Origin of the sequence: Burkholderia sp. IO2 (assembly GCF_029522185.1) — a bacterium.
GTDB lineage: Bacteria > Pseudomonadota > Gammaproteobacteria > Burkholderiales > Burkholderiaceae > Burkholderia > Burkholderia cenocepacia.
Genome location: NZ_JAKWFH010000025.1, coordinates 1 through 55,488, shown reverse-complemented (window position 1 = coordinate 55,488; position 55,488 = coordinate 1). Strand labels below are relative to the sequence as shown.

Sequence of the window (55,488 nt, the reverse complement as noted above, 5' to 3'; positions counted from 1 at the left end):
TGCACGCCCCGCACCAGCAGAGCATACCTGCAGGATTGGCCAGGGCCGCGACACCTCTCGAGAGGCGCCGGCATCCTAGCACAGGCAGGAATCACCCCATGCAGGACATCCGATGCGGAAGCTGTAACCGCAAACTCGGCGCCGGCGAATACGTCCGGCTCACCATCAAATGCCCGCGTTGCGGTGCAATGAATATTCTGAGGGCCGCGAGCCCCTTACCCGCAGGCCACCGAGCCTCCGATACCAGGGAATCGCCCCATGCAACACACACTCTCCGCTGATCTGATCAACCGCGTGCACCAGGCCGACGCACTGGGCGTCATGCGCGCGCTGCCCGACGCGTGCGTCGACCTGGTCTTCACCGACCCGCCCTACTCGTCCGGCGGCACCACGAGCGCTTCGCGCAGCCAGGCGCCGTCGAGCAAGTACATCGGTGGCGACGTGAAGACCGTCTATCCCGAATTCCAGCACGACAGCAAGGACCAGCGATCGTGGACATTCTGGTGCATGACCTGGCTTGCGGAAGCCTATCGCGTCTGCCGCAACGAAGCGCACCTGGCCTGTTTCGTCGACTGGCGCCAGTTGCCGAGCCTCACCGATGCGATCCAGGGCGCCGGCTTCACGTGGCGCGGTGTCGCCGTGTGGGACAAAACGAGCGGCCGCACCCGGCCGCGCATGGGCGGCTTCGCGCAGCAGACAGAGTTCCTGGTCTGGGCGACCAAGGGCGCCGTGCGCCGCGCCGACGTGTATCTGCCTGGTGTGTTCTCCGAGCGCCTCGCGCATCCGAAGCGCCATATGACCGAGAAGCCCGCGCAGCTCGCGCGCGACGTCGTGCGCCTGGCGCCGGCCGGCGGGGTTGTCCTCGATCCATTCGCGGGGTCGGGCACGTTCCTCGCAGCAGCGAAGGAAGCTGGCTTGAACTGGATCGGTTGCGAGCTCGAACCGAGCTACCACCAGGTTGCGACCGCGCGCCTGGCCGAGCTGGACGTGCTGCCCGTCGCAGCGTAGCGACACCCTGCAGCGGCTTCGGTTGTGCCTTGCCGCTACACAACCTCCCGCGCGTGTTCTCCGCGCGCGCGGAAGGCAATCTTTCGGAAGGCTCACTTCCGGGAGAAAAGCTTGCCTTCTGATTACCACCACGGCGTACGCGTCATTGAGATCAATGACGGTACGCGCCCCATCCGCACGGTCAGCACGGCCGTGATCGGCCTGGTCAGCACCGGCGACGACGCCGACGCTGCTACGTTCCCCGAAAATCGCGCCGTCCTCATCACGGACGTGCGCGCCGCAATCGGCCGCGCCGGCACGAAGGGCACGCTCGCGCGTTCGCTCGACGCGATCGCGGCGCAGACCTCGCCGCTGATCGTCGCCGTACGCGTGCCGAGCGGCAAGGACGCGGACGCAACGACCAGCAACGTGATCGGCACGACGACCGCGGACGGCCAGTACACCGGCATCAAGGCGTTGCTCGCTGCGCATACCCGGCTCGGCGTCAAGCCGCGCGTGCTTGGCTGTCCGGGTCTCGACACATTGCCGGTCGCGACCGAGCTGGCAACGGTCGCTCAACAGCTCCGGGGCTTCGCATACGTCAACGCGTTCGGTGCGAAGACGAAGGAAGAAGCCGTCGCCTACCGCGCGAATTTCGGCCAGCGCGAGCTGATGACGATCTGGCCGGACTTCGTGAACTGGAACACGACGACCAACGCCGAGGACATCACCTGGGCCACGGCGCGCGCGCTCGGCATGCGCGCAAAGATCGACGAGGAGACCGGCTGGCACAAGACGATCTCGAACGTCGTCGTGAACGGCGTCACCGGCATCAGCCGCGACGTGTTCTGGGAACTCCAGGACCCGAACACCGACGCCGGCTACCTGAACAGCCACGACGTCACCACGATCGTGAACGCGAATGGTTACCGTCTGTGGGGATCGCGCACCTGTTCCGAGGACAAGCTGTGGGCGTTCGAGAACTACGTGCGCAGCGCCCAGGTGATCGCCGACACGATGGCCGAGGCGCACCTGTGGGCGGTCGACCAGCCGATGAGCAGCACGCTGATCCGCGACATCGTCGATGGTGTGAATGCGAAGTTCCGCGCGTGGAAAACCGCCGGCTACCTGATCGACGGCGAGTGCTGGTTCGACCCGGCCGCCAACGACAAGGATTCGCTCAAGGCCGGACAGGGCTTCCTCGACTACGACTTCTGCCCGACCCCGCCGCTCGAAAATCTGACGTTCCGCCAGCGCATCACGGATCGCTACCTGCTCAAGTTCGCGGAAAGCATCGCCGTTTGACGGCCCGGCACTCACCATAGGAAAACGCAATGGCTCTGCCATCCAAACTCAAGAATTTCAATGTGTTCGAGGACGGCGTCTCGTTCGTCGGCGAAGTGCCCGAGATCCAGTTGCCGAAGCTCACGCGCAAGATGGAGGCGTATCGCGGCGGCGGCATGAACGCCGAGGTCGACATCGACCTCGGCATGGAAAAGCTCGAGCTGGGCGTCACGATGGGCGGCTTCATGAAGGAGATGTTCAAGACGTGGGGCACGTCGAAGATCGACGGTGTCACCGTCCGATTTGCCGGCTCCTATCAGCGCGACGACACCGAGGAAACCGATGCGGTCGAGGTGTACGTGCGCGGCCGCTACAAAGAGATCGACCCCGGCAAGGCGAAGGCCGGCGACAACGCCGACCAGACCGGCACGATGTCGTTGTCGTATTACCGCCTCGTCGTCAACGGCGAAACCCTGATCGAAATCGATATCCCGAACTTCGTCGAGATCGTGGGCGGCGTCGATCGCCTCGCGCAGCAGCGCCGCGCGCTCGGCCTGTAATTCCCCTCCATCACCCATTCAGGAAACACACCATGCAATCGAAGCAATCCGTCGTCATCACGCTCGACACGCCGATCACGCGCGGCGAGCAGGAAATCACCGCCGTCACGCTGATGAAGCCGCTCGCCGGCGCGCTGCGCGGCGTCGCGCTCACCGACGTCCTGCAGCTCGATGTGATCGCGCTGTCGAAGGTGCTCCCGCGCATCAGCGACCCGATTCTCACCACGCAGGACGTGCTGCGCCTGGACCCGGCCGACCTGCTGCAGCTCGGTACGGAGGTGGCCGGTTTTTTGGTGCCGAACTCGTCGAAGGTGGACGCCTCCCTCGATCCGTCGACGACGTGATGGCCGACATCGCGCTCGTGTTTCACTGGTCTCCCGAAGTGATGGCCGCTATGTCGCTGCCCGAGCTGATGGACTGGCGCGAGCGCGCGCGTGAACGCTACGAACAGGGTGACGAATGAGCGATCGGTCTCTCCGCCTCGAGGTCGTGCTCAAGGCGCTCGACCAGGCGAGCCGGCCGATTCGCGAGATCGCCACCAAGAACCGCACGCTCGTGAAGGAGCTGCGGGACTCCCGCTCGCGCCTCAAGGAACTCAACGATACGCAACGGCGCGTCGGCGAGTTCCGCGAAATGCGCACGGGGCTCGCGAACACCGCGACGAAGCTCGCTGACGCACAAAACAAGGTCAAGGAACTCGCGACGTCGCTGCGCGCGTACGGGCCGCCGTCGCAACAGATGGTTGCCGAGCTGGCGAAGGCGCGGCAGGCCTCGTCGAAGCTCGGCGCCGCGTTCAAGAAGCAATCCGCCAGTGTCGACGAGCTGCGCAATCGGCTGACCCGCGCTGGCGTCGACACGGGCAGGCTCTCCCAGCACGAGCGCACGCTGCGCACCGACATCACCGCAACGACCGGCGCGATCGACGCTCAATCGCGCCGGCTCGACGCGCTGAACACGCGGCAGAAGCGCATCGTGGATGCGCGCGTCAGGATGGGCGCCGTACGCGGCGCAGCGGCCGAAATGGCGATCGGCGGGTTCGCCGCGCGTGCGACCGGCTCGCACATTCTCAACGATCTGCGCGAGCCGCTCGCCGAGGCGAAGAAGGTCCAGAACGAGCGCGGCCGCATCCAGGGGCTCGGCCTGGGCGACCGTGCGACGCAGGACGCCGAACGCTACGTGCGCGCGATGAAATCGCCGGGCGTTGCTATCGCCGAGAACATGACGCTGATGCGCGACGCGATGTCCATCTTCGCGGACGAGCATCACGCGCAGATGGTGATGCCAACGCTCGCGAAGATGAAGTTCGCCAACGAGGCGATGTTCGGTGCCGGTCAGGGGCACGAGAACGAAGAGAAGTTCATGAACATGCTGAAGGTGATCGAGCTGCGCGGCGGCACGAAAAGCGAGGCAGCGTTCAAGGGCGAAGCGAACATGGTCCAGCAGGTGCTGACCGCGACGGGCGGCCGCGTCGGCGGCGACGAGTGGCGCAACTTCATCCAGACCGGCAAGGTCGCGGCGAAGCAGATGCGCCAGGACGCGTTCTACTACCAGATGGAGCCGCTGATTCAGGAAATGGGCGGGCACGCGGCCGGCACCGGCGTGCAGGCCGCGTACAGCAACCTGATGCAAGGCAAGACCACCGTGCGCGCGGCGAAGCGCCTGGTCGAGCTGGGCCTCGTCGACAAGAAGTCGGTCGAATACAACACGATCGGCAACGTGAAGCGCATCAAGCCGGGCGCGCTGATCGGCGGCGACCTCTTCAACGCGTCGCCGTTTGAGTGGATGGAGAAGGTGCTGCTGCCGAAGCTGAAGGCCAAGGGCATCACGTCGGACGCGAAGATCCTGGAGGAATTCTCCACGATCATGACGAACGGCAACGGCGCGAACCTGTTCGCGACGATGTTCATGCAGCGCGAGCAGATTCACAAGAATGAAAAGCTGAACCGTGGCGCGTATGGCATCGACAAGCTGCACGAGCTGGGCCAGAAGCAAACCGAAGGGAAGGAGCTGATCGCGCTCGAGAAGGTGCGCAACCTGCGCACCGTCATCGGCGAGCAGGTGCTGCCCGTGTACAACCGCGCGCTCGAGCTGACGACGAGCGTCCTCGAGCGGCTGCTCGGCTTCGCGAAGGAATACCCGAGTTTCACGCGTGCGATCGCGATCGGCGCGGCCGGCCTCGGCGTGCTGCTCGCCGTGCTCGGCACGTTGACGATCGCGCTCGCCGGCATTCTTGGACCGCTGGCGATCGTACGCTTCAGCATGTCGATGCTCGGCATTCAGGGCGGCGCCTTCGTGCGCGCGCTCGGGGCCAGCGCTGGCGCGCTGCGCGGCATGTCCCGCGCGGCGTCAGGCGCGGCGTCCGGCGTGACAGCCGCCGGAAAGAGCACGCAGTCGGCCGCCGGGCGTATTCGCGCCGCGCTGTCGGGCGCGTGGGCGGCGTCGTCGCCCCGCGCTGCAGCGTCGTCGCTGCGCGCCTATATCGCGTCGCTGGCGCAGCGCGTGCCAGCCGCATGCCGGGCCGCGAAGGCGTCGATCCGGGAATGGGGCGTGTCGGCTGGGACCGCGATGAAGGATGGCGCCGTCGCCGCGCGGCAGTACACCGTCCAGATGTGGCGCGCCGTCGCGGCGCAGGCGGCCGCGACACGCGCGGCCGCGGCGTCGCGCTTGACGGCGGCTCGCGAGTACGTCGGCCGGCGTGGCGCGTCCGGCATGGCCGTCGACGCGGCGCGCGGCGGCCTCGGCCTGGTCAAGAGCGGCACGATGGGCGCGATCAACGGCGTGCGTGCGGCGCTCGCCGGGCTCGCTCAAACGCTGCTGTTCGTCGGCCGCGCCGCGCTGATGAATCCGATCGGACTGGTGATTGCCGGCATCGCGCTCGCCGCGCTCCTGGTCATCCGGTATTGGGAGCCGATCAAGGCGTTTTTCTCTGGCTTCTGGCAGGGGCTGACCGACGGCCTGCGCCCGCTCGCGCCGATCTTCAGCGGCGTGCTCGCGACGCTCGGCGCGGCGTTCGCGCCGCTGAAGCCCGTGTTCGACTGGCTGGTCGGCGCCGTGAAGAGCGCATGGGACTGGATCACGCGTGTGGTGGGACCGGTCGACGCGAGCAAGAAGAGCCTCGACGCAGCGGCCAGCGCCGGCAGGGGGTTCGGCGCGTGGCTCGCGGATATCGTGGTTGTCGCGGCGCAGGCTGCTGCACGCTTCGTCGACTTCGGTGCGAACCTGATGTCCGGCCTGGTCAACGGCATCAAAGGCGGCCTGGGGTCGGTGAAGGATGCGATTGAGTCGGCCGGCGGCAGCGTGATCGGCTGGTTCAAGGAAAAGCTCGGCATCCATTCGCCGAGCCGTGTGTTCGCCGCGCTCGGCGGCTTCACGATGGCGGGCCTCGACCAAGGTCTGCGCGAAGGCCAGGACCGGCCGCTGTCGACCGTGCTCGAGATCGGCAAGCGCATCGTCGCCGCCGGCGCCGGCATCGGCATCACGGGCGCGGCGATCGCTGGCAGCGCCCCGCTCACCGTCGACAACCGGCCGCCGCTCACGGTCGCGTCGACCGGTGCCCGCGCGCCCGTCGCGCCGGCGCCGATCACGATCCAGGTGTATGCGGCGCCCGGGATGGATGAGCAGGCGCTCGCGCAGAAGGTGCTGCAGGTGATGCGCCAGGAACAGGCCGCGCAGGCCGCGCGCGAGCGCTCGCGTCTGCGTGACCGGGATTGAAGGAGAGGTTCTCATGATGATGGCGCTCGGGCTGTTCGTGTTCAGCCTGTCGACCCTGCCCTACCAGGAGCTGAAACGCCGGCGCGGCTGGCGCTTCGCCAGCAACAACCGCGTCGGCAAAAAGCCCGCCCGGCAGTATGTCGGCGAGGACGACGAAACCATCAGCCTGTCCGGCGTGCTGCTGCCCGAGCTGACCGGCGGCGACATGTCGCTCGCCGTCATCGAAGCGATGGCCGACCAGCACACCGCCTGGCCGCTGATCGAGGGCACCGGCCACATCTACGGCATGTTCACGATCGACAACATCGATACGACGCGCACGCTGTTTTTTAGCGACGGCACCGCCAGGCGCATCGAGTTCACCATTGCGCTGACACGTAACGACGATCTCGACATGCTCGGCATTGTGACCGACGCCATCAAGGGGGCGATCTCTCTGTGAACCTGACCGACATCCCCGGTGCCGAACTCGTACAGCAGGTCGTGTTGGCCGACGATCGCGTGCCGCGCGCGATCTACTCGATCACGCTCAACGGCAAGAACATCACGAAGAAGTTCGACGGTCGGCTGATCTCGCTGACGCTGCAGGACAACCGCGGCTTCGAAGCGGACCAGCTCGATATCAGCCTCGACGATGCTGACGGCGCCCTCGAAATCCCGAGTCGTGGCGTCACGCTGAAGCTGTCGATCGGCTGGGCCGGCGCGGCGAACGGTCTGGTCGACAAGGGCGAATTCGTGGTCGATGAAGTTCGGCACACTGGCACGCCGGATGTGCTGACAATCCGCGCGCGTAGCGTCGATCTGCGTGCCGGCCTGTCGATCAAGAAGGAGCGCTCATGGCATCGGCAGACGGTCGGCGCGATCGTGCGCGCGATCGCCAGTCAGAACAAGGTCGAGGCGCGTATCAGCAAGGTACTGGACGGGCAGCTCGTCGACCACATCGACCAGACGGCGGAGTCAGACGCCAACCTGCTGTCGCGCCTGGCGAAGATGTTCGACGCGATCGCCACCGTGAAGAACGGGCTGCTGCTCTTCATCAAGGCCGGCGAAGCGACCACGGCGAGCGGCAAGCCATTGCCGGCCGTCACTATCACGCGCGACGTCGGCGACCGTCACGAGTTCGGCGTCGCCGATCGGGACACGTATTCCGGCGTGCAGGCCTTCTACCTGAACACGCGCACCGCGAAGAAGCAGTCGACCACCGTGAAGCGGCGCCGGCGTCGCAAGACAGCGAAGAAGAAGCCGATCGACAAGAGCGGCGACGTGTTGTTCGGCACGGCCGAAAACGTGAAGACGTTGCGCCACACGTACGCAAACAAGGCAAACGCGACGCGCGCGGCGAAGGCGGAATGGGAGAAGCTGCAGCGCGGCGTCGCGGAATTCAGCATTGTGCTGGCGCTCGGCCGCCCCGAGCTGATGACCGAATTGCCTGTAACCGTGCGCGGTTACAAACGTGTCATTGATGATTGCAACTGGATCATTGCGCGCGTTACACATTCGATCGACGGTAACGGCGGATTTACATCGGACCTCGACCTAGAGGTCAAGGCGAGCGAGGTGCCGGAGATCGACACCTCGGAGGCAGGCTGACGTTACGTCAGTAACAGGTCGCGGATGTTGGATAGGCTCAACATCGCGCTCGTCACCTGGGCAAGCAGCACCGCGCGCTCACCGGCCGACAAGTCGCGCACAGCACGCGCCTCGCGGTTCCCGGCTAGAGTGGAACTGGCGCGCCCACATTGTGCGGCTATCGTGGCCTCAGTACAGCGTCGGATTACCCCGTCCTCGGCTGTTGCATTTCGGAATTGCGGCTCTTGCGGCTTGTTACTCACAACGGCTTCCTCTTCGGATATTTTGAGAGGCGCTACGACGTGAAACGGCATTCACGCGTGCTGTAACGCTGCTCCATTTTCGTGCTTTTTTCAGACAAATGGAATGAAGGAGAAAGCCCCGTGAAAGTTAGGAAAACGCCTAACTTTCGCGGGCTTTCCCCCGATCACTCGTCCCCGCCCCTGCGAAGCGCGCATTACGGCAACAACAACTACCGCTCGAATCATGGTTTCCCGGACGACTTCCCCTCGGCTCAACTGGAATCTGCTGCGCGCATACAGCGAGATCGCGCGCTATCGCAGCATTTCGGAAGCGGCGCAGGCTATGGGAGTGCAGCGGCCAACCGTCAGCGAGAAGGTGTCCGCGCTCGAGCGCGTCCTCGGCCGCCCGCTGATGGAGCGTCGTTCAGGAAGCGACGGGTTTCGGCTTACCGAATTCGGAACGCAGCTCCGCAGCGTCGTTGCGCGGTTCGATCGTGAACTCGCTGCGTTGTGCGAACTGTCTGGTGAGGAATCGACCGGCATGACGACGATCGACGTGTTGGGGGAAGTCGAAACAGCGATGGCGGCGCTCGAGCGCGCCGCAGAGACACTTCGTCAGTCCTGATCTTTCATACCGCTCTTACGCGGCGAACGCGCGCCCTTCGGGCGCACTGCGTCTGCCTGTGCCTCTTTGAGCGCCTGCAGCGCCGCAGCATCCAATTTCGCTGCTCGATTTTCAGCAAGACGCGGAAGCCGCTTCGCCGGCGCGCCCGAGATCGTCATCGTGCCCGCAAGCAGGAAGCCATTGATCGACGCCTGAACGGCCGTGCGGCCGATGTCGTTCAACTGGCGAAAGCCGTCGAGCAGCTCGGCCTCATCGTCCGGGACCGGCGCCCCCTGTGTGCGCTCGCCGGTGATGACGTACAGCACGTCGACCCCGACCTTCGAAAGCGCCGCCAGGTAGTTCGCATCGGGCGATCGGGCATCGGCTTCGTAGTTGAACTCTGCCTGTTTTCCGAGCCCGCCGAGCGCAGCGAACTCCGCCTGGCTCATGCCAATGCGCATCCGCTCCTCCCTCAGTCGTAATCCGATTGTTGTATCCGACATCTTGCGTAATCGTTTTGAGTAACTTACACTTCACTTATCCCTAGTGAAGCACTATCGAAATTGAGTATACCCGCCATGACTACCCACAAAGGCCCGCGGCGTGCGCCGCCGGGCGTCATGTCCAGCAAGACCGTTTCGCTGCGCCTCCTTCCCGCAGAGCGTGCCCAGCTCGAGCAGCTCGGCCGCCAAGAACGGCGTTCGCTGTCGAGCCTCGCGCGTCTCATCTATCTCGAAGGGCTCCCCCTCTACCTCGCCAAGATGTCCTCGTTTGAGGACACCACGGGCAACGTTTCCGCAAGCTGAACCCGAGGTGACCACCATGTATCCGGATCCAAAACGCGTCCGCGACAACCGCCTAATGGTGCGGTTCGACGACTACGAATACGCCCTCATCACCGCGCTCGCCAACTACCAAGGCGAGGCCGCCGCAACGCTGATTCGCCAGATGGTTTTGCGCGAAGCCGCTGAGGCTCTGATACCAGCGTGCAATGTAGCCCACGAGCACGGCTGAAAACAGCAGCCCTAGAGCAGCCGATCCAATGCCCGAAATCGAACTCACATTCACCGAGCAAGAAGCCGAACTACTCGAACGCGTCCGACAGCAGGAAGGTCTTGCGACGATCCAGCAAGCGGCCGAATGGCTCGTGAAGCGACGACTGCGCAACGGTGCGCGTCGCCTCACCGGACGAAACCGGGCGCTTTACGCCGTAACCAACAGCCGTAACTAACGCGGCAGTCTCCGACAGGAAGTCACGATGAAATTGAAGTGTCACCACTGCGGCAGCCGCGCCGTCATTCGAACCAGCCGCACGCTGTCCGCTCTCGTTCGCGAGGCGTACTGCCAGTGCACCAACATCGAATGCGCGACGACCTACAAGATCCACGTCGCGACCGTCCATACGATCGCGCCGAGCCTCAACCCGAATCCGCACGTGTACGTGCCGATCGGCAAGGTTGATCGGCTTCCGACCGATTCGCGACAGCTCCCGCTGCTCGACGCCTAAGCCCTAACCCGCTGTTTCGCTGAACACCCATCGCGCCCGCTCTGCGGGCGTGAGGGACTCCTTTTGCCTGAAATTTCTTGGAGGCCGTATGCAAACGCTGATCCACGCTCCGCTCGCCGCGCTCGCTGCATCGATGTCCTACGACGAACGCGTCGCCTACCTCAAGAAGATCTCCGTCGCCGATGTGCGCGCCGACGTGTTCGTGCGCTCGGCGACCGCGCTCGGGTTCCGCGTCACCTGGGACCACGCAAACGGCACGCCGATCCTCGCATGGCTGCACTGACCCTCCACGCGATGCGCCCCGCCCTCACCGAGCTCGAGCTGCGCGCGACATGGCACCGCCTGCACATGGTCGGCGACTTCGACTCACTTCACCCGGCCGCTCGCCGCGCCTTCGAATGCACGGCGAGCGTGTGGCGCGATCGACAGCCCGCGTCCCCGCCCGTCGACGGGAAACGCCGCGCTGCAAACGACTTCGACTGACCCATCCGCGCCGGCCGCCGGCGCACACACTTGGAATCACACCATGAAGCCCTACGTTTTCGGCATCGGCGTGCTGCTGATGCTCTCCTTCTCCCTCACTGGCGCATACAGCCTGGCCGCCGACGTGCTGCGTCTGTTCGACGTTCGATACGCCCGTTCGATCGCTTTCGTGATCGGCGCAGTCGCGATGATCGTCCTGGTCGCGGCGTTGGCCTGGTCCGTCCCGCCGCGAGGGTAATGCGATGACGTCCAACGTAAAGCAATCCTCTTTCCGATTCGTCAGCGCCGCCTACAGCGAAGTGCTGTTCACCATCCACCACGACGGCCGCATTACGATCGCCGACCACCTGACCGTCGACGACGCAGCTCGCGAATTTTGGAACGCCGTCCGGCGTCTGAATCCGCTCACGCTACCGCTGGTAGCTCGACGCGATCTCACCCAGAACGACATCGATGAGCTGCGCGCGGCGTTCGCATCGAGGCGTAGCGCCAACGTCATGCGTCTGATACCGGACGTCGCGACGGATCACCGCGAGCAACGTATCCGCATCGTCGTCGGGAAGCTCATGTCGCACCACGGATACGCACAGGCGAATCCGGACCAGGACGTCCTCGAGCTGCAGAGCCCGCGCGCACGTGCCTGGGTTTCGCTGGCCCGCGCAATCGTCGACGCGCTGTTTCCCGGTCAGGAGGGCTGATACGTGAACCACGAGCCCACCATCCGCTACGAGCTGCTGACGACGGCCGGCCTGCGCACCGTCGCCGGCGATCACGTCGTCGTCCCGAACGACGCCGGCGCTGCCTTCGGCATCCACGCCGAGCCGCACATGCGCGACGGCCACCCCGAAAAGTGGATCGTTACGCACCTGGCCTCCGGCCTGCGTATCGGCCACGGTGCGACGCGCACCGCCGCGCTCGCGAGCGCGACGTCGAACGTCGAGCGCAACCGGAATCGCCTGCGCACCATGCTCGACCAGGCGACGACCTCGCGGTACGAGCTGCAGCATGCCGTTCAACGCCTGCAACAAAACCATCACGACATCCTCGGAGGCGCCGCAGCATGACGCACACGACTACACCTCACGACGCCGCGCTCGCGGCTTCCATCGCGGCAGCGGCCGACGCGCTGCGCTTCGACCACGAACCCGGCGGCCTGCAGCGCGTCGCGGTGCTCGCGCTGTTCGTCAGCGTGCTCGGCGATCGCCTGGCGCTCGCCTTCCCGGCGTCGGCCGGCGCGCTGCGCGCGCTCGTCGACAGCCCCGCGACACCCGGCAACCCGGCCGCTCTGTCCCTGCATCAACCGCAACAGCAATAACGATGGCCACGATCGACGAACTGAAACAACGCATCGACCTGCACGACCTCGCCGACCGCCTGGGCTTGAAGCGAGGTCGCGGCGGCGACCGCGCGCTGTACCACTCGCCGCAGCACGACGACAAGAGCCCGTCCCTGTCGATCTACGTGAACCACCCCAAGCACGGCACCGGCTGGCGCGACCACAGCGCCGACGTCGGCGGCTCGTGTATCGATCTGGTGATTCACGCGCGCGGCGGCACCGTCGCCGACGCGGTGCGCTATCTGCACGACGCGTACGGCTTTCCGCTCGATCGGCCGGCGCCGGCCGAGCGCCGCGAGAAAACGACCGTCGAATACATCGCCGATCGGTGCTTGGCCGAGCGCGACCAGGTGCGTGACTACCTCGGCGGCCGTGGCATTTCCGCCGCCGCGATCGACGCGGCGATCGCCACGCGTGCGCTCGGTTTCAATACGTGGACAAGCTCGAAGGTCGCCGTCGGCGAAGTCGGTCACGCCGGCCCGGCTGCTGCATTCATCGTCCGCGCACCGGGCGACGCGCGGGTCGTCGCCGTGGACATGCGCTACGTCGATCCGGCGCTCAACGGCGGCGTCAAGACGCAGACCCAGGGCGACAAGGCCGGCTACGGCTGGACCGCCGACCTTCGCCGGCTTGACAAGGCGAAGCGCGTGTTCATCGTCGAAAGCGCGATCAATGCGCTGTCGATCGATACGTGCGCGATCCCTGGCGCCGCTGCCCTGGCGCTACGCGGCCTGGCGAACGTCGACGGCATCGACTTCACGTTCCTGCGCGGCAAGCAGGTTGTGATCTGCCTGGACAACGACGAGCCGTTCGCGGACGGTCACCCGCGCGCCGGCCGCCGTCCTGGTCCCGAGGCTGCGTGGGCGCTCTACGAACGACTGACGGCGCTGAACATCAGCGCGATGCTCGTCGACCAGGCCGGCTGGCTGGCCGACCTCGCGGACGGCGAGAAAACCGCGAAACCGATCAACGACGTCAACGACTACCTGCAGCTGCGCGGCCCGCTCGAGCTGTCGCGGGCGCTCGAGCAGCTCGAGCCCTGGCTCATCGCGGGCCTCGCCGGCGACGCCTCGCGTCGCGGCCGGCCGCGCATCTTCCTGCCCTCACACGACTTTGCGCAGTACTGGCGCTTCCGCGTCCGGCCGGACTTCACCAGCTACATCACGAAGATGGACCGTAACGAAGAATCGGGCGTCGAAACGCCGGTCATAACGGATCTGTGCGGTTTCCGTATTGCCGGCATCAGCCGCGTGTCGGTCGCGAGTGCGACGTCGACTATGACGGGCGACGCCGACCAGGCGCCCACCGTCTACTTCGCAGTGTCGGTCCAGGCGCCGCGCCACGGCGCGCAGCTCACGCGTCGCGTCATGCTCGACGACCAGCTGCACAACGTCGACCAGTGGGGCAAGTTCGGCCCGATCTGGGCGCCGGCGCCGTTCAAGCGCATGGTGAACATCCTGGAACGCGGCGCAGACCTCGGCGCGCGCCAGGCGGCGAACTTCGTCGGGCTCGCCTGGCGCGACGGCCGCCTGATCGTCAACGAAGGCCCCGATTGCTACTTCACCGAAGCCGACAAGCAGTGCCCGTATCACAACCTGACCTTCCCGACCGGGCCGGCCAGCGACGCGCGCCGCGTCATCACCGCGTACCAGGCGACGTTCAAGCAGAACGCCGCGACGATCCCGCTCGTGTGGGCGCTCGGCGGCCACCTGAAGGCGTTGCTCGGTTTCTGGCCGCACATCACGATCCAGGCGAACAAGGGGGCGGGTAAGTCGACGCTCATCAAGCGCCTCGAGCGCACGCTCGCGTTCACGATGTTTTCCGGGCAGTCGCTGCAGACCGAGTTCCGCCTGCTGACCAGCATCAGCCACACCAGCCACCCGGTCGGATGGGAAGAGCTGTCGGCGCGCCGGCAAGACGTGATCGACAAGGCCGTCGGCCTGCTGCAGGAGAACTACCAGTACACCGTGACACGGCGCGGCACCGACATGACGGAATACCTGTTGTGCGCGCCCGTCATGCTGGCCGGCGAGGACGTGCCCGTGCGCAGCCTGCTCGGCAAGCTCGTGCGTACGACGCTGACCGGCAAGCGCGGTCCGCTGATGCCGGACGACCTGCCGCGCTTCCCGGTTCGCCAGTGGCTCGAATTCCTCGCCGGCCTGGACAAGCGCGCCGTGGCCGACCAGTACACGACGTTGCGCGACAAAGCGCTGGCCAACTGCCGCGCGAGCGGCGAGGACGACGGCGCGAAGCGGATGGCTGGCAACTATGCGGCCGTCGCCCTCGCCTGGCGCTACCTGTGCGAGTTCGCCGGCATGGACCCGACCGAGGGGGACTTCCCGCGCGACCTGCTCGCGGAAATGAACGGGCACATCGCCGAGACGAGCGCCGATCGCGAGCCGTGGGTCTGGATCATGGAAACCGTGCTGTCGGAGATCGACGGCGGCAACTACAAGCACCCGTTCACCTTCGATACCGTCGACGGCGAGTTCTGCCTGCTGCTGCGCACCGGGCATGTGATGGACCACATCGCCCACACGAGCGCGCTGCGCGACAAATGGAACGGCCTGCCGGTCAAATCCGACCGCGTGTTCAAGGCGCAGCTCAAGCACGCCGGCGTCGTGGTCGGCGAGAAGGAAGTCGAGCGGCGAATCTACACCCGGCGCGTCCCGTACCTCACCCCGATCTCGCTGGACCGCCTGGCCGGCTTCGGGCTGCACGTGTCGATCCGTGAGGACCTGGCGACCGACGCACGGCAAGGGGTCGCAGCGTGACGCCCTCTCAGCCGACGCGGCCGCCGTGCGGCCGTACCCCTTCCCTCATTACTTCCGGCCGCGTAGCGGCCCTGTATTCGGGTTTCCGGTGCGTGCGTCGATGCGCGCAGCAGTCGGCGCACGCTGTCACACGGCCGCCGTGCTGTCCGGTTCCCCCCGTACCCCCCGCAAGTCGAAACGGCCGGGGAACTGCGCTCGCCTTGAAGAAGGGGGGCCGTGCGAGCCCGTTTTTTCACAGGGAACGGGCAGGCAGCGCACGTGAATCGTGGTTTTCGGGTCTGTCCGCTCGTAAGTCTTTGATTGTTGAGAAGAGTGCCGCCGTGAATCGTATTCGAATTGCCACTAGTCGAGGCGTTTTTGCCACTAGTCCGGTTTTTTCGCCGGCCGCCGTCGGCCCTTTTTCTCTTCTCTCTAATTCATTGAAAAAGAAGAAGAAAGAATACGAAGAAGGGCAAGAAGTCAGCCGAAAAGCCGTGCCACGAGTCGAGCGCTTTTTGCCACGAGTCGCGGACGCTGCCTATTTTTTAGGCCACGAGTCGGAAGGGGGTGCCACGAGTTTTTCGTGGCAAATGATGGCAAGCAAAAACCTTACAAATCAGTCAGTTACCCATGAAAAGCAGGGTGTGCCACGTATCCACGAGTTGTTTTGCCCCTCCCCCCGCCGCGTCGCGCTCGGGGGATAGCCCGATGAACACCGTGAACCTCGAACAAGCCGCCGCGCTGCTCGGCGCGCACCCCGAAACGGTGCGCCTGAAAGCGAAGGCCGGCGCGCTGCCTGGGCGGAAGGTCGGCAAGCGCTGGATGTTTTCGACAGTTGCCCTGCAGCGTTACCTCGCCGGAGAATGGATTCCGCGAGTTGTGCAGGGCGACCCGCAGGAGAAATTTGAATCATGTCGCTCTATAAACGCAGTAACAGTCCCAACTGGTATTACCGTCTCACCCCGCCTGGCGGCGGTCCGGTCGTACAAGGCAGCACTGGCACCAGCAACAAAGCCCAGGCGAAAGAACTGCACGATCGGCTGAAAGTCGATCTGTGGAACCAGGCGAGGCTCGGCCACAAGCCGCGCTACACCTGGAACGACGCCGTCGTGCGCTATGTCAGCGACCGCGAGGGGCTGTCGAGCCTGGAAACGTCGAAAACGCACCTGCGCTGGCTTGACCAACACCTGTCCGGCGTCGCGCTGGCCGACATCGACCGCAACCGCATCGACGCGATCGCCCTCGCCAAACGGAGGGAACCGAAGGTGATCCGAACGAAGCACGGGCTCGTGGCCACCGACGAGTGCGTCAGCGCCGGCACCGTGACGCGCGTAATCGGCGTGCTGAAAGCCGTGCTGAATGCGGCCGTCGAGTGGGAATGGTTGGACCGCGTGCCGGCCACGAAGCGCACGAAGGTCGTGCAGAAGCGGATTCGCTGGCTCACGCCGGCCGAGGCCGAACGGTTACTCGCCGAACTGCCGGATCACCTGGCCGACATGGCGCGCTTCGCGCTCGAGACCGGCTTGCGCCGCTCGAACGTGACCGGGCTGCAGTGGTCACAGGTCGACATCGTGCGGCGCGTAGCCTGGATCCATCCGGACCAGGCGAAGGCGAAGAAGGCGATCACCGTGCCGCTGTCCGACACGGCGATCGCCGTGCTGCTGCGCCAGCGGGCGAAGAAGCGCGCGCCCGAGTTCGTCGACAGCGTGTTCGTCTACCACGGCCGGCCGGTCTATCAGACCGTGACCGAAGCCTGGCGCAAGGCGTTGAAACGCGCCGGCATCCGGGACTTCCGCTGGCATGACCTGCGCCACACCTGGGCGAGCTGGCATGTGCAGCGCGGCACGCCGCTGCAGGTGTTGAAGGAGCTGGGCGGGTGGGAAACGCTGGAAATGGTGCAGCGCTACGCGCACCTGTCAGCGGACCACCTGACGCAGTGGGTGCAGTCGCACACGCAGGCCGCCGACCTGCACGTCGTCGCCGGCTGACTGTAATTTCACTGAAGTGGGAGAAACCGATGAAGTAGCGAAACTGCTGAGAGCCTTACTAGGCTTGGCGCGCCCGGCTGGGATCGAACCAGCAACCCCTGCCTTCGGAGGGCAGTACTCTATCCATTGAGCTACGGGCGCGTGTGACAGTGAAGCGACCCCATATACAGGCCGCCCACGATTGGCAAGACGGCAAGGATACCCGGTTTCCCATGACGCGTCCACCTTGCCTGCCGAATCGCCGCCGGGCCGTGCTGCGTGCGGGTAAACACGCGCCATCGCGCCGCTCGCCGTGATGTAAACGTTCCGTCTATAATCGTCCGTGCTTCATTGGACTGCCATTTTGCCGTTGCACCGCGCTCACAATTCCTATTCATGGAGACGAGGCAAGCATGAGCGAAGCACCCCACGAATCTCCCGTCAAAACCCCCGGGCAGTTGATTGCCGTCATCATCGCGTCGTTCGCGATTCCGATCATCCTGATCGTCCTGTTCGCCAATTATGCGAACCATGCGTTCCGTTCCGGCGCCGGCACGGACGCGCTATCCGACGAGCAGGTCGCCGCACGGATCGCCCCGATCGCGAAGGTCGACGTGAAGGACGCCAACGCGCCCCGCACGTACAAGACCGGCGAGGAAGTCTACAAGGCCGTCTGCGTGACCTGCCACGGCACCGGCGCCGCCGGCGCGCCGAAGTTCGGCAACAAGGACGACTGGGCGCCGCGCATCTCGCAAGGCTTCGACACGCTGCTGAAGACGGCCCTCGCGGGCAAGGGCGCGATGCCGGCGCGCGGCGGCACGAGCCCCGACGACGTCAGCGACTATGAAATCGCCCGCGCGATCGTCTACATGGCGAACAACGACGGCGCGAACTTCCCCGAACCGGCGGCGCCGGCCGCCAACGCGGCGCAGCCCGCGAGCGGCGCGCCCGCGTCGGGCGCCGATGCGTCGAGCGCGCAGGCCGCGGCCGCCATGGCCGCGATCGCCGCGATCCCGAAGGCCGGCGAAAAGCCCGCGGCCGCCCCGGCCGGCGCCGATGCGGCAACGGCCGGCAAGGCGCTGTACGCGTCGACCTGCCAGGCCTGCCACGCGGCCGGCGTGCTCGGCGCGCCGAAGTTCGGCAGCAAGGAAGACTGGGCGCCGCGCCTGAAGGACTCGATGGATACGGTCTACAACTACGCGCTGCACGGCAAGGGCGCGATGCCGCCGAAGGGCGGGTCGAACGCGTCGGATGCCGACGTGAAGGCGGCCGTCGACTACATGGTCAACGCGGCGAAGTAACGACGTCGTCCGGCCCTCCGTCAAAAACCCCCGCGACGCACGCGCATCGCGGGGGTTTCTTTTTTGGGTTGCCGGTTCGCCGCGCCATCGTGCGCGCGGCGCCGCGTCACTTCTGCAGCAATGCCTTCAGGCTCGCGAGCCGGTCCTTCGGCGACATCGGCGCCTCTTCCGGCGTCGGCGGCGGCGCTTCGTCGAGCCCCATCTCCGGGATGAAGCGCGACGGTTCGCACACGACCGTCTCGCGCGCCCGCTTGCGCTTCTTGCACCAGTTCAGGTGCAGGCTGCGCTGCGCACGGGTGATCGCGACGTACATCAGCCGGCGCTCCTCCTCGATCCGCTCGTTGTCGATCGGGCCGTCGTCCTCGCTGCCGCCGCGGTGCGGCATGATGCCTTCCTCGACGCCGACCAGGAACACGTGCGGATACTCGAGCCCCTTCGACGCATGGACGGTCGACAGCCGCACGGCGTCCGGGTCCTCGTCCTTGCCCTCGAGCATCGACATCAGCGCGACGGTCTGGATCAGGCCGAGCAGGTTCTTGCCCGTGTCGGCGAGCCCGTCCGCGTTGTGGAAACCGTCGGCCTCGCCGTCGACGGCCTCCGTCTCGGGCTTCGTGCCCTTGCGCTTCAGCCATTCGAGGAATTCGAGCACGTTCTGCCACTTCGACTGCGCCTGCCGCTCGTCGAACGCGTCGTACAGGTACGCCTCGTAGTGGATCGCCTCCATCATGTCGTCGAGCACGACGGTCGCGGGCTCCTTGTCCGCGCGCTCGGTCAGGCGCTGGATGAAGTCGCAGAACATCCGCAGCGGTTCGACCTGGCGCGCCGACAGCCGCGCCTCGATCCCGCCCATGTACACGGCCTCGAACAGCGACGCCTTCGCCTGCCCCGCGAACGAGCCGAGCGCTTCCAGCGTCGTGTTGCCGATGCCGCGGCGCGGCGTGGTGACCGCGCGGATGAACGCGGGATCGTCGTCGGCGTTCGCGATCAGCCGCAGGTACGCGCACAGATCCTTGATCTCGGCCTTGTCGAAGAACGACTGGCCGCCCGACAGCACGTACGGAATCCGCTCGCGCCGCAGCACCTGCTCGAAGATGCGCGCCTGGAAGTTGCCGCGGTACAGGATCGCGTAGTCGCGAAACTGCGCGCGCCGCTCGAACTTGTGCGCGGACAGCCGGAACACGACCGATTCGGCCTCGTGTTCCTCGTCGTTGCACGCCGTGACGGTGATCGAATCGCCCATCCCGTGCTCGGACCACAGCTTCTTCTCGAACAGCTTCGGGTTGTTCGCGATCACGTTGTTCGCGGCGGTCAGGATCCGCACCGTCGACCGGTAGTTCTGCTCGAGCTTGATCACGTGCAGCTTCGGGAAGTCCTTGCCGAGCTGCGCGAGGTTCTCGAGCGTCGCGCCGCGCCAGCCGTAGATCGCCTGGTCGTCGTCGCCGACCGCCGTGAATGCGGCGCGCGGGCCCGCGAGCTGCTTCAGCAGCTCGTACTGGCACGCGTTGGTGTCCTGGTATTCGTCGATCAGCAGGTAGCGCAGCTTGTTCTGCCAGCGGTCGCGCACCTGCTCGTTCTTCGCGAACAGCTCGGCCGGCAGGCGGATCAGGTCGTCGAAGTCGACCGCCTGGTACGCGTGGAGCGTCGCCACGTAGTTGCGGTAGACCAGCGCGGCCTGGTGCTCGTCCTCGTTGGCCGCGATCGCCATCGCCTCGTCGGGCATGATCAGGCCGTTCTTCCACAGCGAGATGATGCTCTGGATCTTGCGGATCAGCCCTTTGTCGGTCGTGCCGAGCTGCTCCTGGATCATCCCGAAGCAGTCGTCCGAATCCATGATCGAGAACTGCGGCTTCAGGCCGACGTGCTCGGCCTCCTGGCGCAGGATCTGCACACCCAGCGAATGGAACGTGCAGACGGTGAGCTGGTTGACGGGCACCTTGCGGCCTTCCTTGCCCGGCGTGGTCAGCGTCTTGCCTTCCAGCAGCTTCGACACACGCTCGCGCATTTCGGCCGCCGCCTTGTTCGTGAACGTGACGGCGGCGATGTGGCGCGGCTCGAAACCTTTCGCTTCGATCAGGTGCGCGATCTTCTGCGTGATCACGCGGGTCTTGCCGCTGCCCGCGCCGGCGAGCACGAGACAGGGACCGTCGAGGTAGCGCACCGCTTCGTTCTGAGCGGGATTGAGGCCTGCTGACATGATGGCGGATGGTGTTGCGGGTTGACGGCGGAACGCCGGGAGGATGCCGTGCGCGGCAGGCTGGCGAAGCAGGCGGACACGCAGGCAGGACGCGCATGTTAACACGTCGGCGGCGGGTATTTCGGGCGCGCCGCCGGACGGGGCGCGCAGGCTTGCCGGGCGGGCGCCCCCCGTCCGTTCGGCGTTGTCGTGGCCGTCCGTTCGGCCAATCGGGCCCGGTCCGCGCCGTGATCGGACACAATACGCACTCCGCTGGCGCCACCCGCGCCGGCCCGCTTCAATGCGTTTCAACCACCGCCGGATCGACCTCATGGGATACCCGTTCGCCACCGCCGCCCTCGGCCCGCTGCTGTTCGCGCAAGGGCGCTACGTGCGCCGCGTCACGCCGCGGCTGCCCGAAGCGGCCGGGCCGCGCGACGGCTCAGTTGGCGACGGCCCGCCGCTGCGCGTGCTGGTGGTCGGCGATTCGGCCGCCGCGGGGGTCGGCGTCGCGACGCAGCACGACGCGCTCGCCGGGCAACTGGCGAGCGCGCTGGCGGCCACGCACCGAGTGCGCTGGAAACTGCTCGCGCGCACCGGCCTGACCACGCGCGAGCTCGTCGAGTGGCTCGCCGCCGAGCCGGCCGAGCCGTTCGACGTGGCCGTGACGTCGCTCGGCGTCAACGACGTGACGGGCGGCGTGCCGCCCGCACGCTGGCTCGCGCAGCAGACCGAGCTGGTGCGGCTGCTCGCCGCGCGTTTCCAGGTCGGGCACGCGATCCTGTCGGCGGTGCCGCCGATGGAGCGCTTCCCGGCGCTGCCGCAGCCGCTCGCGTGGTATCTGGGGCGGCGCGCGAAACGGCTCAACACGGCGCTCGCCGGCTGGGCGGGCGCGCAGCCGCACTGCACGTTCCTGCGGGTCGACCTGCCGCTCGAACGGCACCTGATGGCCGCCGACGGCTTCCACCCCGGCGCAGCCGCCTGCGCGGTGTGGGCCGCGCAGGTTGCGGCTGCGGTGCGGCAGCGGATGGACGGATGATGCGGCACATGCCGAGGCCGGCTGGCCGCCCCGGCTCACCGGGCGGTGCGCCGGGTGCCGGGTGCCGGGTGCCGGGTGCCGGGCGCCAAGAGCCAAGAGCCGGGTGCCGCGCGTTCGACAGTCGCACCGCGCGCCCCCGCTCCTGCGCAAAATGCCGGCATTCCTTGCGCAAGCGTCGCATCGCTCCGTGCATTTCGCCCGACGCGTCTGTGCAAGCGGCAGCGCCATGCCAAAATAGCCGGTCGTCTTCGCGCCGCTCCGGCGCGCCATCCTTTAGTTTCCTTCGCAGCCAGGAATTGCCATGTCGTCATTGCTCAGGATTGGTTTGATGGGTTTCGGTTTCGCCGGCGCGACGTTCCACGCGCCCGTAATCGCCACGAGCGGCCGCACTGAAGTCGCCGCGATCGCGACGGGCCAGGGGGAACGCGCGCAGGCCGCGTATCCGGGCGCGCGCATCGTCCCCGACCTCGACACGCTGCTCGGCCTCGACGATATCGAATGCGTGGTGATCGCCACGCCGAACGACACCCATTTCGCGCTCGCGCGCCAGGTGCTCGAAGCCGGCCGCCACGTAGTGGTCGACAAGCCCGTCACGCTCACCGCCGACGAGGCGCTCGCGCTCGCGCGGCTCGCGAACGCGCGCAGCCGGCTGTTCGCGCCGTTCCACAACCGCCGCTGGGACGGCGATTTCCTCACCGTGCGCCGCATCGTCGAATCGGGCGAGCTCGGCCGCCTCACGTACTTCGCGTCGCACTTCGACCGCTTCCGGCCGACGCCGCGCACGCGCTGGCGCGAGGAGCCGGCCCGCGGCGGCGGCCTGCTGCTCGACCTCGGCCCGCACCTGATCGACCAGGCCCTCGCGCTGTTCGGCACGCCGGAAACGGTGAGCGCCACCGTCAAGACGCGCCGCGACCACGGTACGGCGCCCGATTTCGTGCACCTGCTGCTCGGCTATCCGGACAAGGACGTCGCGCTGCATGCGAGCGCGCTGTCGGCGATCGAACCCGCGCGCTTCACGCTGCACGGCACGCGCGGCAGCTACCAGAAGTTCGGGCTCGACACGCAGGAAGACCAGCTCAAGGCCGGCCTCACCGCGGACGACGTCGAATTCGGCGGCGGCAACCCGCCCGGCCTGCTGCGCGTGCTCGACGGCGACGTCGAGGTCGAGCGGCCGGTGCCGACGCTCGACGGCCAGTACGCGGAGTTCTACCGCGCGCTCGCCGCGTCGATCCGCGACGGCGCGCCGTTCCCCGTCACCGCGCAGGACGCGGTCGACGTGATGACGATCATCGAGCTCGCCGCGCAGAGCGAACACGACGGCCGCCGGGTGCCGTTCGTGCGCCGCCCGGTCTGACGCCGCGGGCCGGGTCGGTGCCGCCCCGCCCGCTCGGCGCCGAACATTCCGTTACAAATGGTGCGGGAACGAAAGTCAGCGGTCGTTCGGTCTGACGCGTTTCTCAAAAAGTCGATCCGACACCCATCCGTCAGGAGAATGTGATGCAACGGTTGATTCGCGCAGCGGCATGCTGCGTCCTGGTTTCCTCGCTCGCGGCGTGTATCGTGCAGCCGCAGCGGCCGGCCCGGCAGGCGCCCCCGCCGCGACCGAATCCGCAGGTCGTCGCGAACGACCGCATGCAGGAGGTCCAGGGACGGATCGACAACCTGCATCGCCGGATCGACGCGCGCGTGAACGGCGGCTACTACCCGCCGCCCTACGGCGCGCAGCTGCACCATCGCCTCGACGTGATCCGCCAGGAAGCGAACGACATGTCGGCCCAGCACAACGGCGGCCTGTCCGGCGACGAGCAGCGCGTGCTGAACCAGGAACTCGACACGGCCGCGCGCGCGATCGGCGAGTAACGCGCCGGCACCTGCCGGCGCGGATGAAGCGGCGGCGCCGGCCGCCGCCGCTTGTCGCGAAGCGACATTCTTTTGCTCAAATTGACAATGCCCACCTGCTCGCGTACAGTCGCCCGCACGCGTCGGGAGAGCGTGTGACCGGGTTGTTCCGACACCGGTTGCGCCGCCGAAGGGGCACACCCGCAAACTCTCAGGCAAAAGGACCGACCGCGTCGGGAAACCGCATCCGCGCACCGCGCGAGCAATACGTTTCCCGCACTCTGGAGAGCGGCAGTAGCCCGCAGCGCATTGGCTGCGCGGGCAGGCTGCCCACCGAAGGGGCGCGCGTTCGCCGGGCTTGGCCCGCAGCGCAATCTCTCAGGTATCGAGGACAGAGGGGCATGTACCGGATCGCGTGAGGCCATCGGCCGCGGCGGTCGGCACATGGCCGTTCTGATCCGCGCGCAAGCGCCTTGCCTGAGGCCTCGATGACTGCACTGAATCACACCCCGCTCAACGCCGCGCACCGCGCGCTCAATGCCCGCATGGTCGACTTCGGCGGCTGGGACATGCCCGTCAACTACGGCTCGCAGATCGAAGAACACGCTGCCGTGCGCACCGACGCCGGCATGTTCGACGTGTCGCACATGTGCGTCGTCGATTTCACCGGCAGCCGCGTGCGCGCGTTCTTCGAGCATGCGATCGCGAACAACGTCGGCAAGCTCAAGACGCCCGGCAAGGCACTCTACTCGTGCCTGCTCAACCCGCAGGGCGGCGTCATCGACGATCTGATCGTCTACTACTTCACCGAAGAATTCTTCCGCGTGGTCGTCAACGCCGGCACCGCCGAGAAAGACATCGCGTGGTTCAACCAGCTGAACGAGCAAGGCGGCTACGGCCTGACGATCGCGCCGCGCCGCGATTTCGCGATCGTCGCCGTCCAGGGTCCGAACGCCCGCGAAAAAGTCTGGGCGACGGTGCCTTCCGCCCGCGCCGCCACCAGCGAGCTCAAGCCGTTCAACGCCGCGCAGGTCGCCGGCACGCCGTTCGGCGATCTCACCATCGCCCGCACCGGCTATACCGGCGAAGACGGCTTCGAAGTGATCGTCCCGGCCGTGCACGTCGAAGTGCTGTGGAATGCGCTGCAGCAACACGGCGTGCGTCCGTGCGGGCTCGGCGCGCGCGACACGCTGCGCCTCGAGGCCGGCATGAACCTGTACGGCCAGGACATGGACGACACCGTCTCCCCGCTCGACGCGGGCCTCGCATGGACCGTCGACCTCGCCGCGCCGCGCGACTTCGTCGGCCGCGCCGCACTCGAAGCCAACGGCACGCGCGCCGCGTTCGTCGGCCTGATCCTGCAGAAGGAAAACGGCAAGGCGGGCGGCGTGCTGCGCGCGCACCAGAAGGTCGTCACGCCGCACGGCGAAGGCGAGATCACGAGCGGCACGTTCTCGCCGTCGATGCAGGAATCGATCGCGTTCGCGCGGGTGCCGGCGGCCGTCCAGATCGGCGACACCGTCCAGGTGCAAATTCGAGACAAGAATCTTCCCGCGCGCGTGGTAAAACTGCCGTTCGTGCGCAACGGCAAGGTCCTCGCTGCGTAACGACCGAGAAGCGGCCGCGGGGCCGCCTCCCGGCAAGCCGGGAGATGGCGCCCGGCGCAACCCTATCCGGCGTGCCATGGCGGCGCGCCAGCAGAACGAACACACCCTTTTATCCAGGAGCATCCGATGAGCAACGTCCCGGCCGAGCTGAAATACACCGACGAACACGAGTGGATCCGCACCGAGGCGGACGGCACGCTGACGGTCGGCATCACCGATCACGCGCAGAGCACGCTCGGCGACATCGTCTTCCTCGAGCTGCCCGAAGTCGGTAAGTCGGTGAACGCGGGCGACGCCGTCGGCGTCGTCGAATCGGTGAAGGCGGCCTCCGACATCTACTCGCCGGTGTCCGGCGAGATCGTCGCCATCAACGAAGCAGCCACCGACGCGCCGGAAGAAGTGAACGGCGATGCGTACGGCGTGTGGCTCTTCAAGATCAAGCTCGCGGCCGGCGCGTCGACCGACAAGCTGATCGACGCCGACGCCTACAGCAAGCTGATCGACTAATTTCCCTACCCGAACCGCGCGGCGCCGGCCTCGGCGCGCGCGGGACCAGAGTCACGCCATGAAGCTCGAACACCCGGACCGCCTGATGAACCGCACGCCCCTCTCGCTCGCCGCGCTCGAAACGCACGACGCGTTCGCCGAACGCCACATCGGCCCCGACGCCGCCAGCCAGCAGGCCATGCTCGACACGCTCGGCTTCGCGTCGCGCGCCGCCCTGATCGACGCCGTGATCCCGGCCTCGATCCGCCGCGCCGAAACGCTGCCGCTCGGCCCGTTCGCACAGCCGAAGAGCGAGGCCGAAGCCCTCGCCGCGCTGCGTGCGCTCGCGGACAAGAACCAGGTGTTCCGCTCCTATATCGGCCAGGGTTATCACGACACGCACACGCCGGCCGTGATCCTGCGCAACGTGCTCGAAAACCCGGCGTGGTACACGGCCTACACGCCGTACCAGCCCGAAATTTCCCAGGGTCGCCTCGAGGCGCTCCTGAACTTCCAGCAGATGGTGGCCGACCTCACGGGCCTCGCGATCTCGAACGCGTCGCTGCTGGATGAAGCGACGGCCGCGGCCGAAGCGATGACGCTGCTGCAGCGTACCGGCAAGCCGAAGTCGAACGTGTTCTACGTGGCCGACGACGTGCTGCCGCAAACGCTCGAAGTGATCCGCACGCGCGCGCTGCCGATCGGCATCGAAGTCAAGACGGGCCCGGCGGCCGACGCCGCGCAGGCGAACGCGTTCGGCGTGCTGCTGCAATACCCGGGCGTGAACGGCGACGTGCGCGACTACCGCGCGCTCACCGAAGCGATCCACGCGGCCGGCGGCCACGTGGTCGTCGCGGCCGACCTGCTCGCGCTCACCGTGCTGACGCCGCCCGGCGAATGGGGCGCGGACGTCGCGGTCGGCAACACGCAGCGCTTCGGCGTGCCGATGGGCTTCGGCGGCCCGCACGCCGCTTACATGGCCGTGCGCGACGAATTCAAGCGCCAGATGCCGGGCCGCCTCGTCGGCGTGACGGTCGACGCGCAGGGCAAGCCCGCGCTGCGCCTCGCGCTGCAGACGCGCGAACAGCACATCCGCCGCGAAAAGGCGACGTCGAACGTGTGTACCGCACAGGCGCTGCTCGCGATCATGGCCAGCATGTACGCGGTCTACCACGGCCCGCACGGCCTGAAGACGATCGCGCTGCGCGTGAACCGCATCGCGGCGCTGTTCGCCGCCGGCGTGAAACAGCTCGGCTTCGCGACCGTCAACGACACGTTCTTCGACACGCTGACGATCGACACCGGCGCGCGCACCGCGCAGGTCCACGAATTCGCGAAGGCGAAGCGCATCAACCTGCGCCGCGTGAGCGCCACGCAAGTCGGCGTATCGGTCGACGAAACGACGACGCGCGACGATCTCGCCGACCTGCTCGACGTGTTCGCGCAGGCCGCGGGCGGCACCGCGCCGGCCGTCGATGCGCTGGACGCGGGCCTCGCCGGCGTCGCCGCGCTGCCGGCCGGCCTCGAGCGCACGAGCGCGTACCTGACGCACCACGTGTTCAACCGCCACCATTCCGAAACCGAAATGCTGCGCTACCTGCGCAGCCTGTCGGACAAGGATCTCGCGCTCGACCGCTCGATGATCCCGCTCGGCTCGTGCACGATGAAGCTGAACGCGACGTCGGAAATGCTGCCCGTCACGTGGCCCGAGTTCGGCCGGATCCACCCGTTCGCCCCGGCCGAGCAGACCGTCGGCTACCGCGAGATGATCGACCAGCTCGAGCAGATGCTCGTCGCGGCCACCGGCTACGCGGCCGTGTCGCTGCAGCCGAACGCGGGCTCGCAAGGCGAGTACGCGGGTCTCTTGATCATCCACGCGTACCACGCATCGCGCGGCGAAGGCCATCGCGACGTGTGCCTGATCCCGGCGTCCGCGCACGGCACGAACCCGGCGTCCGCGCACATGGCCGGCATGAAGGTCGTGGTCGTCGCCTGCGACGCGCAGGGCAACGTCGACATCGCCGACCTGAAGGCGAAGGCCGAACAGCACTCGAAGGACCTCGCGGCGATCATGATCACGTACCCGTCGACGCACGGCGTGTTCGAGCAGAACGTCCGCGAGATCTGCGAAATCGTCCATGCGCACGGCGGCCAGGTGTACGTCGACGGCGCGAACATGAATGCGATGGTCGGCCTGACCGCGCCGGGCCAGTTCGGCGGCGACGTGTCGCACCTGAACCTGCACAAGACCTTCTGCATCCCGCACGGCGGCGGCGGCCCGGGCGTCGGCCCGGTCGCGGTCGGCGCGCACCTCGCGAAGTTCCTGCCGAACCAGCGCTCGACCGGCTACGCACGCACGGAAGACGGCATCGGCGCGGTGTCGGCCGCGCCGTACGGCTCGGCGTCGATCCTGCCGATCTCGTGGATGTACATCGCGATGATGGGCGCGAAGAACCTGACCGCCGCGACGGAAACCGCGATCCTCAATGCGAACTACATCGCGAAGCGCCTCGCGCCGCATTACCCGGTGCTGTATTCGGGCCCGGGCGGGCTCGTCGCGCACGAGTGCATTCTCGACCTGCGTCCGATCAAGGAAACGAGCGGCATCAGCGTCGACGACGTCGCGAAGCGCCTGATGGACTACGGCTTCCACGCGCCGACGATGAGCTTCCCGGTGCCGGGCACGCTGATGGTCGAGCCGACCGAATCGGAATCGCAGGAAGAACTCGACCGCTTCATCGCCGCGATGATCGCGATCCGCGAGGAAATCCGCGCGGTCGAGGAAGGCCGCGCCGATCGCGAGGACAACCCGCTGCGTCACGCACCGCACACGGCGGCCGTCGTCACCGCGAACGAATGGCCGCACGCGTACTCGCGCGAGCAGGCCGCGTACCCGGTCGCGTCGCTCGGCACGAACAAGTACTGGCCGCCGGTCGGCCGTGCGGACAACGCGTACGGCGACCGCAACCTGTTCTGCTCGTGCGTGCCGATGTCGGACTACGCATAACGCGCGCCAGGCCCGGAGCCGACCAATGGTGACCGCACCGCACGCAACCCGGGGTTGCGTGCGGTTTTTGCGTTCGCCGGGCCGACCGGTTCACGTTCATCCGCCAATCCGGCTAACATCACACGCGATCCAGCCAATGAAGGAGTTCCGCATGGTGCGTCCGATGTTTCCGGGCCATGGTGCAACCGAGCGGCGGCCGCGCATCCGCGCAGGCCGCTACGTGCCGATGCTCGTCGCGTCGCTGTCGCTGGCCGCCGCCGGCCTCGGCGCCGCCGGCAGTGCGCGCGCGGCGATGAATTTCTGCGCGGCGCCGGCGCTGCAGACGAGCGAGACGACGCAGGCCGAGCCGGGCGTGCAGGCGCTGATCCGCAGCGTCGACGCACGCATCGGCGAGCAGCCGAAAGCGATGGCGCGCGTGCACACCGAGGGCACGCTGCCGCACGAAGGCATCTACGACCAGAGCGCGGCCGCGCTCAAGGACATGGACCTGATGCGCGACGCGGCGCTCGCGTGGCGCGTGACGAACGCGCCGCGCTACCTGCAACTCGTCGACCGCTTCCTGTCCGCGTGGGTCTCGACCTACCAGCCGAGCTTCAACCCGATCGACGAGACGCGCTTCGAGAGCCTGATCATTGCGTACGACATGACCGCGAGCGCGTTGCCGGTGAAAACGCGCAACGCGACGGCCGCGTTCATCGCGAAGCTCGGCGCCGGCTATGTCGCGCAGGTCGACGCGCAGAAGCGCCCGCTCACCGGCACCTGGCGCAACAACTGGCAGAGCCACCGGATCAAGCTGATCGCGCTGTCCGCATTCACGCTCGGCGACCGCAAGATGATGAACGCCGCGCAGCGGCTGTTCGTCGAGCATCTCGCCGACAACATCGGCCCCGACGGCAAGACCTGGGATTTCGAGGAACGCGACGCGCTGCATTACGCGGTCTACGATCTGCAGCCGCTGGTAACGGCCGCGCTCGCCGCGCGCCGTTTCAACCGCAACTGGCTGCGCGAGCGCGGCGCGAATGGCGCGACGCTCGCGGCCGCGCTCGACTGGCTCGTGCCGTATGCGCTCGGCGAGAAGACGCACGAGGAATTCGTGAATTCACCGGTGCCGTTCGACGCGAAGCGCCGCGAGGCCGGCTTGCCGGGTTACACGGGGCAGTGGGACCCGAAAAACGCCACCGAACTCTTTCATCTGGCCGCGCGGCTCGACGGGCGCTATGCCCGCGTCGCGCAGCAGCTTTCCCCAACGCCGCCCGCATGGCTCGCCGCGTGCCTGCCATTGCAGGCGCGCTAGCATCATTCTTATCGCAAGGCAGGTATCGAAATGGCAGTCAGCGTGTTTGACCTCTTCAAGATCGGCATCGGTCCGTCCAGTTCGCACACGGTCGGACCGATGCGCGCGGCGCTGATGTTCGTCCAGGGCCTCGAGCGCGACGGGTTGCTCGACGCGACGGCCCACGTGAAGGTCGAGCTGTACGGTTCGCTCGGCGCCACCGGCAAAGGCCACGGCACCGACCGCGGCGTGATGCTCGGCCTGCTCGGCGACGCGCCCGACACCGTCGATCCCGACACGATCGACGCGCGACTCGAAGACGTCCGCAAGACGAAGCAACTCGCGCTGCTCGGCACGCATCCGGTGCCGTTCGTGCTGAAGGACAACATCGCGTTCTACCGCCAGGCGCTACCCGAACATCCGAACGGGATGAAGCTGCGCGCGAGCGACGCGAACGGCGCGGTGCTGGTCGAGCGCACTTATCTGTCGGTCGGCGGCGGCTTCGTCGTGACGGCGGGCGCGCCGAACACCAAGGTGCTGAGCGCGGCCGAGCAGATGACGCACCCGTTCCGCACCGGCGCGGAGCTGCTCGCGCTGACCGCGTCGACCGGCAAGTCGATCGCGCAACTGATGTGGGAAAACGAGCGCGCGTGGCACACCGAGGAAGAAACGCGCGACGGGCTGCTGAAGATCTGGGCCGTGATGCAGTCGTGCGTGTCGCGCGGCTGCGGGATCGGCAACCCGGACGCCGACGGCAACCTGCCCGGCCCGTTCCAGGTCAAGCGCCGCGCGCCGCAGCTGTACCGCACGCTGACGGGCAGCCCTGAGCGCGCGCTGCAGGATCCGCTGTCGATGATCGACTGGATCAACCTGTACGCGATCGCGGTCAACGAGGAAAACGCGGCCGGCGGCCGCGTCGTCACCGCGCCGACCAACGGCGCGGCCGGCATCATCCCGGCGGTGCTGCACTACTACACGCGCTTCACGCCCGGCGCGAACGAACAGGGCGTGATCGATTTCCTGCTGACGGCCGCCGCGATCGGCATCCTGTACAAGCTCAACGCGTCGATCTCCGGCGCGGAAGTCGGTTGCCAGGGCGAAGTGGGCGTCGCGTGCTCGATGGCCGCGGGCGCACTCGCGGCCGTGCTCGGCGGCACGCCGCAGCAGGTCGAGAACGCGGCCGAGATCGGGATGGAGCACAACCTCGGCCTGACCTGCGACCCGGTGGGCGGGATGGTGCAGATCCCGTGCATCGAACGCAACGCGATGGCGTCGGTGAAGGCCGTCAACGCGGCGCGCATGGCGCTGCGCGGCGACGGCTCGCACTACGTGTCGCTCGACTCCGTGATCAAGACGATGCGCGAGACGGGCGCCGACATGAAGACCAAGTACAAGGAAACGTCGCGCGGCGGGCTGGCGGTGAATATCGTCGAGTGCTGATGCTGGATCAGGCGGTCATGCGAGGCGAATGAACGCTTGCATGACCGCCGGGTCCCGGCGTGCACACATCAATCGTTCAACCAGTTCTCGAGTCGCAATCCCGGGTAACTCGCGAGATCCCGCTCGTTGTTGGTCACCAGAACGGCGAATATCGCGCATTACGGCCATTGCCGTCGCGCATGCAGTACGCGAAGAATCTCCACGATGCCATCGGCCGGCCGGATTCGGTACACGAGCACATAGTTCGGCGCGATCACCAGCTCGCGTGTGCCGGCCACCCGCCCTTGCCGATACAACTCGGCGTGGGCCGGTAGCGCCACCGCCCTTTCTTCCAGCCGTTCGTCGAGTTCGACCGCAGCCAGCGGGTCGTCCTCGGCGATGTAGTCCATGATCGCGGCGCGATCCTCCAGCGCCTTCGGGTTCCAGTGCAGCGCCAGGGTCAAGAAACATCCCCACGCCTGCCCGCGAGCCGATCACGCAGTGCCGCACGGCGCGACGCGAAGTCGGCGCTGACTTCGGCGTCCGGAATCGACGCACGCGGGTCGTCCAGCGCCTGCTGCACCTGCTCCCGAAACCAGCGATCGTGGGCCGCCGCCTCGTGTGCCGCCTTCAACGCCACCGCCCGATCGGGCCGCGTCGCCCGGCCGGCCGCATCCGGATCGAAGGCCGACGCATCCACATCGAACCGGCTGATACCGATGTCACGCAGAAAGCCGACCAGCGTTTCAAATCGGCGAAACACCCGCACGTCGCCGCGCTTGGCCGACAGGAAACGTTCGTGCACGCCGCAGCGGGCCGAGAGCGCCCAGCCGTTGCCGCAACCGACCACGCGGGCCGCACGCACCGCGCCGGCTTCGACCAGCTCCGTCAGCGTCTTTTGATCGATCGTTTCGGTCGTCATGGCGATTCTTGCCCCATTTTTTACTCACCCGTTGAAATTTTACTATTGAATGGCCTCCCGATTTATTGTTATTTGGTCGACCCGCTTTCACGCTGGAAGCAGCGTCCGGCTCAGTGTCCGTAGCCCTGACTTTCCGCCGTCGCGCCCACGCGCACAAGCTGGCCGATCAGCCAGCCGAAGCCGGGACCCGCACCGATCACCCGACGTTCCGACACTTTTCAGCGCCCGGCCATCCGGCGTAAGCTGTACGTCCCGCTACCCAGGGAGACGGCAGCCCATGTCGCATTCCAAGGATCTCGAGCCGCGCACCACCACCGGTGCGCGACTGCTCGTCGATGCGTTGCTCGCCAATCACGTCGAACGCGTGTTCTGCGTGCCGGGCGAAAGTTTCCTCGCCGTGCTCGATGCGCTCGCGGACGACACCGCCCGCATCCAGACGGTCGTCTGCCGCCACGAGGCGGCCGCCGCGAACATGGCCGAAGCGGTCGGCAAGCTGACCGGCCGCCCGGGCATCGCGTTCGTCACGCGCGGGCCCGGCGCGACCCATGCGTCGATCGGCGTGCACACCGCGTTCCAGGATTCGACGCCGATGATCCTGTTCGTCGGCCAGTGCGCACGCGAACACCTCGACCGCGAAGCCTTCCAGGAAATCGACTACCGCCGGATGTTCGGCCAGATGGCGAAATGGGTCGCGCAGATCGACGACCCGCGCCGCATCCCCGAATACCTGAGCCATGCGTTCCACGTCGCGACGTCCGGCCGGCCCGGCCCGGTCGTGCTCGCGTTGCCGGAGGACGTGCTGTCCGACGCGTGCGCGCCGCAGCCCGTCGTGCCGGCCGCGAAACGCATCGCGGCGGCGCCGTCGGCCGCGCAGCTCGACGAGCTGCGCGAGCGGCTCGCGCGCGCGGAACGACCGTTCGCGATCGTCGGCGGCAGCGGCTGGACGCCGGACGCGTGCGCGAACCTGCGCACCTTCGTCGAACGCTGGCAATTGCCGGTCGCGTGCGCGTTCCGCTTCCAGGACACGATCGACAACGCGCACCCGAACTACGCGGGCGACGTCGGGCTCGGGATCAACCCCGCGCTCGCGAAACGCATCCGCGACGCCGACCTGCTGCTCGTGATCGGGCCGCGCCTCGGCGAAGCGACGACCGGCGGCTACACGCTGCTCGACATCCCGAAAACGCGCCAGACGCTGATCCACGTGCATCAGGGCGCGGACGAACTCGGCCGCGTGTACGCCGCCGACCTGCCGATCGTGTCGGGCATGCCCGAGATCGCCGCGCCGCTGGCCGCGCTCGAACCGCCGGAGCGGCCCGCGTGGGCCGGCGCGGCCGCCGACGCGCACCGCGCATACCGCGAATGGCATGCGCCGCTGCCGATGCCCGGCGACGTGCAGCTCGGCGACGTGATGGTGCAGTTGCGCGAGCGCCTGCCGCACGACGCGATCCTGACCAACGGCGCGGGCAACTATGCGATCTGGCTGCATCGCCACTTCGCGTACCGGCACTACCGTTCGCAGCTCGCGCCGACGAGCGGCGCGATGGGCTACGGGCTGCCGGCCGCGCTCGCCGCGAAGTCGCTGTATCCGCAGCGCGCCGTCGTCGCGCTCGCGGGCGACGGCTGCTTCATGATGGCCGGCAACGAGCTCGCGACCGCGATGCAATACGGGCTGAACATCGTCGCGATCGTCGTCAACAACGGTCATTTCGGCACGATCCGCATGCATCAGGAGCGTAACTACCCGGGCCGCGTGCACGGCACGGGGCTCACGAATCCGGATTTCGCCGCGTATGCGCGTGCGTTCGGCGCGCATGGCGAGACGGTCGAGCGCACCGCCGATTTCGCGCCCGCGCTCGAACGCGCGTTGACCTGCGGGCTGCCCGCGGTGATCGAGATCCGCATCCCGCAGGACGCCAGCACACCCGCCGCGACGCTCGAGCAGATCCGCGAGCAGGGCCGCCGCGCGCGCGGCGCATGACGTCGGGCGACATGCACGCCACGCCGCCCGTCGCCGCGCTGTCGCACGACGACGCGCTGACCTGCCCCGGCACGCTGCTCGCGCCCGACGGCACGCTCGTCGCACCGTACGACCTCGAGCAGGGCGACGCGCGCGCCGAAGGCCATGTAGCGGCCGCGCCCGCGCTCGGCCTGCGGCACGCCGCGTCCCGACCGTTCCGGCTCGACTACGGCGCGGCGCGGCACGTGCACGTGATCAACGGAATGGGCGTCACGCTCGGCGATTCGGTGATCGGGATGACGGCCCTCGCCGCGTTGCGGGATGCCCATCCGGGCCTGCGCTTCACGCTGTACCGGCCGGCGCGCGCGCCGCGCTATGTCGATGCGCTGTACGCGCTCGCGGCCGACGTCGTCGCGCCGTCGCGCGCGCTGCCGTACCCCGCCGAAGCGCTGGCCACGGAGACGCACTGCATCGACGTCGGCAATCACCTGTACTGGCCCGCGTTCGCGCAACTGCCGATGATCGACTTTTTCCTCGACGCGCTCGGCGTCGATCCGGCCGCCGTGCCGGCCGCCGCGAAGCGCAACCGCTGGCTCGCGCGGCTGCCGCTGCCCGCGCTGCCGGCCGAATGGCAGCGGCCGTACGTGCTGTTCTGCCCGAGTGCGAGCACCGCGGTGCGCAGCGTGCCGCCCGCGCTGCGCGTCGCGTTCGTGGATCGGCTCGCGCAGCGTTACGGATTGCCGGTAGTCGGCTTCGGTCCGCTCGCGCATCCGGCTTACGTGGATGTGAGCAGCGACGCGGCCGACACCGCGCGCTTCATCGCCTGGATCAAGGGCGCGAGCCTGCTGTTCGCGCCGGACACGGCGGCCCTGCATCTCGCCGATGGTTTCGACGTGCCGACGCTCGCATGCTTCACGACGATCGGCCCGGCGCTGCGCGTGCGCGACTATCCGCATTGCGTGCCCGTCACGCTCGACGTGCCGGCCGCATTGCACGGGCTGCATCGCAGCGAGCGGCCGGACGATCTGGCGGCGGTCGAAGCCGCTTACCGCGCAATCGACTGGGACGCGCTCGCGTGGCCCGCACCGCGCGACGTGACTGCACAGGCCATCTGAGCGAAGCCTGCGCAGCGGCGGGCGGAACGATCAAGCCAGTAGCGGCACGCCCACCGCGTCAGCACCACTGCAGCCCGCCTTCCCGCCAAGCCCCTCACGCGCGATCGCGCAGCGTCTCCGACGGCCGCTTGCCGAACAAGCGCCGGTAATCGGTCGCGAACTGGCTGAGATGCCAGAAACCCCACGCCTCCGCGACGTCCTGCACCGACCCCGCCGCGCGCCCGCACAGGTCGCGCCGCGCGCCGTTCAGCCGCAGCGTGCGCAGGTAGGTCGCGGGCGCCATGCCGAGCACGTCCTGGAAACAGTACTGCAGCGTGCGCCGGCTCACGTGCAGCTGCTCGCACAGCTCGGGCACGCCGACCGGGCGCGTGCGGTGCGCGAGCACGTAGTCGCGCGCCTGGTCGACGAGCCAGCGGCGCGTCGACGGCGCGCCGCCGCTGCCGTCGTCGGCCGGCTGCGCGCAGGCATCGAACAGCGCGGCCAGCACTTCGGCCTGCAGATCGTCGCGCTGCGCATCGGGCAGCGGGCCGGCCATCGCCACCGCGCCGTCGAGCCGGCGGCCGAGCAGCGCGCACAGCCGCGCGAGCCGCGCATCGCCGACCTGCATCACGCGCTGCGTGAACAGCCGCTCGTCGAGCGCGCGGCGCTCGACGTCCTCGGCATAGCGGCGCAGCACGTCGCCGCGCACGACGACGCCGTAGATCGAGAACTGCGCGGGCGTCACCAGTTCGAATTCGACGTTGCCGGGCCGGAATGCGAGCGCGCCGGGGCCGATGCGGCACGCATCGACGCGCGCCGAGCCGTCGCACACGAGCGGAATGCCGAACCAGTACGCATCGCCGCGCACTTCGCACGCCTGGCGCAGCAGATGGCTGGTCGATTCGCGAAACAGCTTCATCGTGTCGAGCGGCAGCTCGGTCAGCGTGCCGACGAAGCGGCCGGCGGCGAGCTGGTCGTAGGTCTGCCGCCAGCCGATCAGGTTGCGCGCCTGCTCGTCCGCATCGTGCGCGACGCTGACGACGGCCTGCCCGGCGAACGCATCGTCGCCCTGCGCGCTGCGCCGCGTGTCTTCGGCGGTCGGTTCTTCCGTACTCACCACGTGTTGATCCATCGTGTCCTCCCTCACCTGCGCGGAACCCTGCGTGCCACGCAAGTCCCGTGCCGAACCGCACGGCCCGGCGAGCAACCCGCCATTCCATGCTGTCCGGCCGCCGCGCGCCATGCGGGCGCACCCGAAGGCGGCATGCCGCGCACGCCGCCGGTGCGATCCGCGCGGCGACCGCGCATGCGCGCCGCCGCCCGCGCCCGGATGCCGGCTACCGGGCCGGCTTCAGCCGCACGACCCGCGTGCCGCAATTGCCGTATGCGTGCGCGATCGCCAGCTCGACGATCGCGCTGCCCGCCGCCCACGGCGCCGCGTCCGCTTCCGGCAGATCGGCGCGCAGCGTGGCGCGACCGTTGATCCGGTAGCGCAGACCGCGCACGAAATCGACGAACAGCAATCCGACGCCCCTGCCGTCGCAAGCGGCCGCGTCGATCCGGCCGCCGTCGCCGCCATGCGCGGCGGGCAACGCGAACCGCAGCGTCTTCGTGTCGATCACGCGTACCACCGGCAGCAGATCGCCGTTCGCGTCGCGTCGGCTCTGCACGATGTCGCAGGTCATCGAGGCACCCGCGCCGGATGCCATGCCGACGAACATGAACGGCTGCGATTCGACGAACTGCCGCACGCCGAGGCTCAGCCGCGTCGTCACGGCGTCGCTCATCCGCTCGGCTTCGTCGGCGACGCCGAAGCGGTGTTGCGCGTCGAGTTCGCCCGGATGAAATACCGGGTGACGGGGAAAGGATCGGGGCGGTTCTGCCATGCTGGGGGTCGTCGTATGCATCGGCGCGCCGTACCGCCGCGCATGCGCGGCGGTCGGCAGCGTGGCCGGCGCCGGCCGCCAACAACGCAGCCCGCGCCGACTGTCGAACAGGGAAATCGAACCGGGCGACGTACGGGGCCCAACCGGCCCCCGACACGTCGCGCCGGCTTCGGCGATCAGAAGAACCCGAGCGCCTCGGCCTGGTAGCTGACCAGCAGGCACTTCGTCTGCTGATAGTTCGACAGCGCCATCTTGTGCGTCTCGCGGCCGATCCCCGACTGCTTGTAGCCGCCGAACGCCGCATGCGCGGGGTACAGGTGGTAGCAATTGGTCCACACGCGGCCGGCCTCGACCTCGCGGCCCATCCGGTACGCACGCGTGCCGTTGCGCGTCCACACGCCGGCGCCGAGCCCGTAGAACGTGTCGTTCGCGAGTTCGATCGCTTCCTGCTCGTCCTTGAACGTCATCACCGACGCGACCGGCCCGAAGATCTCCTCCTGGAACACGCGCATCTTGTTGTTGCCGAGCAGCATCGTCGGCTTCACGTAGTAGCCCGTGCCGAGGTCGGCGGCCGGCGCCGCGCGCTCGCCGCCCGTCAGGCATTGCGCGCCTTCGCCGCGGCCGATGTCGATGTACGACAGGATCTTGTCGAGCTGCTGCTGCGACGCCTGCGCGCCGATCATCGTCTGCAGGTCGAGCGGGTGGCCGGACTTGATGCGCTCGACGCGCGCGACGGCCTTCTCGATGAAGCGTTCGTAGATCGATTCCTGGATCAGGATCCGCGACGGGCACGTGCACACCTCGCCCTGGTTCAGCGCGAACATCGCGAGCCCTTCGAGCGCCTTGTCGAGGAACGCGTCGTCCTGGTCGAGCACGTCGGCGAAGAAGATGTTCGGGCTCTTGCCGCCCAGCTCGACCGTCGACGGGATCAGGCTGTCGGCCGCCGCGCGCAGGATGTGCTTGCCGACCGGCGTCGAGCCCGTGAACGCGATCTTCGCGATCCGCTTGCTGGTCGCGAGCGCTTCGCCCGCTTCCTTGCCGAAGCCGTTCACGATGTTGATCGTGCCGGCCGGGAACAGGTCGCCGATCAGCTCCATCAGCACGAGCACCGACGCGGGCGTCTGCTCGGCCGGCTTCATCACCACGCAGCAGCCGGCCGCGAGCGCCGGCGCGAGCTTCCACGCGGCCATCAGCAGCGGGAAGTTCCACGGGATGATCTGGCCGACCACGCCGAGCGGCTCGTGGAAGTGATACGCGACGGTGTTGTCGTCGATTTCGGAGATGCCGCCTTCCTGCGCGCGGATGCAGCCCGCGAAATAGCGGAAGTGGTCGATCGCGAGCGGCAGGTCGGCCGCCATCGTCTCGCGCAGCGGCTTGCCGTTGTCGATCGTCTCGGCCACGGCCAGCAACTTCAGGTTCTTTTCCATCCGGTCGGCGGCGGCGAGCAGCAGGTTCGCGCGCTCGGCGACGGACGTCTTGCCCCACTTGCGGCGCGCGGCATGCGCGGCGTCGAGCGCCAGCTCGATGTCGTCGGCGCCGGAGCGCGGGATGCGGCAGAACGGCTGGCCGTTGATCGGCGACACGTTCTCGAAATACTCGCCCTTCACGGGCGCCACCCACTTGCCGCCGATGTAGTTGTCGTATTGCTGACGGTACGGGTATTCGACGTCGAGGCCCAGTTGCTTCAGGTCAAACGGGTTCATACATGTCTCCTGTTCATCGTGCTTGTGTGAGTACAGCGCCGGTTGGAATGCGCTGGTCCCGTTTACGCAACATGCGTGCCAAACGGACCGGGGGCACGTCGATCGCGGCCGGCCCGTGTTCGCACCGTGCGGTGTTCACGCACGCAACACGGCGGGTGTACCGATTCTGAACATCGCGATTGCGCAGCGACGGGATCGCTGTTCGGAATTTCCACAGTGCGCGCAGGGGCGCTGCCCGTGGAGGCGCGCCGCCGCGCGTGGCATGTCGCTTGCGTGCGGATCACCGATCCCCACGCCACGGCGCACGCGCCGACCGACACCATGAACGATCGCGGCCCCCTGACCGACGACGCCATCGCATTCATCCGCGAGCAGGCTTTCCTGATCGTCGCGACCGCCGACGCGGCCGGTAACGCCGACTGTTCGTACCGCGGCCGCCAGCCGCGCGCCGACGGCTCGTTCACGCCGCTCGTCGATATCCCGGATCGCCGCACGCTGGTGCTGCCCGATTTCGCGGGCAACAACCTGCTCAACACGATCGGCAACCTGCTCGTGAATCCGGCCATCGCGCTGCTGTTCGTCGATTTCGTGCGCCAGACGACCTGGCTCGTGCAGGGCCGCGCGACGCTCGACGAGGATGCGCAAGCGCGCGCGCACCTGTGGCCGGACGCGTTGCGCTATCTGGTGATCGATGTGGAACGTGCGCAGGCGCGCGCGGATGCGGCGCTGCCGCCGCTCGTGCTGGCGTGATGCGCGACGGGTGACGCGCTGGCCAGCCGACCATGCGGGCACGGCGGCTGCATCGACCGAAATGCCGATGTGCCGATGTGCCAACGCGTCGAAGTACCGACGCGTCGACGCGTCGCGATGCAACACTCACCGCCCGTGCGTCTCCGCGCAGGCCGGCTCGATCCGGCTGCGCGCCGACGCATCGGCGGGCGCGCGGCCGTCCGCATCGTCGCCCGTTGCATCGGCGGCCGGCCGCCGGCCGAGAAACCCGAACACCACCACCGCGCACAGCACGGTGACGACGGCCAGCCCCATCAGCAGCCGGTCGAACGCGTGCGTGTAGCTCGCGATCAACGCCGCCCGACCGACGCCCGGCAACGCGGCCGCCGCGCCCGCGAGATCGCCGGTCGCGAGCCGCGCGGCGGCCCGCAGCGTCGCATCCGGCGCATCGGCAGCACCGGCCGCCCCTGCCGCGTGCGCGAGCCCCGCTTGCGCGAGCGCGGCCAGTACCGCGCCGACGATCGCCAGCGCGATCCCCTCGCCGGCCACGCGCGTCGTGCTGAAAATGCCCGTCGCCATCCCCGCGCGCTCCTTCGGCACGACGCTCACCGACAGCCCGTCCATCAGCCCCCACGGCATGCCGGCGCCGACACCGATCGCGAGCATCGGCGCGATCGCCGCCGACCCCGCGCCGCCGCGCAACGCGATCCCGAGCCACACGAGCCCGGCTGCCGCGACCAGCAGCCCGAGCCCTGAAATCACGCCGGCCGACAGCCAGCGCGTGAGCGTCGCCGCGACGAGCGGCACGACCAGCATCGGCGCGGAAATCGCGAGCATCAGCCAGCCGGCGTCGATCTCGCTGAAACCGTCGATGCCGATGAAGCGCAGCGGCAGCACGACGAGCAGCACGATGTAGCAGCAGCAGGTCGACACCGGCAGCACCTGCACGCCGACGAAGCGCGCGATGCGAAACAGCGACAGGTCGAGCATCGGCCGCGCGACGCGCGTCTCGATCGTCACGAACGCGCACGCGCCGAGCGCCGCGCCGGCCAGCAGCGCGATCACGAGCGGGCTCGACCAGCCGCGCGCGGGCGCCTCGATCACGCCGAACGTGAACAGCGTCAGCGCGGTCGTGAACGCCGCCGTGCCGGGCCAGTCGAGCCCGGTCGCGTGCGGATCGCGCGACTCGTGCATGCGCGGCAGCCCGAACGCGAGCGACAGCACGCCGGCCACCGCGCTCGTCACGAAGATCGCGCGCCAGCCGTAATGCCCGATCAAACCGCCGGCGAGCACCGGCCCGAACGCGAGTCCGATCCCGAACGTCGTGCCGAGCAGGCTGAACGCACGCGTGCGCGCCGCGCCGTCGAATTCCTGCGCGAGCGCGGCCGTGCCGCCGGCCAGCGCCGCGGCCGCCGAAAGCCCTTGCGCGGCGCGCAGCAAGTCGACCGCGAGCATCGACGGCGAGAACGCGAGCGCGACCGACATCAGCGTGAAGCCGCCGACGCCGATCGCGAACAGGCGCTTGCGGCCGAACTGGTCGGCCAGCGCGCCCGACGCCATCAGGAAGCTGCCGAACGCGAGCATGAACGCGTTGGTGATCCAGTTCATCGCGACCGGGCTGCCGTGCAGGTCGCGGCCGATCGCCGGCGTCGCGACCGCGCCGCCCGAAAACGACAGCGGCAGCGCGACGGCGGCCATGCAGACGGCGGCCAGCACCCACGCGCGCCGACGCGCCGCCAGGGCCGAAACGGCTGAAACAGGGTGATCCATCATCGCTCCTCGAAAAGCCGGCGCGGATGCGCCATCAGAGCGACAGACGATAAATCCGATTCAATCCGCGAAAAACCCCGCGAAGCTCCACATATAACGGACTAAAATTCCGTAATTCACCTGACAGCGTGCGTCGCTGCACGTCGTTCGATTCGATGGAAAATCTCACCGGCATCGTCGCGTTCGTCCGCGCCGCCGAAGCGCTGAGCTTCGTCGCGGCCGGCCGCGCGCTCGGCATCTCGGCGTCGGCGGTCGGCAAGACGATCGCGAAACTGGAGCAGTCGCTCGGCGTGCGGCTGTTCAATCGCACGACGCGGCGCGTGACGCTCACCGAAGAGGGTCGGCATTTCTACGAGCGTTGCCAGCGCATCCTCGAGGATTTCCGCGACGCGGAGGCGACCGTGACGGCGTCCGCGCAGCGCCCGCGCGGCAAGCTGCGCGTGAGCCTGCCGGTGATCGGCTACCGCTTCCTGCTGCCGGTGCTGCCCGAATTCCGGCAGCGCTACCCGGACGTCGAACTCGATCTCGATTTCAACGACCGGATGGTCGACGTGGTCGAAGGCGGCTTCGACGCGGTGATCCGCAGCGGCCCGCTGTCCGATTCGAGCCTGATGTCGCGGCGGCTCGGTCCGTTCGCGTTCGTGCTGTGCGCGACGCCCGCGTATCTCGCGCAAGCCGGCACGCCGCGCACGCCACGCGAGCTCGAAGCGCACGACTGCGTGCGCTACTGCTTTCCGACCACCGGCAAGCTGCAGGACTGGGCGCTCGCGGCCGACGACGGCACACCGCTGAAGCTGCGCACCGCGATGACCTGCAACAACATGGAGGCGCTGCGTGGCGCCGTACTCGCGGGGCTCGGCATCGGCTACATGCCCGACTTCCTCGCGCGCGACGCACTCGAACACGGTGCGCTCGTCACCGTGCTCGACGACTACCGGATCGCGCCGGGGCAGTTCTCGATCGTGTGGCCGTCGAGCCGGCAGTTGTCGCCGAAGCTGCGCGTGTTCGTCGATTTCCTGTGCGAGCGGCTGTTCAGGTAGTCACGCCGATCCGTTCCGCTTCCGCCGCCGGCAACAGCGAGTCGCTGTCGTCCTTCAGCCCGACGCCCGTCAGCCCGAGCCTGCGCGCATGCGTCATCAGGTAATGCAGCTTGTGCGCGGCGGCCGCGTGCGGCAGTCCTTCGGGCCGCACGTTGGAGATGCAGTTGCGCAGCGCGTCGTGACAGCCGACCTTCGGCGCCCACGTCAGATACACGCCGAGGCTGTCCGGCGAACTGAGCCCGGGCCGCTCGCCGATCAGCATCGCGACGACCTTCGCGCGCAACAGCTCGCCGATCTCGTCGCCGAGCGCGACGCGCGCCTGCGTCGCGACCACCACCGGGCCGATCCGCCAGCCATCCGCATCGAGCCGCGGCCGCACGGCCTGCAACAGCGGCAGCGCCTGCTTCGCGGCCGCGAACGCCGACAGCCCGTCGCCGACCACGAACACGACGTCGGGCGCCTCGTCGAGCGCCGCCCCGTAACCCGCCAGCAGCCCGCGGCTGTCGTCCGACAGCTTGCGGCCGAGATCGGGACGGCGCAGGTAATGGTCGCGGTCGGGCGCGGCGCTCTGCACGCGCAGCGTCGGCAGCATGCCGGCCGCCTCGATCTCGCGCCGCAGCGCATCCGCGTCGAGCGGCTGGTGCACCGCGTCGCGCGCCTGCGCATGCGACAGATTGAAGGCCAGCAGCGGCGCGGTCGGCAGGCTGTTGCCCGCGCGGCCGAGCGCGATCCGCGCGTTCGTGAACGACTTCAGCTGCGCCCAGGGGTTCTTTTCGACGGCGTCGCTCATGCGGACACCCCCATCCAGTCGTTCGCCCCCGCGAGCAGCGGCACGCGCGCCGTCGCGGCGCGCAGCGCGCCGTGCGCGTCGGCGATCTCCATCGTCTCCAGCCATTCCTCGAACTCGGGCGCGCGGCGCAGCCCGAGCACCTCGCGCACGTAGAGCTGGTCGTGGAACGACGTGCTCTGGTAGTTCAGCATCACGTCGTCCGCGCCCGGAATCCCCATGATGAAGTTGATGCCGGCCGCCCCCAGCAGCGTCAGCAGCGTGTCCATGTCGTCCTGGTCGGCTTCCGCGTGGTTCGTGTAGCAGATGTCGCAGCCCATCGGCACGCCGAGCAGCTTGCCGCAGAAGTGATCCTCGAGGCCCGCGCGGATGATCTGCTTGCCGTCGTACAGGTATTCGGGCCCGATGAAGCCGACCACGGTGTTCACGAGGAACGGCTCGAACTTGCGCGCGACCGCATACGCGCGCACTTCGCAGGTCTGCTGGTCGACGCCGAAATGCGCGTTCGCCGACAGCGCGCTGCCCTGGCCCGTCTCGAAGTACATCAGGTTGTTGCCGACCGTGCCGCGCTTCAGCGCCAGTGCGGCCTCGCGCGCCTCGCCGAGCAGCGCGAGCGAGATCCCGAAGCTGGCATTGGCTTTCTCGGTGCCCGCGATCGACTGGAACACGAGATCGACCGGCGCACCCTTCTCGATCGCCGCGATCGTGTTGGTCACGTGCGTGAGCACGCACGACTGCGTCGGCACGCCGTAGCGCTCGCGGAAGCCGTCGATCATCGCGAGCAATTTCACGATCGCCGCGAGGCTGTCGGTGGCCGGGTTGATGCCGATCATCGCGTCGCCGCAGCCGTACATCAGCCCGTCGAGCATCGATGCGGCGATGCCCTTCACGTCGTCGGTCGGGTGATTCGGCTGCAGCCGCACCGACATCCGGCCGGCCAGCCCGACCGTGTTGCGAAAGCGCGTGACGACGCGGCGCTTCCTCGCGGCCGCGATCAGGTCCTGGTTGCGCATCAGCTTCGACACGGCCGCGACCATCTCGGGCGTGAGGCCGGGCGCGATCCGCTCGAGCGCCGCGCCGTCGGCCGCGGGCGACAGCAGCCAGTTGCGGAAATCGCCGACGGTGAGGTGCGAGATGTCGGCGAACGCCTGCGCGTCGTGATCGTCGATGATGAGGCGCGTGACCTCGTCGTCTTCATACGGGATCACCGCTTCGCTCAGGAACGCCTTCAGCGGCACGCCCGCGAGCGCGATCTTCGCGGCGACGCGCTCCTCCTCGCTCGCCGCCGCGACGCCGGCGAGCTGGTCGCCGGAACGCAGCGGGCTCGCCTTCGCGAGCAGCGTCTTCAGGTCCGCGAAGCGGTACGTGCGCGGACCGATCGTCTCCGTATAGGACATCGTGCGAGTCTCCTTGTCCATCCCGGGGCCGGTTCACGCCCCCGATCAAAAGCCGACGGCGCGCCCGTTCGACGGGGCGCGCCGGGTGCCGTCAGGAACGGCCTTTCACTTTCATCTTCGCCTGCACCGTCGGCATCGCTCACTCCTCCAGCAGCGCGTCGCCGGGCGCGCTCGCGCGCTGCGCGCGGGTCGTGAGGAAGTACGCGTAACCGACCGCGAGGAAACCGACGAACACCAGCGCGACCAGCCCGTTGAAATACACCATCGTACCGAGGCAGACCAGCGCCGCGAGGATCGCGAATGCCGGGAAGATCGGATACAGCGGCGCGCGGAACGGTCGCTCCAGGTTCGGCTGCGAGCGGCGCAGCTTGAACAGCGCCGCCATGCTCACGATATACATCACGATCGCGCCGAACACCGACATCGTCACGATATTCGCGGTGAGCGTCTGCCCGCCGAACTGGATCAGCTCGTCGCTGTAGATCGCGGCGATCCCGACCACGCCGCCCGCGAGGATCGCGCGGTACGGCGTCTTGAAGCGCGGATGCACCTTCGCGAGCCATTCGGGCAGGTAGCCTTCGCGGGCCAGCGCGAAGATCTGGCGCGAATAGCCGAGGATGATCCCGTGGAACGACGCGACGAGCCCGAACAGCCCGAGCCACACGAGCATGTGCATCCAGCCGCTGTTCGCGCCGACGATGTACTTCATCGCCTGCGGCAGCGGATCGTTGATGTTCGCGAGCTTGGTCCAGTCGCCCGCGCCGCCGGCGAACACCATCACGCCGATCGCGAGCGCCACGAGGGTCAGGATCCCGGCCACGTACGCGATCGGAATCGAGCGCTTCGGGTTCTTCGCTTCCTCGGCGGCCATCGCGACGCCTTCGATCGCGAGGAAGAACCAGATCGCGAACGGAATCGCCGCGAACATCCCGTGGAACGCGCCCAGGCTGAAGTGATCGGCGCCCGACCAGCCGCCCTTCGTGAAATTGCTCCACGCGAAACCTGGCGACACGACGCCCATGAACACCAGCAGCTCGAAGATCGCGAGCAGCGTGACGACGAGCTCGAAGGTCGCCGCGATCTGCACGCCGACGATGTTCAGCGCCATGAACACGAGATACGCGCCCATCGCCGCGTGTTTCGGTTCGAGCCCCGGAAACTGCACGTGCAGGTACGCGCCGATCGCGAGCGCGATCGCGGGCGGCGCGAACACGAACTCGACGAGCGTCGCGGCGCCGGCCAGATAGCCGCCGGTCGGGCCGAACGCGCGGCGCGCATACGCGAACGGGCCGCCCGCATGCGGAATCGACGTCGTCAGCTCGGTGAAACTGAAGATGAAGGTGGTGTACATCGCCGCGACGAACAGCGCGGTGATCACGAAACCCAGCGTGCCGGCGCTCGCCCAGCCGTAGCTCCAGCCGAAGTATTCGCCGGAAATCACGAGGCCGACCGCGATGCCCCACAGTTGCCAGGTCCCGAGCGTCTGCTGCAGCGCGGGCTGGCCGGACAGCTTGGCGCCGGCGGCGGGCCGGCCATTCGACTCTGCTTTCATCGGACTCTCTCCTCAAAGGCGCCGGGCCTGCGGACCAGCGCGACTGAGAATCGATGCTAGAGAGTCATTAAACGACGTGTTATCGAAATTCGGCAAAGATCGCGGCTGACGTTTCGCTTGCGGAAACGCCGGCCGCGTCCGTTGCGACGTCGATCCGGGCCCGCGCGACGCAGGCCCGATCGTCCGTGCTTACTGGCCGCCGCCGCGCTGGTTGAACCAGCGGTCGAGCAGCTTGCCGGCCGCCTCGCGACCGCCGAGGCCGAACGACAGCGCAACGGCCACCGCGATCGCGCCGAGCACGAGACCGAACGCGAGCTGGACGATTTCGTTGGCGATGCCCATCGCGCGCAGCCCCATCGCGAACACGAGGCCGAGGATCGCGAATTGCGCGATGCGTGCGAACAGCACGCTGTGCTCGCGGTCGGCCTGCTCGATCACGCGGCGGGCAAGGCCCGCGAGCCACACGCCGATCACGAGGATCACGCCGCCCATCAGCACGTGGCCGCCGAATTCGATGAACAGCGTGACGACGTCGCGCACCTGCGAGAAACCGAGCCGGTTCGCGGCCTCGACCGACGCGAACAGCATCGCGAAAAACACGATCAGCCGCGCGACCAGCACTGACGGCTGCAGGATCCCGGAGAACACGCGCTCGACACCGAGCACGGCCGGCAGCCCGTCGACGCCGGCGGCTTCCAGCAGCTTCTGCGCGAGCGACGCGACGAAGCGGGCGAAGTAGAACGTGACCAGCACGATCACGATCGCCGCGACGATGTCCGGCACCGCGCCGAGGAACTGGTTCAGCATGTTGGTCGCGGGGATCGAGATCGCGTCGATCTTCAGCGCGTCGAGCGCGGAGATCAGCGTCGGCACGAACACGAACACGTAGACGATCGTGCCGACCAGGCTCGACACGCGCACCGGCGTCGGGCTGTCGATTCCCTGCGTGAGGCGGTCGGCGCCGGCCGCGACCAGCAGGTTGGTCACGAGACCGCGCAGCACGCGCGCGACGACCCAGCCGACGAAGCCGATCACCGCGGCCGCGAAAATGTTCGGCACGATCGCGAGCAGCTTGTCGACCATCCCCTGCACCGGCGACAGCAGCCCCGACAGCGCGAACGACGCGAGGATCGCCGGCAGGAACATCAGGATCACGAGCCAGAACAGCACGTCGCCGAGATAGCCGCTCATCGGCTGCATGCCGGCGCTTTCGGACAGCGTGGCGTCGACCTTGCTCGCCTTCAGCGCGCGGTTCGCGAGGCTGCGCAGCAGCGATGCGATCAGCCACGCGATCAGCGTCAGCGCCGCGCCGCCGATCAGGTTCGGCAGGTAGTTGACGATGTGCGTGACGAGCAGCGAGAACGGATTGGAGACCGCGTACAGGTTGAGCACGTTGAAGATGCCCACCGCGGTGACGAGCAGCACGAGCCAGAACAGGCCGCCGGCGATGATGCGTTCGACGCACGCGCCCTGGCCGGTGCTGTCGGTGATCCGCTGATCGACCTTCAGCGCGTTGAGCAGGCGCAACGCGCCGGCCCGCACCGCCACGGCAATCAGCCAGCCGATCACCAGGATGCCGATCGCGCCGGCGATCTTGGGCAGGTATCCGCCTAGCGTGGTCTGCAGCGACGTGATGAAGCTGGAAGCATCCATTTCTTCTTCTCCCGAAAACGTGGCGTTGCGATTGAACATCGACGAACTACCTGCGTACTTCGAAAAACGTGCGTTGCCGCCGGAGCAACTTACCTGAGAAAAATGACGCGTTCACCCGATTTCACCGTCTTTAACTTTAGTCATAGATCCCGGAGGGGCAAGACCCCATTTCGTCGAAATTAAAAAGGGATCGATGATTCGGGGTCCCGCATTTCCGCAAGATTTATCCATTCGGGCCGTGCTACCGTGGCGTCGGTGCTTGCCCCGGACACGTCGATGCCCCCCACCGAAACCAACCCCGAGCCGCCCGCGTGGGCCCGCTACGCGGCGAGCGTGGCGCGCGTTCACGCGTACATCAGCACGCATCTCGACGGCCCGCTCGACCTGAACCGGCTCGCCGAAGTCGCGTGCCTGTCGCCGTATCACTGGCAGCGCGTCTATCGCGCGCTGTACGGCGAGTCGATCGTGCTGACGGTGCGGCGGATGCGGATCGTGCGGGCGTCCGAGGATCTGGTCTGCACCACGCGGCCGCTCGACGAGATCGCGCGACGCGCCGGCTACGGGTCGACGCACGCGTTCGCACGGGCGTTTCGCGACGCGTACGGCGTGCTGCCCGCACAGCACCGGCGCACCGGCAGCCACCGGCCGATTTATCCACTACAGCGAGGAGAGGAAGACATGTTCAAGCACGAGGTCGAGATCCGGCGCCTGCCGGCACTGCGCGGCTACGCGGTGGCGCACACCGGTGCATATATGAAGGTGGGCGACGCGTTCGGGCGCATCGGCGCGTGGGCCGGGCAGCACGGGCTGATCGGCCCGGGCGCGAAGATGATCGGGATCTTCTACGACGATCCGGACACGACGCCCGAAGCGCAGTTGCGCGCGAAGGCCTGCCTGATGCCGGCCGACGGCGCGCCGGACGTGGCGCCCGTGCCGCCGGTCGAGCGCGCGACGATCGCGGGCGGCGAATACGCGGTGCTGCTGCATACGGGGCCGTATGCGGACCTGAAGACGGCCTACCAGTGGCTCTACGGCGACTGGCTGCGTCATTCGGGCCGCGAAGCCGCCGACGCGCCGCCGTTCGAGCTGTACCTCAATACGCCGATGGACACGGCGCCGGCCGATCTGCGCACCGAAATTCACCTGCCGTTGCGCTGAGCGACGGGTGTGCCGCGCAGCCGTGTATCTTGACGAACCGCGACGATATTGCGGGTGCGACGATGCCCGGGACGACATCGGGCATGCCGGTGCGCCGGCCTTGAACGAAGCGCGCCGGCCCGTGCGTATGCGTAGCCGGCGCGAATTCGCGGAGATCCTCAAGCCGCCTGCGTCCCGCAGCCGGGGCAGAACCGCGCGTCGGCCGCCAGCGCCGCATGGCAGCGGCTGCAAGCCTTGCCGCGTTGCGCCGTGCCGCATTGCGCGCAGAAGCGTGCATCGGCTGCGTTGAGTGCGCCGCAACCGGCGCAGGCGAGCTGGCTCAGCGCTAGATTCCCGCCCCGACCACCGTTCGCCGCATCGGCCGGCGCCTGCCAGCCCCAGCCGTGGCGATCGCGGCCGCGCGCATCGTGGCCACCATGGCCGCCCTGGCGCGACCCGCCGTGATGCCCGCCACCGTGCCCCCCGTTTCCGCCGTTGCCGTGCCCGCTGCCATGACCGCCGCCGTGGCCGCCGAGAATCCGTTTCAGAAAGCTCATCGTCCGCTCCTCAACGCTGGGCCCGGGCGCCGCCGAACGCCCCGGAGGACGACAGCAGCCGCAAGCCGTTGGCCACGACGATCAGGCTCGCGCCCGCATCGGCGAAGACCGCCATCCACATCGTGCCGAGCCCCGCGACCGTGAGACCGAGGAACACGACCTTCACGCCGAGCGCGAAGCCGATGTTCTGCACCAGCACGCGATGCGTCGCGCGCGACAGCCGCACGAACGCGGGAATCTTGCGCAGGTCGTCGTCCATCAGCGCGACGTCGGCCGTCTCGATCGCCGTGTCGGTGCCCATCGCGCCCATCGCGAAGCCGATGTCGGCGCGCGCGAGCGCCGGCGCATCGTTGATCCCGTCGCCGACCATCCCGACCGCACCCGCGCCGCCCGCCGACAGTTCCTCGACCGCCGCGAGCTTGTCTTCCGGCAACTGGTTGCCGCGCGCGTCGTCGATGCCGGCCTGCTGCGCGATCGCCTGCGCGGTATGCGGGTTGTCGCCCGTCAGCATCGCGGTGCGGATGCCGAGCGCATGCAGATCGGCGATCGCGTCGCGGCTCGTGTCCTTGATCGTGTCGGCCACCGCGAAGAGGCCGAGCACGCGCGTTTCGTCGACCAGCACGACGACGCTCTTGCCCTGCCGCTCCAGCGCGTCGAGCTTCGCCTCGAGCGCCGTCGAGCAGCGTTCGAGTTCCTCGACGAGCCGATGGTTGCCGAGCCAGTAGCGCGTGCCGTCGATCGTGCCGCGCACGCCGCGCCCGACGATCGCTTCGAAGTCCTGCACGTCGGCGAATGCCGTCGTGCCGGCGTCGCGCGCCGCGGCGGCGATCGCCTGCGACACCGGGTGGTCGGAGCGCGCCGCGAGGCTCGCGCCGAGGTGCCGCACGCGCGCCGCATCGGCGTCGTCCGCATGCACGTCGAAGTCGGTCTGCGCCGGCTTGCCGTGCGTGATCGTGCCGGTCTTGTCGAGCGCGAGCCACGCGAGCTTGCGCCCTTCTTCCAGATAGACGCCGCCCTTCACGAGAATCCCGCGCCGCGCGGCGGCCGCGAGCCCCGACACGATCGTCACCGGCGTCGAGATCACCAGCGCGCACGGGCACGCGATCACGAGCAGCACCAGCGCGCGGTAGATCCAGTCGTGCCACGCGCCGCCCATCACGAGCGGCGGCACCACCGCGACCAGTAGCGCGACCGCGAACACGATCGGCGTGTAGACGCGGGCGAACTGGTCGACGAAGCGCTGCGTCGGCGCCTTCGCGCCCTGCGCTTCCTCGACCGCGTGGATGATCCGCGCGAGCGTCGAGTTCGCCGCGACGGCCGTGACGCGGTAGTCGAACGAACCCGATTCGTTGATCGTGCCCGCGTACACGGCGTCGCCGCTCGCCTTTTCGACGGGCAGGCTCTCGCCGGTGATCGGCGCCTGGTTGACCGTCGAGCGGCCAGCGACGACTTCGCCGTCCAGCCCGATCCGTTCGCCCGGCTTCACGCGCACGACCGCGCCGAGCGCGACCTGCGCGGCCTCGATCGTGCGCCACGCGCCGTCGGCCTGCTGCACGGTCGCGGTGTCCGGCGCGAGCTGCATCAGCCCCTGGATCGCGTTGCGCGCGCGGTCGAGCGACTTCGCCTCGATCAGTTCCGCGATCGTGAACAGCACCATCACCATCGCGGCTTCCGGCCACTGGCCGATCGCCATCGCACCCGTCACCGCGATGCTCATCAGCGCGTTGATGTTCAGGTTGCCGTTGCGGATCGCGATCCAGCCCTTCTTGTACGTGGTGAGCCCGCATGCGAGCACCGCGGCGAGCGCGAGCGCCGCCGACAGCCACACCGGCAGCCCGGCCCAGGTCGCGCCTTCGGACGCGATCGCGGCGACGCCGGCGAGCGCGAGCAGCCACCACGGCTTCGCGGGTGCGTCGGCGATGCGCGCCGCCGGGGCGCCGGCCGTCGCGGCCTCCGGCGTCATCCCGAGCGTGCGGATCGCGCTTTCGATCGCCGGCTGCGCGCCGGGCGCGTGCTCGACGGTCAGCATCCGCTGCATCAGGTTGAATTCGAGCGCCGACACTTCGCTCATCCCGCCAAGCTTCTTGCGAATCAGCGTTTCCTCGGTCGGGCAGTCCATCTGCATGATCCGGAACGCGGAGCGCACGTGGCCCGACGCGGTCGCCCGCGCGACCGGCAGCGGCGCGAGCGTCAGCGCGGCGGGCGCGCAGCAGTCGCCGGCCGCGTGGTCGTGGTCGTGGTCGTGGTCGTGGTCGTGGTCGTGGTCGTGGTCGTGGTCGTGGTCGTGGTCGTGGTCGTGGTCGTGGTCGTGGCCGGCATGGTCATGCGCGGCGTGGTCGTGCGAACACGTCGCGCCGTGCAAATGCTGGTCGTCGCCCGCATGGCCGTGATCGTGGTCATGACCGGCCTCGCCATGCGCGGCGTGATCGTGCCCATGATCGTGGTCATGGCCGTGCGCGCGCTCGCCGGCCGCCGGCGCCGCGTCGGCAATAGTCGCCGTCTGCGTGTCGCGCGCCTCGGCGCAGCACGCGTCGGCGCCGCCGGCATGACGGTGTCGTGGGTCGTGGGGACGCTTGGCGTCGGTCATGACAACCTCCTTTGTGGCTTGACGGTGTAGAGTTAACACCCTGAAGCCACTACAAGGTCAACCCTTACACGGGAGAAAGGCATGAAGATTGGCGAACTGGCCAAAGCGGCCCGCTGCACGCCCGAGACGATCCGTTTCTACGAGAAAGAGGGTCTGATGCCGGACGCGGAGCGCACCGATTCGAACTACCGCAACTACACCGACGTGCACGTCGAACGGCTGCGCTTCATCCGCAACTGCCGCGCGCTCGACATGGCGCACGACGAGATCCGCGCGTTGCTGCGACTCACCGACACGCCGGCCGACCGCTGCGATTCGATCAATTCGCTGCTCGACGATCACATCGGACACGTCGATGCGCGCCTCGCGGAACTCACGCAGTTGCGCGACCAGCTCACCGAATTGCGGCGCCAGTGCGTCGGCGAGCATTCGGTCGAGGATTGCGGGATCGTGCATGGCCTCGCGACGATGGAAACCGTCGCGCCGGCCGCGAAGCGCTCGCACCTCGGCTGAAACGCTTGTCAAATCTGATAGTTCGATCGAGAATAGTTATATTATTACTAGATATACTTTAACTATTCATGTCTACGAGCCGCCCGTCCCCGCTCGCGCTGGCCGTCCTCGCGACGCTCACCGAAACGCCGATGCATCCGTACGGGATGCTGCAGCAACTGAAGGCCCGCGGATACGACGAAGTCGTCAACGTGCGGCAACGCACGAGCCTCTACCAGACGATCGACCGGCTGCTGCGCGACGGGCTGATCGCCGTGCACGACACCGAGCGCGACGGCGCGTTTCCTGAGCGCACGCTGTATGCGCTGACCGAAGCCGGGCACACCGCCGGGCAGGCGTGGCTGCACGCGCTGCTCGCGGAGCCCGCGCGCGAATTTCCGGCATTCGGCGCCGGCCTCGCGTTCCTGCCGCTGCTCGATGCCGAGGACGCACGCCACCAGCTCGAGTTGCGCATTGCGCGGCTCGACGCCGAACGCGAGCGGCTGGAAGCGCTGCGCGCGACCGCGCAGGCCGATCAGGTGCCGCGCCTGTTCCTGCTGCAGAACGAGCATGCGCTCGTGCTGCTCAATGCGGAGCTCGACTGGGCGCGCAGCGTCGTCGAGCACCTGAAGATCGGCGCGCTGCGCTGGGTGGACGGCTGACGCGTCGCGCCGCCCGATGCGGGTCGGCAACGGGCGGCGGCCGCGTCAAAGGACCTTGCCCGGATTGAGGATGCCGCGCGGGTCCAGCGCGGCCTTCAGGCGTCGCATCAGCCCGATTTCCGCGTCGCTGCGCGTGTGCGCGAGATAAGGACGCTTGAGCACGCCGATCCCGTGCTCGGCCGACACCGAACCGCCCATGTCGCGCACCACCGCATACACGCAGTGATCGAGCGCATCGGCGTCCGCGTCGGTCATCGCGGCCAGCGACACGCCGATATGCACGTTGCCGTCGCCGACATGGCCGAAGAACAGGCACGTGAGCGCCGGCCAGCGCGTCCGCAACGCCGCCTCGCAGCGCTCGGCGAACGTACCGAGTTCGCCGGTCGGCAAACTCACGTCGAAGTTGACGAGATGGGGCAGCGCATCGATCGCGAGGCCTTCGCGCAGCGTCCACAAATCGCGCGCCTGCCGCTCGGAAGTCGCGAGTACCGCATCGTCGACGAGCGCTGCATCGAACCCCGCGGCGAGCGCCGTTTCGAGCGCATGATGCGCATCGCCGCCCGGCGCGCTCGTCGCGCATTCGATCAGCACCACGAAACCGCCGTCGCCGACGAACGGTGCCGACACACCGGGCGTATGCCGCGCGACGTAGTCGTAGAACGCCGGCCACATCGCCTCGAAGCTGACGACTTCCGGCAGCGTGCGCACGCGGTTCCACAGCGCGACCACCGCGTCGTAGTCGCGCACGCGGCAGAGCGCCGTGGCCGGCGCCGCGAGCAACGGATGCAGCCGCAGCACCGCGCGCGTGACGACGCCGAGCGTCCCTTCGCTGCCGATGAACAGCTGCTTCAGGTCGTAGCCCGCGTTGTTCTTCAGCATCCGGTTCATCGACGACACGACCGTGCCGTCCGCGAGCACCGCTTCGAGCCCCAGCACCTGCTCGCGCATCATTCCGTAGCGGATTGCACGCGTGCCGCCCGCGTTGGTCGCGAGCATGCCGCCGATCTGGCACGAGCCGCGCGCGCCGAGATCGACGCCGAACGTGAAGCCCGCCGCTTCCGCGGCGTCCTGCACGGTCTGCAGCGGCGTGCCCGCGCGCACGGTGATCGTGCCGGCCGCCGCGTCGAGCGCCTCGATGCCCGCGAAGCGCTCCATCGACAGCACGACCTCGCCGCCCAGCGCGACCGCCCCGCGCGCGAGCCCGGTCAGCCCGCCTTGCGGCACGACCGGCTGGCCGAGCCGCATGCACAGCGCGAGCGCGCGAGACACGTCGTCGACGCTGCGCGGGCGCACCAGCGCACGCGGCCGCACACCGGCCGGCTCGTTGTACGCCGTGAAGTAACGTGGATCGATATCGGCCGCGCGCGTGACGAGCGCGTCGCCCAGTTCGGCGGCGAGCACCGCATCGACGGCGTCGTCCGGCAACGGCCTGCCGTCCGGTGCGCGGCCCGCGACGGTCGGGTTCGGGGTCGGCATCGTGCGCGGCCCCGCTTACTTCGTCGAGATGTCGATATCGCCGAAATACTTGAGGCCGAGCGACTTCACCGTGCCGTCCGCCTTCAGCTTGTCGATCGCCGCGTCGAGCTTCGCCTTCAGCGCATCGTCGCCCTTGCGCAGGCCGAACGCGATGCCGCTGCCGAGGATCTTGTCGTCGTGCACCGGCTGGCCGACGAACGAGAAGCCCTTGCCGTCCGGGCGCGACAGGAAGCCGCGCTGGCCGGACGGCGCGAGCACGAGCGTCGCGTCGAGGCGGCCCGCGACCAGATCCGCATACGCCTGGTTCTGGTCCTGGTACGCGACGATCGCGACGCCGGCCGGCTCCCAGTGCGCCTTCGCGAAGGTTTCCTGGATCGACGCCTGCAGCACGCCCACGCGCTTGCCCTTCAGCGATTCGGGCGTCGGCAGCAGCCCGCTGCCGGTACGCGCGATCAGCTGGGTCGGCACGCGATAGATGATGGTCGTGAAGTCGATCGCCTGGCGCCGCTGCTCGGTCGCGTTCATCGCCGAGTTGATCGCGTCGAACTTGCGGCCCTTCAGCGCCGGGATCAGCCCGTCAAACGACGTCTCGACCCATTTGCACGACAGCTTCGCCGTCTGGCAGACGGCGTTGCCGACGTCGATGTCGAAGCCCTGCAGGTCGCCGTTCGGCGCCTTCGATTCGAACGGCGGATATTGCGCTTCGAGGCCGAAGCGCAGCGTCGGCGCATCGGCGAGCGCCGCGCCGGAGCCGATGGCGCACGCGAGTGCGAACGCGAGTTTCAGGGTGGCCGTGTGTTTCATCGTGATCTATATGAACGCGTCCCGTTTGCAACAGTTTTCGTGTGTTCAGACAGACAGGATGGGCTGCAGCTCTATATCCGGCCTTGTTGCAGCCAGTACTGCCGCTGCGGGCCCCTATGAAATTCGCTGACTC

56 protein-coding genes, 1 tRNA gene, 2 pseudogenes and 2 riboswitches (1 of these 61 only partly in view) are annotated in these 55,488 nt (G+C 68.1%); of the genes and pseudogenes, 41 read left to right on the top strand and 18 right to left on the bottom strand.

Going from position 1 to position 55,488, the window contains the following annotated elements:
• From MMB92_RS35285 to MMB92_RS17775, 10 genes are all read left to right on the top strand, one after another.
• Window positions 1-281, top strand: partial view of a Com family DNA-binding transcriptional regulator gene (locus MMB92_RS35285; protein WP_346828520.1) — the 3' portion only. Its footprint begins 1 nt before the window's first position; only the last 281 of its 282 coding nucleotides appear in the window; only part of the start codon is in view: it crosses the left edge, with 2 bases visible at window positions 1-2; the stop codon is at window positions 279-281.
• Window positions 259-1,008: a site-specific DNA-methyltransferase gene (locus MMB92_RS17815; protein ID WP_124637177.1), complete on the top strand. Its 750-nt coding sequence runs from the start codon at window positions 259-261 to the stop codon at window positions 1,006-1,008. The genes MMB92_RS35285 and MMB92_RS17815 overlap by 23 nt, the downstream gene beginning before the upstream one ends.
• 111 nt (window positions 1,009-1,119) lie before the next feature.
• Window positions 1,120-2,292, top strand: coding sequence for a phage tail sheath protein (locus MMB92_RS17810; protein WP_124637179.1), 1,173 nt, complete (start codon window positions 1,120-1,122; stop codon window positions 2,290-2,292).
• 29 nt (window positions 2,293-2,321) lie between these two features.
• Entirely contained in the window at window positions 2,322-2,831 is a 510-nt protein-coding gene (locus tag MMB92_RS17805; protein WP_124637181.1) for a phage major tail tube protein, read from the top strand.
• A gap of 32 nt (window positions 2,832-2,863) precedes the next feature.
• Window positions 2,864-3,175, top strand: a complete 312-nt coding sequence (locus tag MMB92_RS17800; protein ID WP_124637183.1) for a phage tail assembly protein — start codon at window positions 2,864-2,866, stop codon at window positions 3,173-3,175.
• On the top strand, window positions 3,175-3,294 hold the full coding sequence (locus MMB92_RS17795; protein WP_081053425.1) for a GpE family phage tail protein: 120 nt from the start codon (window positions 3,175-3,177) through the stop codon (window positions 3,292-3,294). The genes MMB92_RS17800 and MMB92_RS17795 overlap by 1 nt, the downstream gene beginning before the upstream one ends.
• Window positions 3,291-6,542, top strand: coding sequence for a hypothetical protein (locus MMB92_RS17790; RefSeq protein WP_277562829.1), 3,252 nt, complete (start codon window positions 3,291-3,293; stop codon window positions 6,540-6,542). The genes MMB92_RS17795 and MMB92_RS17790 overlap by 4 nt, the downstream gene beginning before the upstream one ends.
• Window positions 6,543-6,555: 13 nt before the next feature.
• Window positions 6,556-6,984 carry a phage tail protein gene (locus MMB92_RS17785; RefSeq protein ID WP_085539747.1) on the top strand — a complete coding sequence of 143 codons (429 nt, stop codon included), beginning with the start codon at window positions 6,556-6,558 and terminating at the stop codon, window positions 6,982-6,984.
• Window positions 6,981-8,132 carry a phage late control D family protein gene (locus MMB92_RS17780; RefSeq protein ID WP_277562828.1) on the top strand — a complete coding sequence of 384 codons (1,152 nt, stop codon included), beginning with the start codon at window positions 6,981-6,983 and terminating at the stop codon, window positions 8,130-8,132. The genes MMB92_RS17785 and MMB92_RS17780 overlap by 4 nt, the downstream gene beginning before the upstream one ends.
• 465 nt (window positions 8,133-8,597) lie before the next feature.
• Complete coding sequence (locus MMB92_RS17775; protein ID WP_105866079.1) at window positions 8,598-8,978, top strand: LysR family transcriptional regulator; 381 nt, start codon at window positions 8,598-8,600, stop codon at window positions 8,976-8,978.
• On the opposite strand, the gene MMB92_RS17770 is transcribed toward MMB92_RS17775, so the two are convergent.
• The gene (locus MMB92_RS17770) at window positions 8,969-9,460 is read right to left on the bottom strand and encodes a helix-turn-helix transcriptional regulator (RefSeq protein WP_277562827.1); all 492 of its coding nucleotides are present in this window, start codon (window positions 9,458-9,460) and stop codon (window positions 8,969-8,971) included. The two genes, MMB92_RS17775 and MMB92_RS17770, sit on opposite strands and share 10 nt — an antisense overlap.
• Before the next feature lie 75 nt (window positions 9,461-9,535).
• On the opposite strand from MMB92_RS17770, the gene MMB92_RS17765 reads away from it, so the two are divergent.
• The 14 genes and pseudogenes from MMB92_RS17765 (at window position 9,536) to MMB92_RS17700 (ending at window position 17,024) form a co-directional block, all read left to right on the top strand.
• Window positions 9,536-9,763 (top strand): hypothetical protein, encoded by a 228-nt coding sequence (locus MMB92_RS17765; RefSeq protein WP_257757078.1) that lies wholly within the window; start codon window positions 9,536-9,538, stop codon window positions 9,761-9,763.
• A gap of 16 nt (window positions 9,764-9,779) precedes the next feature.
• A complete protein-coding gene (locus MMB92_RS17760; protein WP_012327650.1) occupies window positions 9,780-9,971 on the top strand; it encodes a hypothetical protein in 192 nt (63 codons plus the stop codon).
• A gap of 28 nt (window positions 9,972-9,999) precedes the next feature.
• Window positions 10,000-10,188 (top strand): hypothetical protein, encoded by a 189-nt coding sequence (locus MMB92_RS17755; protein WP_017923636.1) that lies wholly within the window; start codon window positions 10,000-10,002, stop codon window positions 10,186-10,188.
• 27 nt (window positions 10,189-10,215) lie between these two features.
• Complete coding sequence (locus MMB92_RS17750) at window positions 10,216-10,464, top strand: ogr/Delta-like zinc finger family protein (RefSeq protein ID WP_006757081.1); 249 nt, start codon at window positions 10,216-10,218, stop codon at window positions 10,462-10,464.
• A gap of 88 nt (window positions 10,465-10,552) precedes the next feature.
• Window positions 10,553-10,747: a hypothetical protein gene (locus MMB92_RS17745; RefSeq protein WP_277562826.1), complete on the top strand. Its 195-nt coding sequence runs from the start codon at window positions 10,553-10,555 to the stop codon at window positions 10,745-10,747.
• Window positions 10,735-10,947, top strand: coding sequence for a hypothetical protein (locus tag MMB92_RS17740; protein ID WP_277562825.1), 213 nt, complete (start codon window positions 10,735-10,737; stop codon window positions 10,945-10,947). Before MMB92_RS17745 ends, MMB92_RS17740 begins: the two co-directional genes overlap by 13 nt.
• A 43-nt stretch (window positions 10,948-10,990) precedes the next feature.
• The gene (locus MMB92_RS17735; protein ID WP_069245885.1) at window positions 10,991-11,185 is read left to right on the top strand and encodes a hypothetical protein; all 195 of its coding nucleotides are present in this window, start codon (window positions 10,991-10,993) and stop codon (window positions 11,183-11,185) included.
• A 4-nt stretch (window positions 11,186-11,189) separates the two neighbouring features.
• Window positions 11,190-11,645 (top strand): hypothetical protein, encoded by a 456-nt coding sequence (locus MMB92_RS17730; protein WP_277562824.1) that lies wholly within the window; start codon window positions 11,190-11,192, stop codon window positions 11,643-11,645.
• A 3-nt stretch (window positions 11,646-11,648) separates the two neighbouring features.
• Window positions 11,649-12,011, top strand: coding sequence for a hypothetical protein (locus MMB92_RS17725; protein WP_277562823.1), 363 nt, complete (start codon window positions 11,649-11,651; stop codon window positions 12,009-12,011).
• Window positions 12,008-12,262, top strand: coding sequence for a hypothetical protein (locus MMB92_RS17720; RefSeq protein ID WP_105391624.1), 255 nt, complete (start codon window positions 12,008-12,010; stop codon window positions 12,260-12,262). Before MMB92_RS17725 ends, MMB92_RS17720 begins: the two co-directional genes overlap by 4 nt.
• A gap of 2 nt (window positions 12,263-12,264) precedes the next feature.
• Entirely contained in the window at window positions 12,265-15,057 is a 2,793-nt protein-coding gene (locus MMB92_RS17715; RefSeq protein ID WP_069245881.1) for a toprim domain-containing protein, read from the top strand.
• A gap of 320 nt (window positions 15,058-15,377) precedes the next feature.
• Window positions 15,378-15,740, top strand: a complete 363-nt coding sequence (locus MMB92_RS17710) for a hypothetical protein (RefSeq protein WP_277562822.1) — start codon at window positions 15,378-15,380, stop codon at window positions 15,738-15,740.
• Window positions 15,667-15,882, top strand: a pseudogene (locus MMB92_RS35280) (helix-turn-helix domain-containing protein); the annotation flags it as partial. The gene MMB92_RS17710 and the pseudogene MMB92_RS35280, both read left to right, overlap by 74 nt.
• A gap of 65 nt (window positions 15,883-15,947) precedes the next feature.
• Complete coding sequence (locus MMB92_RS17700; RefSeq protein ID WP_277562821.1) at window positions 15,948-17,024, top strand: site-specific integrase; 1,077 nt, start codon at window positions 15,948-15,950, stop codon at window positions 17,022-17,024.
• A 65-nt stretch (window positions 17,025-17,089) separates the two neighbouring features.
• Here MMB92_RS17700 and MMB92_RS17695 read toward each other — a convergent pair.
• Window positions 17,090-17,165, bottom strand: a tRNA-Arg gene (locus tag MMB92_RS17695).
• A gap of 251 nt (window positions 17,166-17,416) precedes the next feature.
• Here MMB92_RS17695 and MMB92_RS17690 point away from each other — a divergent pair.
• On the top strand, window positions 17,417-18,304 hold the full coding sequence (locus MMB92_RS17690) for a c-type cytochrome (protein WP_112750565.1): 888 nt from the start codon (window positions 17,417-17,419) through the stop codon (window positions 18,302-18,304).
• Between the two features lie 106 nt (window positions 18,305-18,410).
• On the opposite strand, the gene MMB92_RS17685 is transcribed toward MMB92_RS17690, so the two are convergent.
• Window positions 18,411-20,498 carry a UvrD-helicase domain-containing protein gene (locus MMB92_RS17685; RefSeq protein ID WP_277562820.1) on the bottom strand — a complete coding sequence of 696 codons (2,088 nt, stop codon included), beginning with the start codon at window positions 20,496-20,498 and terminating at the stop codon, window positions 18,411-18,413.
• Between the two features lie 310 nt (window positions 20,499-20,808).
• Between MMB92_RS17685 and MMB92_RS17680 the strand changes: the two genes are divergently transcribed.
• From MMB92_RS17680 to MMB92_RS17645, 8 genes are all read left to right on the top strand, one after another.
• Window positions 20,809-21,516 (top strand): SGNH/GDSL hydrolase family protein, encoded by a 708-nt coding sequence (locus MMB92_RS17680; RefSeq protein ID WP_277562819.1) that lies wholly within the window; start codon window positions 20,809-20,811, stop codon window positions 21,514-21,516.
• A gap of 301 nt (window positions 21,517-21,817) precedes the next feature.
• A complete protein-coding gene (locus tag MMB92_RS17675; protein WP_006485682.1) occupies window positions 21,818-22,870 on the top strand; it encodes an oxidoreductase in 1,053 nt (350 codons plus the stop codon).
• A gap of 143 nt (window positions 22,871-23,013) precedes the next feature.
• Window positions 23,014-23,376, top strand: coding sequence for a hypothetical protein (locus tag MMB92_RS17670; protein WP_006485676.1), 363 nt, complete (start codon window positions 23,014-23,016; stop codon window positions 23,374-23,376).
• A 113-nt stretch (window positions 23,377-23,489) separates the two neighbouring features.
• Window positions 23,490-23,593: riboswitch (glycine riboswitch) on the top strand.
• A gap of 33 nt (window positions 23,594-23,626) precedes the next feature.
• A riboswitch (glycine riboswitch) is annotated at window positions 23,627-23,760 on the top strand.
• Between the two features lie 83 nt (window positions 23,761-23,843).
• The gene (gene gcvT / locus MMB92_RS17665) at window positions 23,844-24,962 is read left to right on the top strand and encodes a glycine cleavage system aminomethyltransferase GcvT (protein ID WP_048988902.1); all 1,119 of its coding nucleotides are present in this window, start codon (window positions 23,844-23,846) and stop codon (window positions 24,960-24,962) included.
• Window positions 24,963-25,088: 126 nt separating this feature from the next.
• Window positions 25,089-25,469, top strand: a complete 381-nt coding sequence (gene gcvH, locus MMB92_RS17660; RefSeq protein WP_006485673.1) for a glycine cleavage system protein GcvH — start codon at window positions 25,089-25,091, stop codon at window positions 25,467-25,469.
• Between the two features lie 58 nt (window positions 25,470-25,527).
• The gene (gene gcvP, locus MMB92_RS17655; RefSeq protein WP_006485677.1) at window positions 25,528-28,455 is read left to right on the top strand and encodes an aminomethyl-transferring glycine dehydrogenase; all 2,928 of its coding nucleotides are present in this window, start codon (window positions 25,528-25,530) and stop codon (window positions 28,453-28,455) included.
• Between the two features lie 151 nt (window positions 28,456-28,606).
• On the top strand, window positions 28,607-29,749 hold the full coding sequence (locus MMB92_RS17650; protein ID WP_006496280.1) for an alginate lyase family protein: 1,143 nt from the start codon (window positions 28,607-28,609) through the stop codon (window positions 29,747-29,749).
• Window positions 29,750-29,779: 30 nt separating this feature from the next.
• A complete protein-coding gene (locus MMB92_RS17645) occupies window positions 29,780-31,168 on the top strand; it encodes an L-serine ammonia-lyase (protein ID WP_006485681.1) in 1,389 nt (462 codons plus the stop codon).
• Window positions 31,169-31,236: 68 nt separating this feature from the next.
• Here the strand turns inward: MMB92_RS17645 and MMB92_RS35275 are convergent.
• The 3 genes and pseudogenes from MMB92_RS35275 to MMB92_RS17635 form a co-directional block, all read right to left on the bottom strand.
• Window positions 31,237-31,323 (bottom strand): annotated as a pseudogene (locus tag MMB92_RS35275) (VapC toxin family PIN domain ribonuclease); the annotation flags it as partial.
• A 3-nt stretch (window positions 31,324-31,326) separates the two neighbouring features.
• Window positions 31,327-31,611 (bottom strand): type II toxin-antitoxin system mRNA interferase toxin, RelE/StbE family, encoded by a 285-nt coding sequence (locus MMB92_RS17640; RefSeq protein WP_006485672.1) that lies wholly within the window; start codon window positions 31,609-31,611, stop codon window positions 31,327-31,329.
• Window positions 31,608-32,069, bottom strand: coding sequence for a hypothetical protein (locus MMB92_RS17635; protein WP_062884187.1), 462 nt, complete (start codon window positions 32,067-32,069; stop codon window positions 31,608-31,610). Before MMB92_RS17635 ends, MMB92_RS17640 begins: the two co-directional genes overlap by 4 nt.
• 277 nt (window positions 32,070-32,346) lie before the next feature.
• On the opposite strand from MMB92_RS17635, the gene MMB92_RS17630 reads away from it, so the two are divergent.
• Together MMB92_RS17630 and MMB92_RS17625 are read left to right on the top strand one after the other, a co-directional pair.
• Window positions 32,347-34,050: a thiamine pyrophosphate-binding protein gene (locus MMB92_RS17630; protein WP_059721116.1), complete on the top strand. Its 1,704-nt coding sequence runs from the start codon at window positions 32,347-32,349 to the stop codon at window positions 34,048-34,050.
• Entirely contained in the window at window positions 34,047-35,144 is a 1,098-nt protein-coding gene (locus MMB92_RS17625; RefSeq protein ID WP_200063711.1) for an ADP-heptose--LPS heptosyltransferase, read from the top strand. Before MMB92_RS17630 ends, MMB92_RS17625 begins: the two co-directional genes overlap by 4 nt.
• A gap of 94 nt (window positions 35,145-35,238) precedes the next feature.
• Here MMB92_RS17625 and MMB92_RS17620 read toward each other — a convergent pair whose 3' ends face one another.
• The 3 genes from MMB92_RS17620 to MMB92_RS17610 all read right to left on the bottom strand — a co-directional run bounded on the left by MMB92_RS17620 (window position 35,239) and on the right by MMB92_RS17610 (window position 38,712).
• On the bottom strand, window positions 35,239-36,255 hold the full coding sequence (locus MMB92_RS17620) for a helix-turn-helix domain-containing protein (RefSeq protein WP_006493582.1): 1,017 nt from the start codon (window positions 36,253-36,255) through the stop codon (window positions 35,239-35,241).
• A 205-nt stretch (window positions 36,256-36,460) separates the two neighbouring features.
• Window positions 36,461-37,009, bottom strand: a complete 549-nt coding sequence (locus tag MMB92_RS17615; protein ID WP_006489872.1) for a hypothetical protein — start codon at window positions 37,007-37,009, stop codon at window positions 36,461-36,463.
• Window positions 37,010-37,185: 176 nt separating this feature from the next.
• Window positions 37,186-38,712, bottom strand: a complete 1,527-nt coding sequence (locus tag MMB92_RS17610) for an aldehyde dehydrogenase family protein (protein WP_006489874.1) — start codon at window positions 38,710-38,712, stop codon at window positions 37,186-37,188.
• A 321-nt stretch (window positions 38,713-39,033) separates the two neighbouring features.
• On the opposite strand from MMB92_RS17610, the gene MMB92_RS17605 reads away from it, so the two are divergent.
• Window positions 39,034-39,462: a pyridoxamine 5'-phosphate oxidase family protein gene (locus MMB92_RS17605; RefSeq protein WP_059721151.1), complete on the top strand. Its 429-nt coding sequence runs from the start codon at window positions 39,034-39,036 to the stop codon at window positions 39,460-39,462.
• 126 nt (window positions 39,463-39,588) lie between these two features.
• Here the strand turns inward: MMB92_RS17605 and MMB92_RS17600 are convergent, their stop codons facing one another.
• On the bottom strand, window positions 39,589-41,211 hold the full coding sequence (locus tag MMB92_RS17600; protein ID WP_277562818.1) for an MFS transporter: 1,623 nt from the start codon (window positions 41,209-41,211) through the stop codon (window positions 39,589-39,591).
• 155 nt (window positions 41,212-41,366) lie between these two features.
• On the opposite strand from MMB92_RS17600, the gene MMB92_RS17595 reads away from it, so the two are divergent.
• Window positions 41,367-42,251, top strand: a complete 885-nt coding sequence (locus MMB92_RS17595) for a LysR family transcriptional regulator (protein WP_012492249.1) — start codon at window positions 41,367-41,369, stop codon at window positions 42,249-42,251.
• On the opposite strand, the gene eutC is transcribed toward MMB92_RS17595, so the two are convergent.
• The 4 genes from eutC to MMB92_RS17575 all read right to left on the bottom strand — a co-directional run bounded on the left by eutC (window position 42,244) and on the right by MMB92_RS17575 (window position 47,640).
• On the bottom strand, window positions 42,244-43,041 hold the full coding sequence (gene eutC / locus MMB92_RS17590; RefSeq protein ID WP_059721119.1) for an ethanolamine ammonia-lyase subunit EutC: 798 nt from the start codon (window positions 43,039-43,041) through the stop codon (window positions 42,244-42,246). The two genes, MMB92_RS17595 and eutC, sit on opposite strands and share 8 nt — an antisense overlap.
• Window positions 43,038-44,435, bottom strand: coding sequence for an ethanolamine ammonia-lyase subunit EutB (locus MMB92_RS17585; RefSeq protein WP_006496292.1), 1,398 nt, complete (start codon window positions 44,433-44,435; stop codon window positions 43,038-43,040). Before MMB92_RS17585 ends, eutC begins: the two co-directional genes overlap by 4 nt.
• A 139-nt stretch (window positions 44,436-44,574) precedes the next feature.
• A complete protein-coding gene (gene eat / locus MMB92_RS17580) occupies window positions 44,575-45,987 on the bottom strand; it encodes an ethanolamine permease (RefSeq protein WP_059721120.1) in 1,413 nt (470 codons plus the stop codon).
• Between the two features lie 189 nt (window positions 45,988-46,176).
• Entirely contained in the window at window positions 46,177-47,640 is a 1,464-nt protein-coding gene (locus tag MMB92_RS17575) for a mechanosensitive ion channel (protein ID WP_034201881.1), read from the bottom strand.
• Window positions 47,641-47,916: 276 nt separating this feature from the next.
• Between MMB92_RS17575 and MMB92_RS17570 the strand changes: the two genes are divergently transcribed.
• The gene (locus tag MMB92_RS17570) at window positions 47,917-48,798 is read left to right on the top strand and encodes an AraC family transcriptional regulator (RefSeq protein ID WP_012492247.1); all 882 of its coding nucleotides are present in this window, start codon (window positions 47,917-47,919) and stop codon (window positions 48,796-48,798) included.
• A 158-nt stretch (window positions 48,799-48,956) separates the two neighbouring features.
• On the opposite strand, the gene MMB92_RS17565 is transcribed toward MMB92_RS17570, so the two are convergent.
• The gene (locus tag MMB92_RS17565; RefSeq protein ID WP_277562817.1) at window positions 48,957-49,334 is read right to left on the bottom strand and encodes a zinc ribbon domain-containing protein; all 378 of its coding nucleotides are present in this window, start codon (window positions 49,332-49,334) and stop codon (window positions 48,957-48,959) included.
• A 10-nt stretch (window positions 49,335-49,344) separates the two neighbouring features.
• The gene (locus tag MMB92_RS17560; RefSeq protein ID WP_277562816.1) at window positions 49,345-51,696 is read right to left on the bottom strand and encodes a heavy metal translocating P-type ATPase; all 2,352 of its coding nucleotides are present in this window, start codon (window positions 51,694-51,696) and stop codon (window positions 49,345-49,347) included.
• Here MMB92_RS17560 and MMB92_RS17555 point away from each other — a divergent pair, their 5' ends adjacent.
• The 3 genes from MMB92_RS17555 (at window position 51,697) to MMB92_RS17545 (ending at window position 53,075) form a co-directional block, all read left to right on the top strand.
• On the top strand, window positions 51,697-51,951 hold the full coding sequence (locus MMB92_RS17555) for a hypothetical protein (RefSeq protein WP_277562815.1): 255 nt from the start codon (window positions 51,697-51,699) through the stop codon (window positions 51,949-51,951).
• 51 nt (window positions 51,952-52,002) lie between these two features.
• Window positions 52,003-52,434 carry a Cd(II)/Pb(II)-responsive transcriptional regulator gene (gene cadR, locus MMB92_RS17550; RefSeq protein WP_006490878.1) on the top strand — a complete coding sequence of 144 codons (432 nt, stop codon included), beginning with the start codon at window positions 52,003-52,005 and terminating at the stop codon, window positions 52,432-52,434.
• A gap of 68 nt (window positions 52,435-52,502) precedes the next feature.
• Window positions 52,503-53,075, top strand: a complete 573-nt coding sequence (locus MMB92_RS17545) for a PadR family transcriptional regulator (RefSeq protein WP_006490876.1) — start codon at window positions 52,503-52,505, stop codon at window positions 53,073-53,075.
• A 45-nt stretch (window positions 53,076-53,120) separates the two neighbouring features.
• Here the strand turns inward: MMB92_RS17545 and MMB92_RS17540 are convergent, their stop codons facing one another.
• Both MMB92_RS17540 and MMB92_RS17535 read right to left on the bottom strand, forming a co-directional pair.
• Window positions 53,121-54,551 carry an FAD-binding oxidoreductase gene (locus tag MMB92_RS17540; RefSeq protein ID WP_034201154.1) on the bottom strand — a complete coding sequence of 477 codons (1,431 nt, stop codon included), beginning with the start codon at window positions 54,549-54,551 and terminating at the stop codon, window positions 53,121-53,123.
• Between the two features lie 15 nt (window positions 54,552-54,566).
• Window positions 54,567-55,355 (bottom strand): ABC transporter substrate-binding protein, encoded by a 789-nt coding sequence (locus MMB92_RS17535; protein WP_006488477.1) that lies wholly within the window; start codon window positions 55,353-55,355, stop codon window positions 54,567-54,569.
• Between the last annotated feature and the right edge of the window lie 133 nt (window positions 55,356-55,488).

Coding starts and splice junctions, on each gene's coding strand:
- MMB92_RS17635 (WP_062884187.1), bottom strand. CDS start 32,069: ATGACGACCGAAACGATCGATCAAAAGACGCTGACGGAGCTGGTCGAA.
- MMB92_RS17600 (WP_277562818.1), bottom strand. CDS start 41,211: ATGGATCACCCTGTTTCAGCCGTTTCGGCCCTGGCGGCGCGTCGGCGC.
- MMB92_RS17715 (WP_069245881.1), top strand. CDS start 12,265: ATGGCCACGATCGACGAACTGAAACAACGCATCGACCTGCACGACCTC.
- MMB92_RS17625 (WP_200063711.1), top strand. CDS start 34,047: ATGACGTCGGGCGACATGCACGCCACGCCGCCCGTCGCCGCGCTGTCG.
- MMB92_RS17610 (WP_006489874.1), bottom strand. CDS start 38,712: ATGAACCCGTTTGACCTGAAGCAACTGGGCCTCGACGTCGAATACCCG.
- MMB92_RS17685 (WP_277562820.1), bottom strand. CDS start 20,498: ATGTCAGCAGGCCTCAATCCCGCTCAGAACGAAGCGGTGCGCTACCTC.
- MMB92_RS17795 (WP_081053425.1), top strand. CDS start 3,175: ATGGCCGACATCGCGCTCGTGTTTCACTGGTCTCCCGAAGTGATGGCC.
- MMB92_RS17595 (WP_012492249.1), top strand. CDS start 41,367: ATGGAAAATCTCACCGGCATCGTCGCGTTCGTCCGCGCCGCCGAAGCG.
- eutC (WP_059721119.1), bottom strand. CDS start 43,041: ATGAGCGACGCCGTCGAAAAGAACCCCTGGGCGCAGCTGAAGTCGTTC.
- MMB92_RS17805 (WP_124637181.1), top strand. CDS start 2,322: ATGGCTCTGCCATCCAAACTCAAGAATTTCAATGTGTTCGAGGACGGC.
- MMB92_RS17650 (WP_006496280.1), top strand. CDS start 28,607: ATGGTGCGTCCGATGTTTCCGGGCCATGGTGCAACCGAGCGGCGGCCG.
- MMB92_RS17755 (WP_017923636.1), top strand. CDS start 10,000: ATGCCCGAAATCGAACTCACATTCACCGAGCAAGAAGCCGAACTACTC.
- MMB92_RS17540 (WP_034201154.1), bottom strand. CDS start 54,551: ATGCCGACCCCGAACCCGACCGTCGCGGGCCGCGCACCGGACGGCAGG.
- MMB92_RS17800 (WP_124637183.1), top strand. CDS start 2,864: ATGCAATCGAAGCAATCCGTCGTCATCACGCTCGACACGCCGATCACG.
- MMB92_RS17745 (WP_277562826.1), top strand. CDS start 10,553: ATGCAAACGCTGATCCACGCTCCGCTCGCCGCGCTCGCTGCATCGATG.
- MMB92_RS17770 (WP_277562827.1), bottom strand. CDS start 9,460: ATGTCGGATACAACAATCGGATTACGACTGAGGGAGGAGCGGATGCGC.
- MMB92_RS17730 (WP_277562824.1), top strand. CDS start 11,190: ATGACGTCCAACGTAAAGCAATCCTCTTTCCGATTCGTCAGCGCCGCC.
- MMB92_RS17630 (WP_059721116.1), top strand. CDS start 32,347: ATGTCGCATTCCAAGGATCTCGAGCCGCGCACCACCACCGGTGCGCGA.
- MMB92_RS17575 (WP_034201881.1), bottom strand. CDS start 47,640: ATGGATGCTTCCAGCTTCATCACGTCGCTGCAGACCACGCTAGGCGGA.
- MMB92_RS17605 (WP_059721151.1), top strand. CDS start 39,034: ATGAACGATCGCGGCCCCCTGACCGACGACGCCATCGCATTCATCCGC.
- gcvP (WP_006485677.1), top strand. CDS start 25,528: ATGAAGCTCGAACACCCGGACCGCCTGATGAACCGCACGCCCCTCTCG.
- gcvH (WP_006485673.1), top strand. CDS start 25,089: ATGAGCAACGTCCCGGCCGAGCTGAAATACACCGACGAACACGAGTGG.
- MMB92_RS17700 (WP_277562821.1), top strand. CDS start 15,948: ATGTCGCTCTATAAACGCAGTAACAGTCCCAACTGGTATTACCGTCTC.
- MMB92_RS17545 (WP_006490876.1), top strand. CDS start 52,503: ATGTCTACGAGCCGCCCGTCCCCGCTCGCGCTGGCCGTCCTCGCGACG.
- MMB92_RS17570 (WP_012492247.1), top strand. CDS start 47,917: ATGCCCCCCACCGAAACCAACCCCGAGCCGCCCGCGTGGGCCCGCTAC.
- MMB92_RS17785 (WP_085539747.1), top strand. CDS start 6,556: ATGATGATGGCGCTCGGGCTGTTCGTGTTCAGCCTGTCGACCCTGCCC.
- MMB92_RS17735 (WP_069245885.1), top strand. CDS start 10,991: ATGAAGCCCTACGTTTTCGGCATCGGCGTGCTGCTGATGCTCTCCTTC.
- MMB92_RS17750 (WP_006757081.1), top strand. CDS start 10,216: ATGAAATTGAAGTGTCACCACTGCGGCAGCCGCGCCGTCATTCGAACC.
- MMB92_RS17565 (WP_277562817.1), bottom strand. CDS start 49,334: ATGAGCTTTCTGAAACGGATTCTCGGCGGCCACGGCGGCGGTCATGGC.
- MMB92_RS17645 (WP_006485681.1), top strand. CDS start 29,780: ATGGCAGTCAGCGTGTTTGACCTCTTCAAGATCGGCATCGGTCCGTCC.
- MMB92_RS17775 (WP_105866079.1), top strand. CDS start 8,598: ATGGTTTCCCGGACGACTTCCCCTCGGCTCAACTGGAATCTGCTGCGC.
- MMB92_RS17790 (WP_277562829.1), top strand. CDS start 3,291: ATGAGCGATCGGTCTCTCCGCCTCGAGGTCGTGCTCAAGGCGCTCGAC.
- MMB92_RS17675 (WP_006485682.1), top strand. CDS start 21,818: ATGTCGTCATTGCTCAGGATTGGTTTGATGGGTTTCGGTTTCGCCGGC.
- gcvT (WP_048988902.1), top strand. CDS start 23,844: ATGACTGCACTGAATCACACCCCGCTCAACGCCGCGCACCGCGCGCTC.
- MMB92_RS17670 (WP_006485676.1), top strand. CDS start 23,014: ATGCAACGGTTGATTCGCGCAGCGGCATGCTGCGTCCTGGTTTCCTCG.
- cadR (WP_006490878.1), top strand. CDS start 52,003: ATGAAGATTGGCGAACTGGCCAAAGCGGCCCGCTGCACGCCCGAGACG.
- MMB92_RS17585 (WP_006496292.1), bottom strand. CDS start 44,435: ATGTCCTATACGGAGACGATCGGTCCGCGCACGTACCGCTTCGCGGAC.
- MMB92_RS17740 (WP_277562825.1), top strand. CDS start 10,735: ATGGCTGCACTGACCCTCCACGCGATGCGCCCCGCCCTCACCGAGCTC.
- MMB92_RS17615 (WP_006489872.1), bottom strand. CDS start 37,009: ATGGCAGAACCGCCCCGATCCTTTCCCCGTCACCCGGTATTTCATCCG.
- MMB92_RS17680 (WP_277562819.1), top strand. CDS start 20,809: ATGGGATACCCGTTCGCCACCGCCGCCCTCGGCCCGCTGCTGTTCGCG.
- MMB92_RS17535 (WP_006488477.1), bottom strand. CDS start 55,355: ATGAAACACACGGCCACCCTGAAACTCGCGTTCGCACTCGCGTGCGCC.
- MMB92_RS17720 (WP_105391624.1), top strand. CDS start 12,008: ATGACGCACACGACTACACCTCACGACGCCGCGCTCGCGGCTTCCATC.
- eat (WP_059721120.1), bottom strand. CDS start 45,987: ATGAAAGCAGAGTCGAATGGCCGGCCCGCCGCCGGCGCCAAGCTGTCC.
- MMB92_RS17555 (WP_277562815.1), top strand. CDS start 51,697: ATGCTGGTCGTCGCCCGCATGGCCGTGATCGTGGTCATGACCGGCCTC.
- MMB92_RS17760 (WP_012327650.1), top strand. CDS start 9,780: ATGTATCCGGATCCAAAACGCGTCCGCGACAACCGCCTAATGGTGCGG.
- MMB92_RS17690 (WP_112750565.1), top strand. CDS start 17,417: ATGAGCGAAGCACCCCACGAATCTCCCGTCAAAACCCCCGGGCAGTTG.
- MMB92_RS17815 (WP_124637177.1), top strand. CDS start 259: ATGCAACACACACTCTCCGCTGATCTGATCAACCGCGTGCACCAGGCC.
- MMB92_RS17620 (WP_006493582.1), bottom strand. CDS start 36,255: ATGGATCAACACGTGGTGAGTACGGAAGAACCGACCGCCGAAGACACG.
- MMB92_RS17765 (WP_257757078.1), top strand. CDS start 9,536: ATGACTACCCACAAAGGCCCGCGGCGTGCGCCGCCGGGCGTCATGTCC.